Raw genomic sequence first — 56100 nt, 5'->3', positions numbered from 1 at the left:
CGATGGATGCCACCGGAGGACATCGGCCCCGTCGACCGGCTCCTCGACTCCACCGTCTCGCGCGGCCTGGACGCGCTCACCTTCACCAGCGCCCCCGCCGCCGCGTCCCTTCTCTCCCGCGCGGAGGAACGGGGCCTGCTCCCCGAACTCCTCGCCGCCCTCCACCACGACGTCCTGCCCGCCTGCGTCGGCCCGGTCACCGCGCTGCCGCTCCAGGCCCACGGCGTAGACACGGTGTTCCCCGAACGCTTCCGGCTCGGCCCCCTCGTACAGCTCCTCTGCCAGGAACTCCCGGCCCGCGCACGGGCGTTGCCCATCGCCGGGCACCGCGTCGAGATCCGCGGGCAAGCCGTCATCGTCGACGGTGCCCTGCGGCCCGTACCGCCCGCCGGGATGTCCCTGATGCGGGCGCTGTCCCGGCGGCCGGGGTGGGTCGTCGCCCGCGCCGAACTGCTGCGCGCGCTGCCCGGAGCCGGCCGCGACGAGCACGCCGTGGAGACGGCGATGGCCCGCCTGCGCACCGCCCTCGGCGCGCCCAAACTGATCCATACGGTCGTCAAACGCGGCTACCGGCTCGCGCTGGACCCGGCGGCCGACGCCAAGTACTCCGACGTGTAGCCCTCCCGGGCCGGCCGGACCGGCGCGGTCGTCGCAGGGGCGTCGGCGTCCGCCGGGCGGCCTCGGAGGAGTCGCGCCCCGACAGGGGCGCGGGGAACCGCGCGCCCAGCCCCCACCGGCCCGTGGGCGGACGAGCCGCGTACCCGGCCGGGTGGTGTCCCCACCGGCCCGCAGGGTGAGCGAACAGCCCATCCCACGGAGCGAGCCGCCCTCATCGCCCTGCGGTTGGACGAGCCGCGTACCCGGCCGGGTGGTGTCCCCACCGGCCCGCAGGGTGAGCGAACAGCCCATCCCACGGAGCGAGCCGCCCTCATCGCCCTGCGGTTGGACGAGCCGCGTACCCGGCCGGGCGGGCGCCTCCACCGGCCCGCGGGTGAGCGAACCGCCCACCCCGCAGAGCGAGCCGCCCCCACCGGCCCACGCCGAACGAACCGCGTATCCCGTGGAGCGACCCGTACAAGGGGTTCCGGCCGCGACAGCGGGCAGGCACTGTAGAGGGAACGGTTCCCCTGACCCCCTCACACCCCCTCACTGGCATCCCACCGACATCCCGGCTGCCCCGTACGGTGGCGACCCCTAGGCGGTGACAGGCACATGGCATCGGAGACGACCGTGGCCACAGTCTCGTACGAGCTGCGTTTCGACGCCGGGCGGATCAGCCTGGATCTGCTGGCGACCGCCCACCCCGAGGAACGGCTCGGCGCCGTCGAGCCGCTCCGCGCCTGGATCGCCGCGTCCGGACTCGTCCCGGCGGGCACGCCCCTGCACCACGCGGACGCCTCCTGGGTCGCACACTTCCGTGAACTGCGGGACCTGACCGGCCGGTTGACCGGTCAGTTGGTGCACAGCCCCCCGGCCGCCGACCTCCGCCACCTCGACCAGGCCCTCACCCGCCTCAACGAGCTCGCCCGCCCGGCGCCCCCGGCCCCCCGTGCGGTCCGCGCCGAGGACGGCACGCTCGTACGGGAGCTGCACGGGCCGCCCGACTGCGCGGCCCTGCTCGGCGCGGTCGCCCGGGACGCCGTGGAGCTGCTCACCGACCCCGTGGCACGCGCGTGCCTGCGCCAGTGCGAGGGCGACAGCTGCTCGATCGTCTACCTCGACACCTCCCGGGGCAGACGGCGCAGATGGTGCTCCAGTGAGATCTGCGGCAATCGGGAACGGGTCGCGAGACACCGGCGGCGGGCCGCCCTGGCACGCGCGTAGATCGTTTCCAGCACGCACCCAGACCCTCCGCGTATCACCCATAGCGGGCCTTTCTGGCGGAATCGGTCCTGTCAACTCCCCGGGGTCGCAGTGACCTTGGTTACACGTGTGTTTCCAGTCGGCGCGCCGCGGGCATCGCCCCGAACTTGCCAATGTGGCGAAAACGTAAAGCACTTGCGGCAGAAATGTGCTCTCTTGTCCCTCACGTCGGGGCCGGGCAAAGAAAGTTGTGGTCACACGTTGAACATCCCGCATGTCACTTCCGTACCTGGGGGGGAGCGACCGACCGGGGGAACCCGGGACAGCGGAGGTGGGCGTGCGCAAGTATTCCGTCGTGGCCAATGAACAAGCACCGAGGGCCCGACATCGCATGTCCCAGCCCTCGGAGCCCGACGAGGACCTGATGCGTGCGCTGTACCGAGAGCACGCAGGGCCCCTCCTGGCATATGTCCTCAGGCTGGTCGCCGGTGACCGGCAACGAGCCGAGGACGTCGTGCAGGAGACGCTAATCCGTGCCTGGAAGAACGCCGGTCAGCTCAATCGGGCAACCGGTTCGGTACGCCCCTGGCTGGTGACGGTCGCCCGGCGCATCGTCATCGACGGGCATCGCAGCCGGCAGGCCCGGCCGCAGGAGGTGGACCCGTCGCCGCTGGAGGTGATCCCCGCGGAGGACGAGATCGACAAGGCGCTGTGGCTGATGACGTTGTCGGACGCGCTCGACGACCTGACCCCCGCCCACCGGGAGGTTCTGGTCGAGACCTATTTCAAGGGACGTACCGTGAACGAGGCCGCCGAAACGCTGGGCATACCCAGCGGAACGGTGCGCTCACGGGTCTTCTACGCCCTGCGTTCGATGAAGCTCGCACTTGAGGAGCGGGGGGTGACGGCATGAGCATTTACGGGGGGTTCGGAGCGGGTAGTCCTGGTTCCATGCGAGGAATGCAGGGTTCCCAAGGCCCGAACGAACACGAGACCGTAGGCGCCTACGCCCTCGGCATCCTCGACGACGCGGAGGCCACGGCCTTCGAGGCACACCTCGCCGGCTGCGAGTGGTGCGCCCAGCAGCTCGACGAGCTGGCCGGGATGGAACCGATGCTGGCCGCACTCGCGGACCTGCCCGGTGCCCAGGGATCTCCCGCCATCGGCGAGTCGCTGTCCGCCCGCCCGAGCTCACAGCTCGCGACGCGGCTGGTCGACGAGGTCGCGGAACGGCGTGCGAGCAAGCGTCGGCGCAGCTTCTACATGGTGGCCGCCGCGGCAGCCCTCATCATCGGCGGCCCGACCGCGGTGTTCGCGACGACCGGCGGCGACACCACCAGCGTGGCCGCTCCGTCGCCGACGGTGACGCCGAAGAGCACCGGCTCCGCCAAGGAGGCCTTCGGTCTCATGAGCGACCGGGTCTCCGCCACCGACCCCAACACCAAGGTCACCGCGACCGTGGCGATGGAGTCGAAGGCCTGGGGAGTCAGTGCGGTCCTGGAGCTGGGAGGCGTCAAGGGTCCGCTGAAGTGCTCCCTGATCGCCGTCGGCAAGGACGGCTCGCGCGAGACCATGTCCAACTGGTCCGTCCCGACGGCGGGCTACGGCATCAAGGACGCCACGACCGAAGCGGCCCGCAACCCGCTCTTCATCCACGGTGGAACGGCCTTCAGCACCGACGAGATCGACCACTACGAGGTTGTCGACTCCACCGGCAAGAAGCTCGTCGAGGTCGACGCCTGACCTTCCGCAGCCGTTCCACGGCTGATCCACAACCGCTCCACAACGGTTCCACCACCGCTCCGAGACCGCCCCAGGACACCTCGTACGAAGACTCGTACGGTGTCCTGGGGCGGACTCGTAGCATCAGGGCCTCTTTTTCGCGTACGGTTGACGGCTGCCCAGCACGTCAGAAGGGGGCCCGGTGGCCGCTCAGGCTCAGCAGGAAACGGCGCTCGTATCGGTCGAGGACTCCTCAGTACAGGACTCCGTCCGCGACCGCGAGATCAGCGTCGAACAAGAACACCTGGACCGGGTGTACCAGCGTCTTGAGGAGAAGATCGACGAGGCCGAGTTCCTCATGCACGACGCGGCCAAACGGGGCCAGGTCGGCACCCCCGGCGCGCTCGCCGAACGGGACGCCCAGGTGTTCCGCGCCGGCATCCACCTCAACAGGCTGAACAACGAGTTCGAGGACTTCCTCTTCGGCCGTATCGACCTGCTGCGGGGGATGGACGGTCAGAAGGGCCCTGACGGCGCCTACACGGCCGTGGAGGCCGCGGAGGGGGCCGTGAGCCCCGAGGGCACCGCCGACATCGCGGAGACCCTCCACATCGGCCGTATCGGCGTCCTCGACGAGGACTACTCGCCCCTCGTCATCGACTGGCGCGCACCCGCGGCCGCGCCCTTCTACCGCTCGACCCCGGTCGACCCCGGCCGAGTGGTGCGCCGCCGCGTCATCCGGTCCAAGGGTCGGCGGGTCCTCGGCGTCGAGGACGACCTGATGCGCCCCGAGCTGAAGGCGTCCCTGGACGGCCAGGAGCTCGCGGTGATCGGCGACGGCGCCCTGATGGCGGCCCTCGGCCAGGCCCGCAGCCACACCATGCGGGACATCGTGTCGTCCATCCAGGCCGAACAGGACCTGGTGATCCGGGCCCCCGCAGCCTCGGTGACGTACGTCGAGGGCGGCCCGGGCACCGGCAAGACGGCCGTCGCCCTGCACCGCGCCGCCTACCTGCTCTACCAGGACCGGCGCCGGTACGCGGGAGGCATCCTGATCGTCTCCCCGACGCCACTCCTCGTGGCGTACACGGAGGGCGTCCTGCCCTCCCTCGGCGAGGAGGGCCAGGTCGCCATCCGCGCCATCGGCTCCCTCGTCGACGGCGCCGAGGCCACCCTGTACGACTCCCCGGCCGTGGCCCGCGCCAAGGGCTCGTACCGCATGCTCGCGGTGCTGCGGAAGGCCGCGCGAGGCGCCCTGGAGCAGGACGACTCGCCGACGGTGACGAGCCGGCTGAGGGTCGTCGCCTTCGGCCGCCGTATCGAACTGGAGGCCCCCGAACTGGCCCGAATCCGCGAGTCGGCGCTCAGCGGCACGGCCCCCGTCAACCTGATGCGCCCCCGCGCCCGCAGGCTCCTCCTGGACGCCCTGTGGGCCCGATCGGGCGCCCAGAGCCGCCACACGGACCGGGAACTGGCCGCGGAACTGCGTTCCTCCTTCGACGAGGACGTCACGTCCGAGGACGACTTCATCGCGTTCCTGGACGCCTGGTGGCCCGAACTGACCCCCGTGTCGGTCCTCGCCGCCATGTCCGACGAACGCCGTCTGGGCCGCTGGGCCCGCCGCATCCTCAACCCGGGTGAGGTCCGCCGGGTCGCCCGCGCCCTCAAGCGCGACGGCCTCTCGGTCCACGACGTGGCCATGCTGGACGAGCTGGGCGCGATCCTCGGCGCCCCGGCCCGCCCCCGCAAGAGGCGCGAGGCGGACCCCATGGACCAGCTCAGCGGCCTCGAGGAGCTGATGCCGGTACGGGAGGAGACACAGCGCGAACGGGCCGAGCGGCTCGCCGAGGAACGCACCGAGTACGCCCACGTCATCGTCGACGAGGCCCAGGACCTCACCCCGATGCAGTGGCGCATGGTCGGCCGCCGCGGCCGGCACGCCACCTGGACGGTCGTCGGCGACCCGGCCCAGTCCTCCTGGTCCGACCCCGACGAGGCGGCGCAGGCCCGGGACGAGGCCCTGGGCAGCCGCCCGCGCCGCCGCTTCACCCTCACCGTCAACTACCGCAACCCGGCCGAGATCGCCGAACTGGCCGCCAAGGTCCTGGCCCTCGCGATGCCGGGCTCGGAGTCCCCGAGGGCGGTCCGCTCGACCGGCGTGGAGCCACGCTTCGTCGCCGTACGGGGTTCACTCGCCCAGTCGGTCCGGGACGAGGCCGCCCGTCTCCTCGACCTCGTCGACGGCACTGTCGGCGTCGTCGTGGCCATGAACCGCCGCGACGAGGCGGCCCGCTGGCTGGCAGGCCTGGGCGACCGCGTGGTGGCCCTGGGCAGCCTGGAGGCCAAGGGCCTGGAGTACGACGCCACAGTGGTCGTCTCCCCGGCGGAGATCGCCGACGAGAGCCCCGCCGGCCTGCGGGTTCTGTACGTCGCCCTGACCCGCGCCACCCAGCAGCTCACGGTCGTCTCGGCGGACCGCGACGAGCCCGATGCGCAAGGGGTGCCCGACCTTCTCCGAGACTGAGGCAAAGACAGTGGCCGTTGGGAATTGCCTTACGGGGATCGTTTGTTACCGTTGACGTGGCACCGGCTCGATCCAAGCCCCCGGGCCCAACCTTCGTCGCTACGAGCGACCACTTGCCGCGAGGCGAGCATGGCGGGTCGGTGCCACTGAACGTCGTAGTGCGGGAGAGGCCCACGTCAGCAGTGACGTGGGCCTCTTCTTGTCGTGCCCTGTCCTGCCCTTTGGCTCGAAGAACTTATTGAGAACAAAACGTTCGCAATCGAGGCCCCGCTACCAGCTACTCCACGGTAGGTGCGACGATCGGACGGCAAACCAAGCATCAGGGTGAAAGCAGAAGGAAGTCGGCCATGGCAACGGCGCCCAGCGTCTCCTACTCGATCACGGTCCGGTTGGAGGTGCCCGCGAGCGGAACCGCGGTGTCCCAGATCACCACCGCCGTGGAGTCCTCCGGAGGCTCGGTGACCGGCCTCGACGTCACCGCCTCCGGCCACGAACTGCTCCGGATCGACGTCACCATCGCGGCGACCTCGACCGCGCACGCCGACGAGATCGTCCAGCAGCTCCGCGGCATCGAGGGCGTCAACCTCGGCAAGGTCTCGGACCGTACGTTCCTCATGCACCTCGGCGGCAAGATCGAGATGGCGTCCAAGCACCCCATCCGCAACCGTGACGACCTCTCGATGATCTACACCCCGGGCGTGGCCCGTGTGTGCATGGCGATCGCCGAGAACCCCGAGGACGCCCGCCGCCTCACCATCAAGCGCAACACCGTCGCGGTCGTGACGGACGGCTCGGCGGTCCTGGGCCTGGGCAACATCGGCCCGATGGCCGCCATGCCGGTCATGGAGGGCAAGGCGGCCCTCTTCAAGCGCTTCGCCGACATCGACGCCTGGCCGCTGTGCCTGGACACCCAGGACACCGACGAGATCGTCATGATCGTCAAGGCGATCGCCCCGGGCTTCGCCGGCATCAACCTCGAGGACATCTCGGCCCCGCGCTGCTTCGAGATCGAGGCCCGCCTCCGCGAGGCCCTGGACATCCCCGTCTTCCACGACGACCAGCACGGCACCGCGATCGTCGTCCTGGCCGCCCTCACCAACGCCCTGCGCGTCACGGGCAAGGCGATCGGTGACGTCCGGGTCGTCATGTCGGGCGCCGGCGCGGCCGGTACGGCCATCCTCAAGCTGCTCATCGCGGCCGGCGTCAAGACCGCTGTCGTCGCCGACATCCAGGGCGTCGTCCACGCGGACCGCGCGGACCTGGTCAACGCGGCCCCGGACTCCCCGCTGCGCTGGATCGCCGACAACACCAACCTGGAGGGCCTCACCGGCACCCTCAAGGAGGCCGTGCGCGGCGCCGACGTCTTCATCGGCGTCTCGGCCCCGAACGTCATCGACGGCGACGACGTGGCCGCGATGGCGGAGGGCGCGATCGTGTTCGCGCTCGCGAATCCTGACCCCGAGATCGACCCGGCGATCGCCCGCCAGACGGCCGCGGTCGTGGCCACCGGCCGCTCGGACTTCCCGAACCAGATCAACAACGTGCTGGTCTTCCCGGGTGTCTTCCGCGGTCTCCTGGACGCGCAGTCCCGCACGGTCAACACCGAGATGATGCTCGCGGCGGCGACCGCACTCGCGAACGTCGTCACCGAGGACGAGCTGAACCCGAACTACATCGTGCCCAGCGTCTTCAACGACAAGGTCGCGGGCGCGGTGGCGGGTGCGGTGCGGGACGCCGCGAAGGCGGCGGCCGAGTAGTTCCCGGTTCCCGGTGCCGTATATGTGACGGTTACCACGGGCCTTCCTACCGGCGCGTCGGGGGCGTCCTGCCCCCGGGCGCCTCTAGGGTGGCGGCCAGGTTCAGCCTGTCGGCCCCGGCCGCTGACGCTTTCCGTCCGACTCCCAAGGGTGTTCGTGTGACTCCCAGGGGTGCCGGATTGGCTTTCCCGCCGCAGGTGGGGGCAGGATGCGTCTTCGGGCGTGAGGGTCCGACGGCGGACCCGGGACCGGGGACCCACCGAGGTCCCTGGCAGCATCGGCTTCGCTGTGCCCCCCATGCGGATCCGCCGCGGGGCACGCCTCAACAAGCAAGAAGAACACGGGAGTAACAACATGAACCGCAGTGAGCTGGTGGCCGCGCTGGCCGACCGCGCCGAGGTCACCCGCAAGGACGCCGACGCCGTTCTGGCCGCGTTCGCCGAGACCGTCGGTGAGATCGTCGCCAAGGGCGACGAGAAGGTCACCATCCCCGGCTTCCTGACCTTCGAGCGCACCCACCGTGCCGCTCGCACCGCGCGCAACCCGCAGACCGGCGACCCGATCGACATCCCCGCCGGTTACAGCGTCAAGGTTTCCGCGGGCTCCAAGCTGAAGGAAGCGGCGAAGGGTAAGTAAGGGCGCCTGCTCGCCGTTGCGGCTTGGCACCGTGGGCGACTGCGGGGCCGCTGTAGCTGGTCGCGCCCACGCGGCGCAGCCGCATAGTCGGACACGCCCCGCGCCCCTTTAGGGCGCTGCAGTTGACGCCGATGGGGCGGTCACCCGGATTCGGGTGACCGCCCCATCGGCGTTCGTACGGCTGGCGGTTATCCGAGCGCCTTGCCCGGCAGCTCCACCTTCGCGCCCAGTTCGACGAGCTTCTCCATGAAGTTCTCGTAGCCCCGGTTGATCAGGTCGATGCCGTGCACCCTGGACGTCCCCTGGGCGGCCAGGGCGGCGATGAGGTACGAGAAGCCGCCCCGGAGGTCCGGGATGACCAGGTCGGCGCCCTGGAGGCGCGTGGGGCCCGACACGACCGCCGAGTGGAGGAAGTTGCGCTGGCCGAAGCGGCAGTGGGAGCCGCCGAGGCACTCGCGGTAGAGCTGGATGTGCGCGCCCATCTGGTTGAGCGCGGAGGTGAAGCCGAGGCGGGACTCGTAGACCGTCTCGTGGACGATGGACAGGCCGGTGGCCTGCGTCAGCGCGACGACCAGCGGCTGCTGCCAGTCCGTCTGGAAACCGGGGTGTACGTCCGTCTCCAGCGCGATCGACTTCAGCTGCCCGCCCGGGTGCCAGAAGCGGATGCCCTCGTCGTCGATCTCGAAGGCACCACCCACCTTCCGGTAGGTGTTCAGGAACGTCATCATCGACCGCTGCTGGGCGCCGCGGACGTAGATGTTGCCTTCGGTCGCCAGCGCCGCCGACGCCCATGACGCGGCCTCCAGGCGGTCCGGGAGGGCCGCGTGGTTGTAGCCGTCGAGCTTGTCGACCCCGGTGACACGGATGGTGCGGTCCGTGTCCATGGCGATGATCGCGCCCATCTTCTGCAGTACGCAGATGAGGTCCTCGATCTCGGGCTCCACCGCCGCGTTGGACAGCTCGGTGACGCCCTCCGCCAGCACCGCCGTCAGCAGGACCTGCTCGGTCGCGCCCACGGACGGGTACGGCAGCGTGATCTTCGTACCGCGCAGCCGCTGCGGAGCCTCCAGGTACTGCCCGTCCGCCCGCTTCTCGATCGTCGCGCCGAACTGCCGCAGCACCTCGAAGTGGAAGTCGATGGGCCGGCCGCCGATGTCGCAGCCGCCGAGACCCGGGATGAAGGCGTGCCCGAGGCGGTGCAGCAGCGGGCCGCAGAGGAGGATCGGGATACGGCTCGACCCCGCGTGCGCGTCGATGTCGGCGACGTTGGCGCTCTCCACGTGCGACGGGTCCATGATCAGCTCGCCGGGCTCCTCGCCCGGACGGACCGTCACCCCGTGCAGCTGGAGCAGCCCGCGCACGACACGGACGTCACGGATGTCGGGGACGTTGCGCAGTCGACTTGGCGCACTGCCCAGCAGGGCGGCGACCATGGCCTTCGGTACGAGGTTCTTCGCACCGCGGACACGGATCTCGCCCTCCAGCGGGGTGCCGCCGTGGACAATCAGTACGTCGTCTGTGCCGTTGACCGTCATGTATCTCGCGTTCCGATGAGTTGGGCGGGGGGTTTGGCGGGACCGTCGTGCGGGACGCGGTCGTACAGGCCGCGGTCGTACCGGCACGCGCAGGAGCCGAAGAGCAAGGGTAAACGCCGCACACCCCCCTTCTGTAAGCCCAAGCGCCGCCCAGCCGTGTCATAGGTTTGCCACAACACGAACCGTTCGCCGCCGGGCACATGCGGTCACCGGCGCAGGCGCGCGCCCGTCCCGCTCCGATGCGCCCTGGGCCGGCTTCACCCAGGTACCCCGATTGGCTCCCCTCACGGGGGGAAGATGCGAGATCATGTCTGGCATGACCGAGGTGTCCTCGCTCACAGGGCGACTGCTCGTGGCCACGCCCGCCCTGGCGGACCCGAACTTCGACCGCGCGGTGGTGCTCCTTCTCGACCACGACGGGAAGGGTTCCCTCGGCGTCGTCCTCAACCGTCCGACGCCGGTGGACGTCGGGGACATCCTGGAGGGCTGGGCGGAACTCGCGGGTGAACCCGGGGTCGTCTTCCAGGGCGGCCCGGTCGCCCTGGACTCGGCGCTCGGCGTCGCGGTCATCCCCGGCGGCGGAGTGTCCGGCGAGCGCACCCCTCTCGGCTGGCGGCGCGTCCACGGCGCGATCGGCGTCGTCGACCTGGAATCGCCGCCGGAACTGCTCGCGAAGGCGCTCGGGTCGCTGCGCATCTTCGCCGGGTACGCCGGCTGGGGACCGGGTCAGCTGGAGGCCGAGTTGGAGGACGGCGCCTGGTACGTCGTCGAGTCGGAGCCCGGAGACGTCTCCTCCCCGTCGCCGGAACGCCTGTGGCGCGAGGTCCTCAGACGCCAGCGCAGCGAACTGGCGATGGTCGCGACGTATCCGGACGACCCTTCGCTGAACTGACGGGTGTGACCTTCAGTACGATTGCCGCTATGAGCACTCTTGAACCTGAGACCCAGCCCCAGCGCGGGACTGGTACGGGGACCCTCGTCGAACCGGCGCCGCAGACCTCGCACGGCGACGGTGACCACGAGCGCTTCGCCCATTACGTCCAGAAGGACAAGATCATGGCGAGCGCTCTCGACGGGACTCCTGTCGTGGCGCTGTGCGGCAAGGTCTGGGTACCGGGCCGCGACCCGAAGAAGTACCCGGTGTGTCCCATGTGCAAGGAGATCTACGAGTCCATGGGCTCCGGCGGCGACGAGGGCAAGGGCGACGGCAAGAAGTAGGCCGCGTCGGCTGGTCGTTGATGTGCGCAAGGTCCCCAGGGTGCGATTTGGTGCGCCCCTGGGGACCTTTGTGCTGTCTGTCGTTGCACGGGATGCGTCGGCCGGTCACAGAGTGGTGGAGACGTGGTCAAGACCTCTTGTGGCCGTGTCCGTGCAGTCCATAACCTCCGTGGTGTTGTGCAGAGCGAAACATCCATTGCGTATGTTGCAACGCTTTCACCGGAGGAAACGCCAGATGAAGCTCTCTGTCCGATCTGCCCGGCTGGCCGCCTCCGTGGCCACCCTCGCCCTCGCCGGACTCACCGCCACCGCCTGTGCCCCCGAGACCTCGGACAACTCCTCCTCCGGCAAGGACGAGCAGACCGGCACCCTGCGCGTGTGGCTCTTCCAGGAGGTCGCGAACACCCCGAAGGAGAAGGTCGTCACGTCGGTCGTCGACGCCTTCGAGAAGGCGCACAAGGGCGCCGACGTCAAGGTCGAGTACATCCCCGTCGAGACCCGCGCCCAGCGCATCAAGGCCGCCTTCAACGACCCGAAGAGCGCCCCCGACGTCATCGAGTACGGCAACACGGACACCGCCGGTTATGTCGCCGACGGCGGACTCCTCGACGTCAGCAAGGAGTTCGCGGCCTGGAACGAGGCGAAGGACACCGACCCGACCGCCCGCCAGTCCGTCACCGTCGACGGCAAGATCTATGGCGCCCCCTTCTTCGTGGGCGTCCGCGCCCTGTACTACCGCACCGACATCTTCAAGGAGCTCGGCCTCCAAGTTCCGAAGACCATGGCCGAGTTGACGAACACCGCGCACCGGATCCGCGCGGCCAGGCCCGACCTGTACGGGATCGCGGTCGGCGGTGCCTACACCTACGGGGCGATGCCGTTCGTCTGGGCCAACGGCGGCGAACTCGCCACCGGCAGGGGCGGTTCGTACGCCTCCGCCATCGACAGCACCGCCGCCCAGAAGGGCATCAAGGCCTACATCTCCCTCTTCGGCGACGACAACTGTCCCGCCGCCAAGTGCGCGGGCATGGGCGGCAACGACACCGTCACCGCCTTCGCCGCGGGCAAGGCCGGCATGGCGATCGGCGGCGACTTCAGCCACGCGGCCGTCGAGGTGGGCAAGGTCAAGGGCGACTACGCGGTCGTACCGCTGCCGGGTGTCACCGCCGGCTCGGTGGCACCGGCGTTCGCGGGCGGGAACAACCTCGGGGTGCTGAACAGCACTTCGCATCGCACGCTCGCCGTCGACCTGATGGAACAGCTCGCCTCGAAGCAGACCCAGACCGAACTCTTCGACGCCATGGGCTTCCTGCCGACGTTCGCCGACGTGCGCGAAACCGTCGCCAAGAAGCAGCCGTACGTCGCGCCCTTCGTGAAGACCCTCGCCGCGGGCACCAAGTTCGCGCCGGCGTCGCCCGCCTGGTCCCAGATCGACTCCTCGTTGGTCCTGCCGACGATGTTCCAGGAGATCGTCAGCGGCAAGAAGGACGTCGCGGCGGCTTCCACGGAGGCTGCCAAGAAGATGGACGACGCGTTTGGCTCCGCGGGGTGACGGCGCCTACTCGGGTGGGGGGTACGGAGCGTTTGCGGGTGCCAGTTCGTCGTGGCTCGTCGCGCCCACGCGGCGGCAGCCGCAAATTCAGAACAGCCCCGCGCCCCTTGGGTAGGTCCAGTGCGCCTTGGCTCTACCTTGCCCCTGCTCTTGTGGTCCTTGGTGGGTTGCTCCTTTACCCCATCTACCAGCTCGGGCTGATCTCGTTCTTCCACTACACCCAGGCGCAGGTCAGCGGTGGCCGGCCGGCCACCTTCGAGGGGCTCGGCAACTATCGGGAGATCTTCGCCGACCCCCAGTTCTGGCATGTGCTGCTGGCGACGGTCGTCTTCGCGGCGGCCTGTGTGGTCTCCACGCTCTCCGTCGGCTGCGCCCTCGCCGTCCTGCTGACTCGTGTCCGTAGCCTGCCCCGCCTCGCGTTGATGCTGGCGGCGCTCGGCGCGTGGGCGACCCCCGCGGTCACCGGCTCCACGGTCTGGCTGCTGCTCTTCGACCCCGACTTCGGCCCGGTCAACCGGATGCTGGGCCTCGGCGACCACTCCTGGACGTACGGCCGGTTCAGCGCGTTCTTCCTGGTGCTGCTCGAAGTGGTGTGGTGCTCCTTCCCGTTCGTGATGGTCACGGTGTACGCGGGCATCCGTGCCGTACCGGCCGAGGTGCTGGAGGCGGCGGCCCTCGACGGCGCCTCCCAACTGCGCATCTGGCGCTCGGTGCTGGCGCCGATGCTGCGCCCGATCCTGGTGGTCGTCACCATCCAGTCGGTCATCTGGGACTTCAAGGTCTTCACCCAGATCTACGTGATGACGAACGGAGGCGGCATCGCAGGCCAGAACCTCACCCTCAACGTCTACGCCTACCAACAGGCCTTCGCCTCCTCCCAGTACAGCCTCGGCTCGGCGATCGGGATCGTGATGCTGCTGATCCTGCTCGCCGTGACCCTCGTGTACCTGCGGCTGCTGCGCAGGCAGGGGGAGGAGCTGTGATGTCCGGCAACGTTGTCCAACGTGTTCAAGGCGCCCGAGGTGTTCACCGTTTCGTACGGCGGCCCTGGCGGCTGGCCGCCGAGGTGTCGGCGCTGCTGATCGCGGCCGTCGTCGCCTTCCCCCTCTACTGGATGGTGCTCAGCGCCTTCAAACCGGCCGGAGAGATCGAGTCGGCCGAGCCGCGCCCCTGGACGCTTGAGCCCTCCCTGGACTCCTTCCGGCGAGTCTTCGGGCAGCCGGAATTCGGCCGGTACTTTCTCAACAGCCTTGTGGTTGCCTGCTCCGTGGTCGTCGTCTCGGCGGTGATCGCGTTTCTCGCGGCGACCGCGGTGACCCGATTCCGGTTCCGTTTCCGGACCACCCTGCTGATCATGTTCCTGGTGGCCCAGATGGTGCCCGTGGAGGCGCTCACGATCCCGTTGTTCTTCCTCATGCGGGACTTCGGGCAGCTGAACACGCTGGGCGCGCTGATCCTGCCGCACATCGCCTTCTCACTGCCCTTCGCGATCTGGATGCTGCGGGGTTTTGTGAAGGCGGTTCCGGAGGCGCTGGAAGAGGCCGCGTACATCGACGGGGCGAGCCGGTCGCGATTCCTGTGGCAGATCCTTTTCCCGCTGGTCTTCCCGGGGTTGGTGGCCACCAGCGTGTTCTCCTTCATCTCGGCCTGGAACGACTTCCTGTTCGCCAAGTCGTTCATCATCAGCGACACCTCCCGGTCGACGCTGCCGATGGCCCTGCTGGTCTTCTACAAGCCCGACGACCCGGACTGGGGCGGCGTGATGGCCGCCTCCACGGTGATGACCGTTCCGGTGCTGGTGTTCTTCGTACTCGTGCAGCGCCGACTCGTGTCGGGGCTCGGTGGAGCGGTTAAGGACTGACGTGACTGACGTGACTGACGTGACCGAACTGATTCCGGCGCCCCGCAGCGTCGTCGCGGCTTCCGGCGAGGTGCGGTTGACGGCGCACTCCCAGCTCTACGCCGGCACGGGGGCGGAGGGCGTCGGTCACTGGCTGCGCACCGTCCTGTGGCAGGCCACCGGCCTGCCGCTGCGCGAGGGGCGGGAACTCGACGACACCGACGGCGACGGCATCGGGCTCCGGCTCGACCCCGAACTCGGCCCCGAGGAGTACCGCCTCGTCAGCGACGGGAGCGGCGTCCTCATCAAGGGCGGCAGCGCGGCCGGTGTCTTCTGGGGCGCCCAGACGCTGCGGCAACTGCTCGGTCCGGACGCGTACCGAAGGGCCCCGCTCGGCCGCGACCGTACCTGGGCCGTGCCGCACGTCACCATCGAGGACACCCCCCGTTTCCGCTGGCGCGGCCTCATGCTCGACGTGGCCCGGCACTTCATGCCCAAGGAAGGCGTCCTGCGCTACCTGGACCTGATGGCGGCGCACAAACTCAACGTCTTCCACTTCCATCTGACGGACGACCAGGGCTGGCGTGTCGAGATCGAGCGGTACCCGAAGCTGACGGAGGTCGGTTCCTGGCGGGCCCGTACCAAATTCGGCCACCGGGCCTCACCGCTGTGGGAGGAGAAGCCGCACGGGGGCTTCTACACCCAGGACGACATCCGCGAGATCGTCGCCTACGCCGCCGAGCGGCATATCAGCGTGGTCCCCGAAATCGACGTACCGGGGCACTCGCAGGCCGCCATCGCCGCGTATCCGGAACTCGGCAACACGGACGTCATCGACACCACCTCCCTCTCCGTCTGGGACAACTGGGGGATCAGCCACAACGTACTCGCCCCCACTGACAACACCCTGCGCTTCTACGAGGGCGTCTTCGAGGAAGTCCTCGGCCTGTTCCCGGGGGAGTTCATTCACATCGGCGGCGACGAGTGCGCGAAGGAGCAGTGGCGGGAGTCGCCCACCGCGCAGGCCCGCATCGAGGAACTCGGGGTCGGCGACGAGGACGGGCTCCAGTCATGGTTCGTACGGCACTTCGACAAGTGGCTCACCGCGCGCGGGCGTCGGCTCATCGGCTGGGACGAGATCCTGGAGGGCGGCCTCGCACCGGGCGCCGCCGTCTCCTCCTGGCGCGGTTACGCGGGCGGCATCACGGCAGCGCGCGCGGGTCACGACGTCGTCATGTGCCCTCAGGAGCAGGTGTACCTGGATCATCGTCAGCACGGGGGCGCCGACGAACCCGTCCCCATCGGGTACGTCCGCAACCTGGAGGATGTCTTCCGCTTCTCGCCGGTTCCAGTGGAGTTGGGCCCCGAGGAGGCGCTGCACGTCCTCGGCACGCAGGCCAACCTGTGGACCGAGGTGATGGAGGACGCCGGGCGGGTGGACTACCAGGCCTTCCCACGGCTGGCCGCCTTCGCCGAGGTCGCCTGGAGTGCCCTGCCCGCGCCCGCCGAACGGGACTTCGCCGACTTCGAACGCCGGATGACCGCCCATTACGGGCGACTTGACGCCCTCGGCGTCGGCTACCGGCCACCCGCGGGGCCGCATCCGTGGCAGCGGCGGCCGGGAGTCATCGGACGTCCGATCGATGGGGCGCCCCCGAACGTGTGAGGCCCCACAGAGGCTGCGTGGACGAAACCGCCCCCAACGCTCACCGATCAGTTCCAATCGGAACTGATCGGTGATGCCGTACGAAAACGGACCATCTCGCTGATGAGGTGGGCGAATGCCTCCTAGCGGACCCCTGCGTTCGGGTCTCGCGAGAATGTGCCAGAGTTGCCACGTCCGCCCTGTCAGCACGTACCGTACGGCAACACAGGTGGGACCAGGTGGGGCAGCGGGAAGGGGTAGCCGGTTTGACCACGCAAGCACCGCAGGCGGCGCAGGCCGTGACGCTGCCCGCCTCGCTGGACGAGGCAGTCGCGGCGCTCGCAGCCATGCCGGCAGCCGTTCCCGTGGCGGGCGGCACCGACCTCATGGCCACCGTCAACTCCGGGCAGCTCAGGCCCGCCGCACTCGTCGGCCTCGGCCGGATCAGCGAGATCCGCGGCTGGCAGTACCAGGACGGCCTCGTGCTGCTCGGCGCCGGCCTCACCCACGCGCGGATGGGCCGCCCCGACTTCGCCGCCCTGATCCCGGCCCTGGCCGCCTCCGCGCGTGCCGCGGGCCCGCCGCAGATCCGCAACGCGGGCACCCTCGGCGGCAACATCGCCACGGCCGCCCCCACGGGGGACGCGCTGCCCGTGCTGGCCGCCCTGGAGGCGACGCTGATCATCGCGGGCTCCGGTGGCGCACGCCGTGAGATCCCGGTGTCGCACCTGCTGGCAGGCGTTGAATTGTTGCGGGCCGGTGAACTTATCGGCTTCGTGCGCGTGCCCCTGCTGCACGCGCCCCAGGTGTTCCTGAAGGCCACCGGGCGGACCGGTCCCGGGCGCGCCCTGGCGTCCGTCGCGCTCGTTCTCGACCCCGCCCGGCGCGGAGTCAGGTGCGCGGTCGGCGCCATAGCGCCGATGCCGCTTCGCCCCCTGGACGCCGAGCAGTGGGTCGCCCGGCTCATCGACTGGGACAACAACCGCACGATCGTCCCGGAGGCACTGGGTGCCTTCGGCGAGTACGTCGCCGCGGCCTGCATTCCCGACCCGGCTCCGGCCGAGGACGGCTCCGTACCACCGCTTCCGCCCGCCGTACTGCACCTGCGGCGCACTGTCGCCGCGCTGGCCCGGCGAGCACTGGGGAGGGCACTGTCGTGACCGACGACCAGTACGGCGACGACCAGTACGGCGACCAGCGCGCAGAGGGCGCGCCCCGTGGCGGAGGCCGCTGGGACCCGCTGCCCCAGGGTGACTACGACGACGGTGCCACCGCCTTCGTGAAGCTCCCCGAAGGGGGCATCGACGCGTTCCTGGCCTCCGTGGACAGCCCGCTGGCCGCGCCCGGCCACGGGTACGTGCCCCCGCAGATAGCGGTAGCGCCGGGCGCCGAGGACGGTTCCCCGGGAGCGCCGGACGCGTGGGGGATGCCGCCCGCGCCCCCCGGGGGCGCCCAGTGGCCGGACCCGAACGCCGTGCCCCGGGAGGCGCCGCGGCACGAGGGGTTCGGCTACGACCAGAGCTCCACGGGACAGTGGGCCTTCGACCAGGGAACCGGTGCGCCGGACGCCGCCGGTCCCGGAACCGCGGGCCGTGAGGTGACCGGGGAGTGGCGGATCCCTGTCGCCGGTGGTGACCTTCCGGACGAATCGGGCGAGTTCACTACGTCGGCGCTGGTCGAGCAGTGGGGAGGCACGCCGCCCGCCACGCTCCCCGGCGGCGCGTCCGCGCCCTGGGCGACGGAGGAACCGGCACAGCCCTGGGCGTCCGGACCCGCCCCGGAGCCGGAGTCCGGCCGGACGAACGGCGCGGGGACTGCGTACGCGCACGAAACAGTGCCCGAAACGGCGCACGAAACGGGCGGCGCCGGTCGTACGGCCGACGGGGTCGGTCACCAGGCCGACGCCACCGGTCGCACCGTCACCGAAGCCCGCCGCACGGTCGCCGACGCGGATCAGGACCCGGCCGCAATCACCCCAGGCCCCGACGAGGGCCCTGACGGCCCCGCAGAGGCCGTCAGGGAGTCCGACCCTGCTCCTGGGTCGGAAACCTCACCGGAGGCCGCCGAGGAGCCCGTGGAGGGCGAGCCGGACGCGGACACCGAGGCATCCGGTGCCACAGGGACGGCTGAGGAACCCGCCGCAGAGCCCGACGCGGCCGACGACGCCCCCGGACTGCCCGGCGAGGAACACCCCCTCGCCTCGTACGTGCTGCGTGTCAACGGCTCCGACCGGCCCGTCCCCGACGCCTGGATCGGCGAGTCGCTGCTCTACGTACTGCGCGAGCGCCTCGGCCTCGCCGGTGCCAAGGACGGCTGCTCCCAGGGTGAGTGCGGGGCCTGCAACGTCCAGGTGGACGGACGGCTCGTCGCCTCCTGCCTGGTGCCCGCGGTCACCGCCGCAGGCAGCGAGGTGCGCACGGTGGAGGGCCTCGCCAGCGACGGGCAGCCCTCGGACGTACAGCGGGCGCTCGCCAAGTGCGGGGCCGTGCAGTGCGGTTTCTGCATCCCGGGGATGGCGATGACCGTGCACGACCTCCTGGAGGGCAACCCGGCCCCGACCGATCTGGAGACGCGCCAGGCCCTGTGCGGCAACCTGTGCCGCTGCTCCGGCTACCGGGGCGTCCTGGAGGCGGTCCGCGAGGTCGTCGCCGAACGCGAGGCGCACGCCGCCGACGCCGAGGCGGAGGACGGCGAGGCACGCATCCCGCACCAGGCCGGACCGGGCAGCGGCGGGGTCAACCCGTCCGCGTTCGACGCCCCGGGCTTCGAGCCCGCCCGGAACCACGACTCGCACGCGTATGACCAGACTCACGGCCAGGACGGAGGCCAGACGTGAGCAACGAAGCCGCCACCGCGACCACGGCCGCGGAGGCCGCCCCCGACGCGGAGGCTCTCCCGCACGGCCTCGGCGTGTCGCTGCCCGCCGCCGACGCGCGCGCGAAGACGGAGGGAACGTTCCCGTACGCGGCCGACCTGTGGGCCGAGGGCCTGCTGTGGGCCGCCGTACTGCGCTCACCGCACCCGCACGCGCGCATCCTCTCCATCGACACCACCCACGCGCGTGAGATGCCCGGAGTCCGGGCCGTCGTGACGCACGAGGACGTGCCCGGGGTCGAACTGCACGGCCGTGGCAGAGCCGACCGCCCGATGTTCGCCTCCGAGGTCGTACGCCACCACGGGGAGCCCATCGCCGCCGTCGCCGCCGACCACCCGGACACCGCGCGGATGGCGGCGGCGGCCGTCATCGTCGAGTACGAGGTACTCGACCCGGTGACCGACCCCGAGCAGGCCTTCGAGGCCGAACCGCTGCACCCCGACGGCAACCTGATCAGGCACATCCCGCTGCGCCACGGCGACCCGGACGCGGTCGGCGAGATCGTCGTGGAGGGCCTCTACCGGATCGGCCGCCAGGACCCCGCCCCCATCGGCGCCGAGGCGGGACTCGCGGTACCGCGCCCCGACGGCGGCGTGGAGCTGTACCTCGCCTCCACGGACCCCCACGCGGACCGTGACGCCGCCGCCGCCTGCTACGGCCTCGAGCCGGAGCGGGTCAAGGTCGTCGTCACCGGAGTCCCCGGCGCCACCGCCGACCGCGAGGACCAGGGCTTCCAGCTCCCGCTCGGCCTCCTCGCCCTGAAAACGGGCTGCCCGGTGAAGCTGACGGCGACCCGCGAGGAGTCCTTCCTGGGCCACGTCCACAGACACCCCACGCTTCTCCGCTACCGCCACCATGCGGACACCGACGGCAAGCTGGTGAAGGTCGAGGCGCAGATCCTGCTCGACGCGGGCGCCTACGCGGACACCTCGGGGGAGGCCCTCGCGGCGGCCGTCTCCTTCGCCTGCGGCCCGTACGTCGTCCCCAACGCCTTCATCGAGGGCTGGGCGGTCCGCACCAACAACCCGCCCTCGGGCCATGTGCGCGGCGAGGGCGCGATGCAGGTCTGCGCGGCCTACGAGGCCCAGATGGACAAGCTGGCGAAGAAGCTGGCCGTCGACCCGGCCGAGCTGCGCCTGCGCAACGCGATGGCCACGGGAGACGTACTCCCGACCGGCCAGTCCGTCACCTGCCCGGCCCCGGTCGCCGAACTCCTCCAGGCGGTACGGGACTTCCCGCTCCCGCCGCTCCCCAAGGACACCCCCGAGGACGAATGGCTGCTCCCGGGCGGCCCCGAGGGCGCGGGCGAACCGGGTGCCGTCCGCCGCGGTGTCGGCTACGGCCTGGGCATGGTCCACATGCTCGGCGCCGAGGGCGCGGACGAGGTCTCGACGGCCACCGTCAAGGTCCACGACGGCATCGCCACGGTCCTGTGCGCGGCCGTGGAGACAGGCCAGGGCTTCACCACCCTGGCCCGCCAGATCGTCCAGGAGACGCTGGGCATCGACGAGGTCCACGTGGCCCCCGTCGACACCGACCAGCCCCCGGCCGGCCCGGGCGCCCGGGGCCGCCACACCTGGGTGTCGGGCGGCGCGGTGGAACGGGCGGCGAAAATGGTCCGCACCCAGCTCCTCCAGCCCCTCGCGCACAAGTTCGGCATGTCCACGGAGCTGCTCCAGATCACCGACGGCAAGATCACCTCGTACGACGGTGTCCTGTCGACCACGGTGACGGAGGCGCTGGACGGCAAGGAACTCTGGGCCACGGCCCAGTGCCGCCCCCATCCCACGGAACCGCTGGACGAGGCGGGCCAGGGCGACGCCTTCGTGGGCCTCGCCTTCTGCGCGATCCGCGCGGTGGTGGACGTCGACATCGAGCTGGGCTCGGTACGGGTGGTGGAACTCGCGCTCGCCCAGGACGTCGGCCGTGTCCTGAACCCGGCGCAACTGGTGGCCCGTATCGAGGCGGGCGTCACCCAGGGCGTCGGCATCGCCCTCACGGAGAACCTGCGCTCCGCGCGCGGGCTGATCCGCCACCCCGACCTCACGGGCTACGCCCTCCCGACCGCCCTGGACGCCCCGGACATCCACATCGTCAAACTGGTCGAGGAACGGGACGTGGTCGCCCCCTTCGGCGCGAAGGCGGCGAGCGCGGTACCGGTGGTGACGTCACCGGCGGCCATCGCCTCGGCGGTACGCGCGGCCACGGGCCGCCCGGTGAACCGCCTGCCGATCCGCCCCCAGGCGGCGGTGGTGACGACGACGTCATGACGACTCCGAATCCGACTCCCGATCCGACTCCGAACCCGACTCCGGAGGAGCCGCAGCGCTACGAGCCCGGGCCGACGCCCGGCAAGGTGCTGGCGTGGGTGCTGCTGTTCCTGGTGGCGGCGGTCGTGGTCGTCGTGGGTGGCGTGTACTTCGGCTGAGGGCCGTCCGCTTCTGCTCCGTCGCAGGTCAGAGGCTGTTGTCAGTGGTGCCGCGTAGTGTTCTGGTCAGTGGGAGGGCCTGCCGGGCAGCGGACGTTTTCGACGTCACGCCGGGGGTCTGCGAACAACCATGCGCGGGGGAAACCATGAGCACGACGATCACTCTGACCAGGGACGAGTCGCTGACACGCGTGGGCCTGCCGGTCGGCAGGGGCCGGTCGAGGTTCGGCGCACTGCGCACCGGTGCCCTGCGGACGGTGGTGAACTCGACCTCGACGGGAGAGACGCGCACGACGCACTTCCCGCACCACCGCCCCGCCCCGCTGGACCGGCGCCCGCCGGCCACCTCTCTGGAGGTGCTGCTGCGGTTCGCGGCGGCGACGGAGGAGATGGCGGCCGCACGAGGCCAACTGGCATTCTCAGCAGGCCGGTTCGGGCCGCGGACGCCGGCGGAGACGTCCCGGCACCTGCTGACGGTGTTCGCGCAGGGCACGGGCGGCGGAGGTGATGTGCTGCCGTACTGGAAGATGGCGGCCTCGATCCGCCCGCTGGCCCGGATCGCCGCTGCCGGCGCGGAGTCGGGCCTCGCCCTGGACCTGCCCGCCCGGCTCCTGGAGCAGACGTTCGGTCACGCCAAGGTGGCACGCTTCGAGGACGTCGACTTCCCGACCACGCTCACCCACGAGCCGACCCGCCGCTTCCTGAGCGGCACGGGACTCCCGGAGGACGGCTCCCTCTTCCAGCTGGACACGGAGATACCGCTGCCGACCCTCGTGGAGTACTGCACGGACGAGGACACGGCAACCGAACTCCCTCAGGGAACAGGCGACTTGATCCGCCTGGGCCGCCTGGCTGAGGGCAACAGCCTGGTGCTGGACGGCAGAACGGGCACGATCCTCACCTGGAACGAGCCCGAGACCACCCTGCACCTCCTGAACACGGACGTCTCGACCCTCGCCTTCACCCTGTGGCTGATGCACCGAGCGAAGACGATCGACTTCGACGGGGAGGCGGGCAGGGTGCTCTGAACGCGGGGTAGTTGGTCAGCTGCTTGTCCGCACCGGCGCGCTGCTGCGCCCGCGACCTCGACCGCTGAGCTCGGCGTCGAGTGTCTCCTGGGCCACGCGCATGGCCTCGGCGTATACGGGGTCCTGCAGCCGCTTCCACATCTCGTCCTCGGCCACGTCCTCGACGCAGCTGACCACCCACCAGATGTTGCCGAAGGGATCCTTGATACGTCCTCCACGCTGCCCGAAGGCGTCGTCCGCCACAGCGGTGATGACCTGGCCACCGGCAGCGACGGCTCGCGAGAACACCTTCTCCGAGTCGTCGACGAAAACGCGCAACAGACTCGGCATGGCAGGCCAGTCCGCATGCCGGTCAAAGGCCAACACGACGGTGTCACCGACCCGGATCTCACCGTGCCCGACCAGGCCGTCTTCCGTCAGCACCCGCCCGAGCTCCTCGCCGTCGAACGCGTGGGTGACGAAGTCGAGGAAGGCTCCGGTGTCGTCGGTGACGACCCAGGGGGCGACGGTGGTGTAGCCCTCCGGGGCGGTGTTGATCTGCTCGGGCATGGGGGTCCTCTCGCCGATGTTGGTTGCGGGCAACGACGTTAGGTGAGGTATAGGTCTGCTTCTGTCCTAAATGCAGCGAACTCGAGTCAGGTCAAGTCACGACCGTAGCCAACCCAGCAGAGAGGCCCGGCACTCGTCATGAGTGGCCGGGCTCTCTCGTGCACACGGGGTGGTGTGGAACGGCAGATGTCCCACACCCGACCTCGTGCGTGTCGTGCGGTGTTGCTACTCCGTGCCGTCTGTCTCGACGGCAGGGGGCTCCGGCTCCGTACAGCCAGGGATGCGCTCACCCCCTTCCTGGTCGGCGCGTGTGACCCTCGCGTGGTCGGTCGCCACTCGTCGGAAGAGGTCGTGCCCCGTCCGTCCCGTGTGCTTGAGCGCCCAGTCCTGGGCGTCGTCCTGCTCACCCTGCGGGCCGGACTCCTCGCCGCACTCGTGGGCGGTACAGAAGGCTTCGAACGTGTACGCGCCCTCGGGTGCGTGGCGGATCGTGTGGTCAACGAAGCGGTAAACGGCTCGGGTCACAGCACGGCTCCAGTGCTCTGCGCGTTGGCTACTTTGACCTTCACAGAGACTCCGTTGCTCAATTCGGGGACAGGTGCCTCGTGTTGACGGCATGATCGCCTCTGTGGCAGGCGACCCGTCCAGCGGTCGCGGGGGTGGGAACGATGTCTCTGCAGCCCAAGGGCCTGCCGTCGGTGCCGGAGCGGACTGCGGCCGTGGCCCGCTCCGCGTTCCCGAAGGGCAGCCTGCCGATCCGGGTGCGCGACCGCCTGGCGGAGGTGTTCGCCGACGAGCCGTACGCCGACGCCTTCGGTGTGCGCGGTGCCCCGGGGATGTCGCCCGCGGTGCTGTCGCTGGTCACGGTGCTGCAGTTCGCGGAGAACCTGACGGACCGGCAGGCCGCGGCGATGGCGGTGCGGGCCATCGACTGGAAGTACGCGATCGGGGCGGAGCTGACGGACACCGGCTTCGACCACACGGTGTTGACCAGGTTTCGCGCGCGCCTGGCCGAGCACGCCGAACGCACCGAGATCTTCCTCGGTCAGCTCGGCACCACACGCAAGACCGAACGCACCCGACTCCACGCCGACTACGACCGGGCCCTCCGCGTCGTCGACGAGATCGACGCCGCCAGCACCATGGACGAGGAGTCCGCATGAGAATCTCCGCAGCCCAGCGGACTGAGAACGAGAACCGCATCAGGGCCGCCATCGACCGGCTCCTTCGAGGTGAGATCCCGCCCGGCGGAAAGTGCGACATCAAGACCCTCGCCGGCGAGGCCGCGGTCGACCGTACCGCGTTCTACGGCACCCGCCCCTACTCTCACCTCCGCGTCGAGTTCGAGCGGCGCCTCCAGGCCCTGCACCAGGCCGGAGAGATCCCCGACCCCCGCGAAGCCCAAATCATCCGACTCAAGGCGGAGATCACCAAGCTCAAAGATCGGCTGACCCAGTCTGAGGAGACGATCGACGAGCTCACCGACTTCCGCACTCAGGCCCTGGCCCGGCTCGCCGCGCAACACGAAGAGATCGTCCGGCTCCGCGAAGCCTCCGCCGGAACCACCCAGGTCAGGCGGCTTCCAGCACCACGAACCACGGTGATCGGGTCCTGCAGCTGAAATGCCCGCCCTGGACCGAGGCCACCCGCATCGCCGATCACCCGGCTGCCAGTTCGCCCGCACCGCTGGCGGACCCGGACTCCAGATATCGGCGCAGAGCTTCCCGCCCTCCCGGAACGAAGCACCATTGATCAACGACTTCGCGCAGTTCGGCAACCGTCAGCCAGTCCAACCAGTCGATCTCGCCCGGGTCCGGGACCAGGGACTCCGACGACAAGAGGGCCTCATGCACCCCGAACCATATGGGGCCAATCCCTTCCCTGCAGAGGAACTTGAACAGGAAGCGCACCGGCACGCGAACGCCGAGCTCTTCAGCCAGCTCGCGGACTGCCGCCTCCTCATACGACTCGCCCACGTTCACGGCGCCGCCGACCATCACGTCGTAGTGGCCCGGGAACCGGGACATCGTCTCGGCCCGTCGCAGCACCAAGATCCGCCTCTCGCGGTCGCGGCAGATCGTTGTTGCAATGCGATGCGGCCAGTTCTCGCGCACCGCCTCGTCTCGCTCGACTATCCCCAACACGCGGTCATGCTCATCGACATGCTCAACCAGTTCGCTCACGGAGGCACGATCTCAGCCCCCACTGACAACACGGCCCCACGAGCACCAGCAGCGAGTGATCCGCATTACAGGAAACCCCGTGGAAAGCAACACGACCGACAATCTGCGTCGCGAATGCGGCCTCGACACCTGGCCTGCTCAATCGCGACACGAGGTCATCCGCACACGGCCTCTGCGGACACAAGGCACACCTTCGCCTGCCGACTCATCAACCGAGACGTCCCGCAAGAGGTCGTCCGCGTCCTCCTGGACCACGATTCACACAAGATGACCTCGCATTACGCCAAGATCACCGACCAGACGGTGCGGCGGCACTGGGAACAGGCAACCAAGGTCAACATCCAGGGCGAACGCGTGATCCTCGATCCCGACGGGCCGCTCGGCCAGGCCCAGTGGGCCAAGACGCGTTACGGCATCGCCACCCAGACCCTGCCCAACGGCTACTGCGGGTTGCCCGTTCAGAAGACCTGCCCGCACGCCAATGCTTGCCTGACCTGCCCAGTCTTCCTCACTGGGCCCGAGTTCCTGCCGGAACTCCGCGAACAGCGCACCCGCACCCTGACGTTGATCGATAACGCCAGGAGCTGCGGTCACAGCCGCATGACCGAGATGAACCAGCAGGTCGCCGACAACCTCGACCGCATGATCGGCGAGATGGAAGACGACCAGGAGACTGAAAATGCCGACTGACAACTCCCACCTGATCGTCGCCGCGGCCCGCCGGAGAGCCACGGCAACCCGCCGGCGCGCGGTCGCCGCCCTGCGGCGGATGGATGACACCGGCACCGCGATCACCTTCGAGACCGTCGCCCGCGAAGCGGGCGTCTCCCGGTCCTGGCTCTACAACCAGCCGGACCTGAGAACCGAGATCGAGCGACTTCGCGCCCGCCGCCGGTCGATCCCCGCGGCCCGGCCGGTTCCCGACCGGCAACGAGCCTCCGACGCCTCCCTCCTACGGCGCTTGGAGGCTGCCACCGAGCGCAACCGGCAACTGGAGTCCGAGAACCGGGAGTTGGGGTGCCGTTAACGAGTGGCGAATCAGGTGACAAGTAACCCGCCAGTAGCTTTTGGATCGAAGGCGTTCCATATGCGCGTATGTCAGAGGACCCCGGCCGCGGCCGGGGTCCTCTGAGGTTCTGGGTTCGGGCTACGCGGCGGCCGGCTCGGGGTCTGGCTCCTGCGGGACGGGCTGGGCGAGCTGAAGACGGCGGCCCATATTCAGCCGTACCTCGCCGTAGGGCTGGATGTGCATCCAGAACAGCGGGGTCAGGGCGCGTTTGTCCTCGTCGGTCAGGAGGTCTGCCCACTCCGGATCGGCGAGCATGTCTTGGATCATCAAGGTGTTTACGAAGACCAGCGCCGTTTGCAAGAGGTGGAGTGCGAGAACAGAGAGTTCTTGCTGGTCACGGCGGTTGCTGCTCAGCTCCCCGCTCTTGCCGAAGAAGATGATGTCGTTGGCGCCGTTCCAGCCCTCGACGACGTTGAGCCCTTCTTGGATCTCGCGCTGAAGGTCGCGGTCGCGCAGATAGCGGGCGACGAAGATGGTCTTCTGGGCACGGCCGACTTCGAGCATCGCTTGGTAGACGGGGTGCGAGGCCGTGCGGGTGAAGCGCCGCAGGATCGCCTCGGTGGAGGCGGTGCCGACCCGGATCGCGGTGGCGTACTTGATGAGCTGGTCGTAGTTGTTCTCGATGACGTCCCAACGGATCGGGCGGGTCATCGCGTCCGCCAGGCGCTCGTAGGTGTCCTCGTCCTCGCGGCCGGGCCGGTACAGCTTGACCTTGTTGATCTGCTTGATGCGCGGCAGCAGGTCGTAGCCCAGGAGCCGGGTCAGTCCGAACCCGATTTCCGACTGGCCGTGCGAATCGACGTAGTTGCCCTCGGCCTGCATGGTGGTGGTGTGCCGCATCATGCCCTCGATCGCGGCGGCGACCTCCGAGGCGGTGCAGTTCAGAAGCTGGCTGTGAATGGCCATCGAACCCTTTTCGATGGCCAGTACACGAGCACGCCGCGGCCCCCGTAACGGGAGTGCCACTCGGTGAAGATGTTGCGGTCCCAGGCTTTGAAGTGCGTGGAGTCCGAGGCCACGGTGCTGGTGCCCTGCCCCCAGACCGCTTCGGAGCGGGCCGCGAAGGTGGCATTCGCTATCTCGACGCCGGCGGCCTTCAGCCCGACGGCGGTCAGATAGCGGCGGGCCGTGTAGCGCAGCTCTTCCTCGGTGTGCTTGTGCTCGCCGGACGCGACGGAGCTGATCCCTGAGTTGGTGCCGTAGGCGTACGCGATCAGGAGCAGGCGTTCCAGGAGCTTCGCCTCGTCGATCGCCTCCCGCGTGCCGACCGGGGCGAGGGCCTTGAGCATCCCGGTGCGCAGGGCGGCCTCTTTGAGGATGTCGATGAGGGCGACGGTGCCCCATTTCTTGCGGATCGCCTTCTTGAGCTTGCGCAGGTTCTTCGGCTCTTTCTGCGGCTCGGGCTCGGTGAACTTGATCGCGCCGTTGCGGTGCTTGCCGCTGATCGTGACCCACGGCAGCTTCGGCAGTTTGGTGTCCAGCGCGCCGAGCTCGGCGCGCATCTCGGCCTGGAGTTGGGCGGTGAAGACCTTCGCCTCGCGCGGCTTGTTGAGCTTGTCGTAGTACTCCGCGCGCCTGACTTCGAAGTCGTCCGGGAGGTCGTCGTCGGGGTTGCGCCACTTGTCGGCGCCGACGACCCAGATCTCCTTGCAGCGCAGCCGGTCGCGCAGGGCCTGGAAGACGCACGCCTCGTAGACCGTGCGCATGACTCGCTTGGGTCCCTTGTCGGGGGGTGAAGAGCGCGAACTCCATCCAGTCCTTGCGTACGACGCCTTCGAGCGGGATGGTCTCGCCGAGGGGAAGGTAGGTGGTGGAGGAGTCCTTGTGCCGCTCGATCAGCTTCAACGCGTCCATGACGGGCTTGTGCTGGTCGTTGGAGGAGCGGAAGTCGAGCACGCCGAGGAGCTTCATCAGCCCGCTGCGGTAGTGGTTGGAGTAGGAGGACTTGAACACCTCCCGCTTGGAGCGGGCGAACTCGGCGTTCGTCGCCTTCATCTCCGCAACGAGGTCCTTCAGCGTCTTCTCTCCGCCGGCCGCCGGGAAGACCACGGAGCGGACCGAGCCGTCGGGGGCGCCGAGCGAGGCGGCGGCGATCTTTCCGAGGAGTCCGGACTTGCCGCGGACCTTGGTGAACTCGGCGACGAACGCCTCGGTCACCTTCTTCTCCGCCCGCGCGTTGATGCGGTGCACGGTGGAGTTCAGCAGCTCCACGAGGGTGTCGGTGATCTCCCGCTGACGCTGGAACAGCAGCGCGGCGAGCAGGACGTGCCGCACCTCGGGGGAGAAGCGGCGCAGGTGGCTCGGGGCGGCGGCTGAGGCTCTGGCCCGCCAGGCGTTGATGACCTGGACGCCGATGCCGGTGAACGCCTTGGCCGGGATGCTGACGGCGCGGACCTGCTTGAGTTTGGAGATCTCGTCCAGCAGTGAGTTGAGGCTGACGTTGCCCGGATGGGACTTGATGTCGGAGAGCACCGACTCCAGGTCTTCGTCCGCACCGTCGCCGTCCACGGACGCGGTGTCGTCATCCGGCTCGCTGTCGCCGGTCGGATCCGTGAAGACCAGCGCGTCCAGTCGGCGGGGGCAGTCTTCTTCCCGCGCGAGGCGTGCGGCGACCTCGACGACGGCCCGGTCGTCGGCCTGGTGCAGCGCGGACCGGATGATCGTTGCAATCTGGGCCGCGGTCGGCGGCTCGATCAGGTCTGCCCGCATCTGCCGCAGCAGCTCGGCCCGCACCTGTTCCTCGCGGCGTTCGTCGTGCCAGATCACGTCCACCAGGTGCGAGACGAACTTGACCAGGTCGGTCTTCGAGCACTCGTGCCACCCGGTCAGATCCCGCAGCTCGCTGCGGTGCCGCTTCGCGACGCGGGAGGTGAAGTCATAGAACCCCAGCTCGGACGCGGCGACGCCCACCTGCTTGGCGACATGCTCGACCGCATCGGGCGGCAGCTCCAGACGCATCTTGGGAAACCGGCCGCGCCAGGTCAGAAACTTCAGCTGGACGGCGAAGCCCAGCCTCGTGGCGCCGGTCTTGTTCCTTAACCAGCCCGCCTCGTCGCCGGACAGGGTGAAGTGGTCCACCACCCCGTCCAGACCCAGATCCCGCCCCACAGCTCGGTCCCTTCCACAAGCCCCGTGATCGACCTTCGGGCTGGACGGTAGGGGCGCTGGTGTACGGCTGGCGCGGGTATCGGCGAAGTGCCCGGGAGAGACGGAGTGACCTGGTACAGCTACCGGCTTGCCGCAGGAACGGCGTCCACGTCGCCGGTGCAGACGAAGACCGGCGCGGCCTGACCGCGCTGTTCTGGTCGAACGTCAACCCGTACGGGACATTCCGGCTCGCCATGGACAAGCGGCTCGACCTGGTTCCCGTGACAGCTCCCCGACCCTGGTAATTCGGTGCAGCCGACACGGCACGCGCGAGGCGATAAGCGCCCTGAGTGTCAGACGGCCTTTCGGGGGCGGGTGGTGCCGAGGCGTTCCCAGAGGCCGACCAGATGCGCGTGCAGGACTTCCTCGGCCTCCTCTGCGGTCAAGTGGCCTATGAGTACATGGGTGGTGAGGCCATCGGCGAGGGCGAGCAGAGTGCAAGCCTCGTGCTGCGGGTCGGGCAGCATAGTGCCTTCGTCGGCCGAGCCGCTCTCGGCGGCCTCCGTGATGAGGCGGACGAGGAGGTTCTGGAGGGCCGCATAGCTGGTTCTCAGCGGGCCGGCGAGTGGCTCGCTGACAGCGGCCTGAGCGACGAACGCGAGCCAGATCCGTGCTTCGGCGCGGTGTTCTTCGCGGAGCAGGGCGATCTCGCTGGTCGCGTGGCCCAGGGCGGTGGCGGCCGACTGGGCCGGGCTTGCGGCCAGACGTGCCCTCACACGTTCGGTGATGCGGTCGCCGACGTGGTCGACGGCGAAGAGGAGCATCTCCCCCTTGCTGCGGAAGCAGCGCTGAACGGCGCCCAGTGAGACCTGCGCGCGGGCGGCGACGTCGCGCATGCTCACTCCCTCCGGTCCGTGTTCGTCGGCGAGGAGGCAGACGGCCTCGGCGATCTGGCGGCGTCGGCTTTCGTAGTCCACCTGTTTGGGCATGCGCGGTCGGCCTCCTTATTCCGATACGAGCGTATCGCTTCCGGGCTAGGGTTCGGACACGAGCACTTCGGCATGGGGATGGGAAGCACGATGATCAGGCAGGACGCCCTGTGGGCAATGACGGCCACCGCCCAGGCGGAGGCGGTCCGAGGCGGAGAGATATCGGCCCTCGAACTGGTCGACAGCCACCTTGAACGTGTCGCTGAGGTCAACCCGCAGGTCAACGCGGTCACGCAGCTGATGGCCGAGCGAGCCCGCGAGGCCGCGGCACACACGGACCAGCGGCGAGCAGCGGGCGAAGCACTCGGGCCGCTGGCCGGCGTGCCGTTCACGGTGAAGGAGTCCACCGCTGTCGAAGGGGTGCCGACCACGCTCGGAACGGCACGCTTCCGCGACCTGGTGGCTCCGGCCGACGCACCCCCTGTGGCCCGGCTCCGCGCGGCGGGAGCCATACCGATCGGCCACAGCAACATGCCCACCCTGGTCCTGGCCGGGATGCACACCCGCAGCGAGTTGTTCGGCGACACCGTCAACCCGTGGGACCGGAGCCGGACCCCGGGCGGCAGCAGCGGCGGTGACGGAGTGGCCGTCGCCACCGGCATGGCCGCGCTCGGTCTCGGCAACGATTCCGGCGGATCAGTACGGATCCCGGCCTCGTTCTGCGGTGTGACGGGGCTGAAGCCGACCACCGGGCGGTTCCCCGCCGACCACCGTGTCCTCGGCCCCGAAGACCCGGGACCAGCCTCACAGATGCTGGTCACCGACGGACCCCTGGCCCGTACCGTCGCCGACCTGCGGACGGCATACGAGGCGCTGGCCGGGACCGACCCGCGGGACCCGCGGGCCGTACCCGTGCCCCTCTACGGCGAACCGCTGCCCGGACCGGTCAAGGTCGCGGTCGTGGCCGACCCCGGAGGCCACGGCGTTCATCCCACGGTCCGCGCGGCTGTCACGGCCGCGGCCGACGCGTTGCGCGACGCTGGGTACGACGTGCGGGAGATGGCGGATGTTCCGCGGTTGGACGAGGCACTCGAGGCATACGGCCGGATCACCGTGACCGAATTCGCGCCGACATGGCCAGCGGTGCGGAAACTGCTCGGCGAAGGCGGAGACCGTTACATCCAGATGGCCATGGAGAAGACTCCGCCTGCGAACGCCGCAGAGCTCACGAAGCTGATGGGGACCTGGCTAGGCATCCGCCGCTCCTGGGCGGAGTTCCTCGACGAGTTCCCGCTGCTGCTCGGACCGGTGTTCACCGAGCCACCCGTCGAGCCGGGACTGGAGTCACGCGATGAAGCGGGACGGGAACGGGTCGCCGAGGGCATGCGCCTGTGCACGGTGACCAGCTTTGTGGGCGTTCCCGCGGTCGCCGTGCCGACCGGAGTCAGCGACGGACTGCCGTCCGGCGTACAGATCATCGGGCGCGCGTTCCGGGAAGACCTGTGCCTGGCCGCTGCCCAGGAGATCGAGGACCGCCTCGGCGTGCTCACGCCGATCGACCCTCGCCCCGAAGTCCCGGCTGCCGCGCGGTAGGCGGAGCTACGACAGCGGGCAAAGAGACGGCCAGGGGTCGACGAGCGGCGCGGAGGAGGCAGCATCCGCGCCTCACCGCTCGCGGGCCCCTCCCCGGTCGAAGTGTCGGCAAACGAACGTCTGTCGACACTCATATGCGTGATCAGGAACCCGCAGGTGGGCACTGTCGACAACTCGCGTCGGAAATCAACGTCGGTGAACGGTCGGCGGAGTAGTTTCCGACAATGCTTCTTGGCTACTGCCGCACTTCGACGGCCGATCAGAACCCCGACCACCAGATCGACGCACTTCTCCGCAACGGCGTCGACCGCGACAACATCCACGTCGACGTCGCCAGCGGCGCGAAAGCCTCCCGCCCCAAGCTCGATCTCGTCATGCAGTTGATGCGCGAGGGCGACACGTTGAAGGTCACCCGGCTCGACCGGCTCTCCCGCTCCGTGCTGCACCTGGTGACCCTCGGCGCCGAACTGCGCGAGCGCGGGATCGGGCTGCACGTCCTCGAGCAGGGCATCGACACCTCCACCATGGAAGGCCGAGCCATGTTCGGGATGCTCAGCGTGCTCGCGGAGCTCCAGAGAGAGCTGATCGTGGCGAACACGAACGACGGGCTCACCTCCGCGCGGGCCCGCGGCCGGGTAGGCGGGCGTCGGCCCAAGCTCACGGCCGACCAGGCCGAGCTCGCCCAGCAGCTCTACGACGCCCGGGAGAAGACCGTCCAGCAGATCGCCGACATGTTCAACGTGCCCCGTTCCACGGTCTACGGACACCTCGACAAGACCAAGACCGTGCCCCGCCAGCCGAAGAAGACCGCTGTGGCGAAGCCCTGAAAGCTACCGGTGGGTTACTTGTCACTTGGTTCGCCACTCGTTAACGGCACCCCGAGTTGCGCGAGGCCCTCGCCCTAGCGCTCGGGGAACGACGCACCGCCGACCTGCCAGGCCGCCTCGACGACACGCCGAGAAAGAAGTCTTCCGCCGTCATCGGACCCTGCTGACGAGACCGTCGAGGACACTGTCCTCCACACAACACACCAGGTCAGGAACCTGCAAGATCGGCGGGCTCAAGATAATGCTCGCAAGCGGCATGTCGTGGTCGACACGCTCGGCCTGCTGCTGGGCGTGATGGTCATCGCCGCGGATGTCGGCGACCGCACCGCCGCCCACGTGCTGCTCGGCCGGCTCACCGACGTACACCACCGGTTGGAGCTGGTCTGGGCCGACGGCGGCTACACCGGCCCCCTCGTCGAGTACTGCCTGGCCACGCTCGCGCTGGTCCTCGCGATCGTCAAGCGCAGTGACGACATGCGTGGCTTCGTGGTGCTGCCCAAACTGATAGGTGGATCGTCGAGCGTCTCATCGCCCACCTGATGCGCACCCGCCGCCTGGCCCGCGACTTTGAGCCACTACCAGCGCCGAAGCGATGATCTACTGGTCGATGACCCTGCTCATGACCCGACGCCTGGCCCGGCCACACCCTGCGCGAGCATGAACCGTCCCGGTGTGGGCTCGGCCAGCCAGCCCCGCGCGACCAGGCGTTTCGCCTTCGACCGCAGTGCCTCCACCTTGGCCGGCACCGCGTCCAGACCGAACAACACGGCCATCTCCTGGCAGGTCAGCGGCCCTTGATGGAGCCGGGCCCGGTCCGCGAGTGCGGTGAGGATGCGCTGGTAGTCCACCGACAGCGCCGCCCAGGCCAGCCCCTCACGCCACACCGGCACCTGCGCTTTCGGCTTCGCCGCATCCCGGGACGTCGGCGGCCCGCCTGCAGCCCGCGGATCCGCGACGTCCTCCGTGTCGGCGGTGCTGCCGCAGTCCGGAGCCAGCACCGCATCGACCCGCCTGCGGGCGATCACCCACTCCTGCCACTCCAGCTCGGCCTGGATATGGTCGGCCTCCTCACGCAGCCCGTCGACCCGACAGCGAGCCGCGAGCTCGTGCTGTTCCAACAGTCCGACAACCGACGGCATCCGCAACCTCCAGGGGAGCGACGACAAGACAGGTCACGACTCCCACGGAATCACCGCCCCTACTCCTGTCCAGAGAAAACGCCGCCCTCTAGTCCGGAAAGACAACAGCTCCTGAGGACGGAGTCAGCGCCACAACGGGATGAGGTCTCTCATCGATGAGTCGCCGGGTGCGGGCGGCGTCAGGCGGTGGCCGGTGCTGCCGGGCCCGGCAGCCGGGCCCACCAGGAGCCGATCCAGGGGACGTCCGCGGGCGCCCCGGCGGCGCTGGGGGTGTCGGAGGCCGTGCCCGTGACCCGTACGGCGCCCGGGTGGCGGCCGTCGGGGTTGGTGTAGCGACCGGCGCGGAGGCCGTACTCATAGTTGCCCCTGATCAGACAGGCCAGGTTGGACAGGTACCGGCGCAGTGGCTCCTCGGCCTCGGGCAGGAGCGTGTCGCGGACTTCGACGAAGCGGGCCAGGATGCGGTCCCGTAGCGCGACGGTCCGCAGCAGGGCGTCCTCCAGCGTGTTCCCGTCCCGAGTCCGGTAGAGGTGGACGAGGTTGAGGAGGGGTTCCGGCTCGGCGTCGACGCGGGCGGCGAACCACAGGTCCTTGCCGTAGGAGTACAGGTCGTCGTCGATGGTGGCGACCATGCTGGACATCTCCGTCAAGGCGTGTACGGCCGGTGAGTTGATCTGCGTGTCCGGGATGTCGGCCGGTTCGCTGATCTGGAACCAGGCGAGGCTGGGAGCGCCCGCGGCGGACAGCAGCCGCGCGTAGAGGTAGTCGTCGACGGAGGGCACGAGGCGCTGCTCGCGGGCGGCACGTTCCCATGCCACGCCCAGGAACCAGGACTGGTGAGCGGTCACCAGGGAGCGCCGCTGGGTGGGTGAGGCGAGGTGGTGCAGCCGCTCGGCCAGTTCGGTGAGCGCGCCGGCGAAGGGGTGCCCGGGCGGCAGCAGGCCTGCGGCGGGGCTCTCCAGGGTGCGTATGACGCGTACGGCCAGATCCAGGAAGGAGAACGCGTCACCGGGCGCCTCCTCGTCACAGGCGACGTCGTCGAACACGAACATCAGGTACGTCCAGTCCACGAACATCTGCAGCCGCTCGGGGTCGGCGTCCGGGCACTCGCCCGCGCAGATCAGCGCGGACCGGGTGTCCAGGACCCGTTCGCGGCCACCGGGCCCGCCGCACAGGCCGTGCCGTTCCATGAAGGCCAGGCCACGTCGCTCCAGCAGGTCCACCTGCGGATGACGGCGCCACGGCATAGGGAGGTACACCGCCGGCAGGCGCACTTCGATCTCGGGTTCCGGTCCGGTGTGCGGTAAGGCAGGCGGGGCCACGGACACGACGGGCTCGGACATGGTGGGACTCCTCTTCGACGACGCCCGGATTTACGTTATTTTTAGGAAGATCGCCCTAATCAACAATCAATACCCCGGAAAATTATTACCGCACGCCCTCAAGGCGCCAATCATGTAAAGGTAAACTCGAAGCAAAGAATCAATCACGCCAAACGGGCAACTCGCCCACGGAGGCCTTAAAACGAGGCCGTTCTCCGAATCTGTGGTTCTTTCCGGAGTCAGGGCGTACAAATGTTTCAAGAAGGCTCGGACGGGCAACTAGCATGAGTCTTTCCCGAGGTGCAGAGGAAGGAGAATTAACGTGTCAGAAACCATTTCTGCCGCCCACACCAGTGTCTCCTTATTGGCGAAGAGGGAGGTGATGCAACTCCTCGCGCAGACCCGCGACCTGGTCGATCCGGAGTACCGCAGAACTGTCGACAGGCTCCAGCCGAAACTGCGGCTCGTCGCGGGTTACCACATCGGCTGGTGGGATACCGAGGGGCTCCCCTGCGCCCAGCACGGAAAAGGCATACGCCCCGCATTCGCACTGAGCTGCGCCCGGGCCGTCTCCGGGGAGGCGGGGGTCGCATCCTCCCTGCCCGCAGCCGTTGCGGTGGAACTCGTCCACGACTTCTCGCTGCTGCACGACGACGTGATGGACGGCGACCTCGTCCGCAGACACCGCCCCACAGCCTGGAAGGTGTACGGCGTCGGCCACGCGATCCTGGCGGGTGACGCGCTGCTGGCGCTGGCCGTGAACGTGGTCGGCGGTGCCCCCCTGACGGTTGTGCTCTCGGAGATGCTGCTGGAACTGTGCGCGGGCCAGGTCAGGGACCTGGAATGCGAACAGCGGAGCGATATTCCGGTGGAGGAGGGTCTGCTGCTGGCCGAGGAGAAGACCGGGGCACTGCTGGGGGCGGCCTGCCAGCTTGGCGCCCTGAGCGCGGGAGCCGAGCCCGACACGGCGGCGCTGTACCGGCGGTTCGGCCGGGAGCTGGGCGTGGCGTTCCAGCTGATCGACGACGTCCTGGGACTCACCGGCGTTCCGGGCCGGACCGGTAAGCCAGTGGGCGCGGATCTGCTGAGACGCAAGAAGTCGCTGCCTGTGCTGGCGGCCATGGCCTCCGACGCGTCCAGGCGGGCGGAGATCTTCCGGGTCTACGGACGCGAGGGGGCTCTCGGCGACCGCGACGTAGAACGCCTTCTGCGCCTGATAGAGGAGGCGGGCGGACTGGCCTGGGCACGGGCCGAGGCCGACCGCCGGCTGAACACGGCGCTGGAGCTGCTCCGCGAGGCCGGGGCCGCCCCCGCCGAGGAACGGAAACTGCGCGCTCTCGCGGAACTGGTCACGTACAGGGATCGATGAAGGAGCGCCGAAAGAGCCGAACACACCGGGATCTCGCCGGAACGGCGAGGAATCCCACCGAGTACCCCCTGATATCTCCCCGGCATATTCCGGAAACTCCCCAGCCCCCAGGTATCCCGTAGACGTGTCGCAGGCACCCCTCCCAGGCATGCGGCAGATATACGGCATGCGCCCCGCGCGATGCCGCTCGGCACGGACAGAATCCTGTCCCCCGGTCATGAAGGATGACGATGAACACGGTTACGGACGTGCCCGAAGCACCGGGCGGATTGCCGTTCCTCGGGCACAGTTTCCCGCTGTTGCGTGCCCCCCTCCCCTTCCTGAGGTCCCTGGCCTCGTACGGGCCTCTGGTGCAGATCCGGGTCGGGCCTTTCCGGGCCGTCGTGATCAGCAGCCCCTCGGTCACCCGCGAGTTGCTGGTCGACGACCGGACCTTCGACAAGGCGAGCCCCCTGATAGACCGGCTCAAGGACGTGCTCGGCGACGGTCTGGCGACCTGCCCCCACCAACGCCACCGACGTCCGCGGCGCATGCTGCAACCAGCTTTCCACCCGTCTCGCATACCGACCTACGCGCGGACGATGAGCGAGCAGATCGAATCGGTGGTCGGCGGCTGGCAGGACGGCGGCGTTCTCGACGTCCTGCACGAGATGCAGACGGTCACCACCAGGATTACCCTCGCCACGATGTTCAGCACCTCGCTGACCCCGGAGATCACCGGGCCGGCGGCCCAGGACATCAACGTCGTCCTGGACAGCATGTACCGACGGCTGATCCTGCCCCAGTGGGCGCAGCGGCTGCCCCTGCCGGGCAATCGCCGGCACCGTCTCGCGGACGAGCGGCTGCACGCCACCATCATGGGCGTCCTCAACGAACGCCGCACCAGTGAGACCGAGCACGACGACCTGCTCTCCATGCTGCTGGCCGCACGCGACCTGGAGGGCGACGGCCACGCCTTCTCCGACGCGGAACTGGCCGACCACGCCCTGACGTTCTACTTCGCCGGGATCGAGACCGCCGCCGTCACCCTGTCCTGGGCGCTGTCGCTGCTGTCGCAGCACCCGGACGTCGCCGCGCGCCTGCACGCGGAGGTCGACGACGTCCTCGCGGGACGCACCCCCCAGTACGACGACCTGCCCGCGCTCCCGTTCACCAGGGCCGTCCTCGACGAGACCCTCCGTCTGTACCCGCCCGCCTGGTTCCTGTCCCGGTTCACCACCAAGGACACCCGGCTGGGAGACCACACGATCACCGCCGGAACGAACATCGCCTGCTTCCCGTACCTCGTCCACCACGACGCGGAGACCTTTCCCGAGCCCGAACGGTTCGACCCCGACCGCTGGACCGCGGGCTCGACCGTGCCGAGGGAGTCCTTCATCCCCTTCGGGAGCGGCGCACGCAAGTGCATCGGGGACCGCTTCGCCGTCACCGAGACCACTCTGGCCCTGGCCGGCATGGTGGCCGGCTGGGACTTCCGGCCCGTCGCCGGGTCGAGCAGCAGCCCCCGGATCGGCGCCACGCTCCGGCCGAGGAACCTGCGGATGCGTACGACGAGACGCGCCCTCTCCTTGTCGCCCTCCTCATCCGCGCAGAGCTGAACTCCACCCCACGAAGGAGTCCGGACGCACCATGAGTGACATGCTGTCGCAGAAGCGGCGAGACGGGGTCGACCCCGCGGTGGAGCTGGGGCAGTTGCGTTCCCAGCCCCCCGCCCCGCAGGACCTCTGGCCCGGTTGCCGGGCCTGGCTGGTCACCCGGTACGACGATGTCCGCGCGGTGCTGAGCGACCACACCCGGTTCAGCAACGACGTACTCATCGGCGGCCCCATGGAACCCACCGCCGGCTACACGATGCGCTACGACCCTCCGGAGCACAGCCGACTGCGTCGGATCCTCACACCCGAGTTCACCATGCGCCGCATCGCGCGTCTGCGTCCTCGCATCGAGGCGATCGTCGCCGAGCATCTGGACAGGATGGCCGCGAACGGTCCCACGGCGGATCTCGTGGAAGCGTTCGCGATGTCCGTTCCGTCCCCCGTCATCTGCGAACTGCTCGGAGTCCCGCACGAGGACCAGGAGACGTTCCAGCGGCACAGCAAGCGGATGACCGACTACACGTCCACCCCGGACGAACTGGCCCAGAGCTTCGCCGAGATGTACGCCTACATGGCGGATCTCGTCGATCTGCACCGCCGGGAGCCCGCCGACGACCTGCTCAGTGGCCTGATCCGGGAGGGCAGCCTCGGCAACGACGAGATCGTGTCTCCGGCCGCGACATCCTGCCCTTATGGACGAAGGACTTGTGGCGCTGGCGACGGCGGGTGTCGGACTGTTCGGGGCGCTCGGCGGCGCAGCCATGGGCGGACTGGCTGCGGTCCGTGGGGCACGTATGGGGGCGGAGACCACGGCGCGCGCGACGATCGAACAGGCGCGGACCCAGGAGCGTGCTCAACACGACCACTGGTTGCGGGACGAGAGGAAACGTGCGGCGGTCCTCATGCTTGAGGCGTACGACAGGTTCGCCATTGCCGCATCCGATGGCACGCGCATGTTCGACCTGGAGATCGAGGCGTCAACCGACGTCTGGAGCGCCCATAACACGAGCATGAACGAGATTCGGAGGGCCTATTTCCCTCTCCTCGGACCCGCTCGGGTGCATCAGGCGGCACGTGAGCTCTGGCAGTTGATCGAGCAGCACCACGAAGGGATTCAGGAGTGGGCCGACGGCATCATGACGGCGACCGGCGAAACCAGGGCCGAGTGGCGGGCTCGCGAGGAGCAGCAGAGGTACACACTCGGACGTGCGCACAGCGACCTGATTGACGCTGTGAGCGGGTCATTGCAGGGCGATGATGCCGTCCCGCGCCCCGACTGAGACGGCAACTGAGACGGAGGACCAAAAGGGCGGCACCCTTCCGGGGTGCCGCCCTTTCGTTTTTCCTGGTCAGGCGCTTGAGGCCGTGGCGGGAATCGAACCCGCGTAATTCGCTTTGCAGGCGAATCCCTGAACCACTCGGGCACACGGCCGGGTCTGGAGCGGAGGGTGGGGGCGGTCTTTGTGGCTGTTCCCTTGTCCGTTCCGAACTTCGTGACTTGACCGTAGGGGCGGGGAGCGCGGGGGATCAAGGGAACCGGGCGCGCTGCAATGGGACTGCCACACGCCGTTCATGAACCAGGGCGGGGGAAGGGCGGGGTCGGCGGCCGGTGGGCGTACGACCAAGGTCCCGGGCGGGCCCCTACCTCCGACAGGGGTCAAGGCGAGGGATGACCCTTACGCTGGCCTTCATGACCTCCCTGGAACCGGGCGACACCGGCGTCGCTGCTGACACCGCCGACGCGGACACCCCTTTGGCTGCCGTACCTGGTGAGGGGGTCCTGGGGCGTTCCTATCGGGCGCTCAGTGTCGGGATCGTCTCCGTCGTGCTGCTGATCGCCTTCGAGGCGACCGCCGTGGGGACGGCCATGCCTGTTGCGGCGCGGGAGCTGGACGGGGTCTCGTTGTACGCGTTCGCGTTCTCCGGGTACTTCACGACCAGCCTCTTCGGGATGGTGCTCGCCGGGCAGTGGTCGGACCGGCGGGGGCCGCTGGGGCCGCTGACCACCGGGATCGCCGCCTTCGCCGCCGGCTTGCTGTTGTCCGGGACCGCCGGGGTCATGTGGCTGTTCATCGCCGGGCGGGCCGTGCAGGGACTGGGGGGCGGGCTGGTGATCGTCTCCCTGTACGTCGTGGTCGGGCGGGCCTATCCGGAGCGGTTGCGGGCCTCGATCATGGCCGCGTTCGCCGCCAGTTGGGTCGTGCCCTCCGTCGTTGGGCCCCTTGCCGCCGGCGCCGTAACCGAGCACCTCGGGTGGCGGTGGGTGTTCGTCGGGATACCCGTGCTCGTTGTCTTTCCGCTTGCCCTTGCGTTGCCTCAGATACGGCGGCTGGCCGGTGGGCCCGTGAAGGCGGGGGAGCGGGACGAGCAGGGGGATCGGCGGCGTATTCGACTTGCCCTCGGAATCTCGTTCGGCGCGGGGCTGCTTCAGTACGCGGCCCAGGATCTGAGCTGGTTCTCGCTCCTTCCCGGGCTCCTCGGCGTCTCGCTCCTCGTGCCCGCCGCGCTCGGGCTGCTTCCCCGGGGGACCTATCGGGCCGCGCGCGGGCTGCCGTCCGTCGTCCTGTTGCGCGGGGTCGCCGCGGGGGCGTTCATCTCTGCCGAGTCCTTCATCCCGTTGATGCTCGTCACGCAGCGGGGGCTGTCGCCGACGATGGCCGGGTTCTCGCTCGCGGCGGGGGGCGTTACGTGGGCGCTGGGGTCGTCCGTGCAGGCGCGGGCGCGGATGGAGCCGTATCGGGAGCGGCTGATGACGGTCGGGATGGTCGTCGTCGCCGCCTCCATCGCTGCCGCGCCCGCCGTGCTGATCGACGCGGTGCCGGTGTGGACCCTCGCGGTGGTGTGGGCGTTCGGATGCTTCGGGATGGGGCTGGTCATCGCCAGCACCAGCGTGCTGCTGCTTCAGCTCTCCGCTCCCGAGGAGGCCGGCACCAACTCCGCCGCCCTGCAGATCTCCGACGGGCTCTCCAACGTGGTGTTGCTGGCCGGCGGGGGTGCGGCCTTCGCTGGGCTGGGCGGAGGGGCGGTGGCTCACGCCTCCGCCGCGTCGGGCGGCGGCTCCCATCCGGGCGCCTTCGCCGTCGTGTTTCTGCCGATGGCGGGGGTGGCGTTGGTGGGGGCCTGGGTGACCACGCGGGTGCGGGTCACTTCTTCCTGAGTGGTACTAGTCTGACCCCATCGAGTGGTACCGTTTTGGTATGGCTATGAACCTGCGTCTTCGCGACGACCAGACGGAAGCTCTGAAGCTGCGTGCCGAGGAAGAGGGCACGAGTATGCACGCCATATTGCTGAAGGCTGTGGACGACTACCTCTCCAGGACGGCTCACGAGGCGCTGGTCCGTAAGGCCGCCAAGGAGCAGACCGCCAAGTGGGCCGAACTGCTGGAGCGCCTCAAGTGACGTACGTCTATCTGTCGGCCGAGGATGTTCTGGACATCGCCGGACTCGCTGTCGATGATCAGCAAGTTGTCGTCCGCGACGCCGGTTTGCTGGAGTCGGCCGTGCATCGGCCTTCAGCTTCGATGTTCGGGCAGGAGGCGTACACCGACCTGTTCGACAAGGCGGCGGCCCTCCTGCAGTCGCTCGCTGTCAACCACCCCTTCCTCGACGGCAACAAGCGCACGGCGTGGACCTCCTGCGTCGTCTTCCTGGCGCTGAACGACGTACAGCTGCGGCCGGACATCGATGCCGCCGAACGTCTGGTGATCGCGGTGGCCTCCGGCAGCGTGGATGAGGTCAAGGTCATCTCCGAGGTGCTCCGAAACCTGGCCGAGCCGTCGATGTGAGCTGAGTCCCATCCCCGGGTCGCCCCGCGTCGTACGCACGTTGACAGACCCGGGCCGCCGGTAGGGTGGCCCGGTTGTCATACGTAGCCTCAGCCGTCGCTGGGGTTACGGCCGTCGCAGAGCCGCCCGACCCACCACCCCGGAGACCGTGACTACCACCGCCGCCGGCGCTTCCCCCGGCACCGCCCATCACCTCTCGCCCGCCTTCCCCGGCCGCGCTCCCTGGGGTACCGCCAGCAAGCTGCGAGCCTGGCAGCAGAAGGCGATGGAGAGGTATCTCAAGGAGCAGCCGCGTGACTTTCTCGCCGTCGCCACCCCCGGCGCCGGCAAGACGACGTTCGCGCTGACGCTCGCCTCCTGGCTGCTGCACCACCATGTCGTGCAGCAGATCACCGTGGTCGCGCCCACCGAGCATCTGAAGAAGCAGTGGGCCGAGGCGGCGGCGCGGATAGGGATCAAGCTCGACCCCGAGTACAGCGCCGGGCCGCTCAGCAAGGAGTACCACGGCGTCGCCGTGACGTACGCCGGGATCGGTGTGCGGCCCATGCTCCACCGGAACCGGGTCGAGCAGCGCAAGACGCTTGTCATTCTCGACGAGATCCACCACGCCGGGGACTCCAAGTCCTGGGGTGAGGCCTGTCTTGAGGCCTTCGAGCCCGCCACCCGGCGGCTCGCCCTCACCGGTACGCCCTTCCGCTCCGACACCAACCCCATTCCCTTCGTCGCGTACGAAGAGGGGAACGACGGGATTCGGCGGTCCTCCGCCGACTACACCTACGGGTACGGGAACGCGCTGGCCGACCATGTCGTGCGGCCGGTCATCTTCCTCTCCTACAGCGGGCAGATGCGGTGGCGGACCAAGGCGGGGGACGAAATCGCCGCCCGGCTCGGCGAGCCGATGACCAAGGACGCCATCTCGCAGGCCTGGCGTACGGCCCTGGACCCGCGCGGCGAGTGGATGCCCAGCGTGCTGCGCGCCGCCGACCGGCGGCTGACCGAGGTACGGAAGGGCATTCCGGACGCCGGGGCGCTCGTCATCGCCACCGACCAGGAATCCGCCCGCGCCTACGCCAAGCTGATCCGCGACATCACGGGGACCAAGGCGACCGTCGTCCTCTCCGACGACACCGGCGCCTCCAACCGCATCGACGAGTTCGCGCACAACGACTCCCGCTGGATGGTCGCCGTCCGCATGGTGTCCGAGGGCGTCGACGTGCCCCGGCTCGCCGTCGGGGTGTACGCGACGACCATCTCCACGCCCCTCTTCTTCGCCCAGGCCGTCGGACGCTTCGTGCGCTCCCGGCGGCGCGGTGAGACCGCCTCCGTGTTCCTGCCGACCGTCCCCGACCTCCTCACCTTCGCCAACGAGATGGAGGTCGAGCGCGACCACGCCCTCGACAAGCCCAAGAAGGAGGGCGAGGAGGACCCGTACGCCGAGTCCGAGAAGGAGATGGACGAGGCGAACAAGGAGGAGGACGAGGACACCGGCGAGCAGGAGCAGTTCTCCTTCGAGGCGCTGGAGTCCGACGCCGTCTTCGACCGGGTGCTGTACGACGGCGCCGAGTTCGGCATGCAGGCGCACCCGGGGAGCGAGGAGGAGCAGGACTACCTCGGGATTCCGGGGCTGCTGGAGCCCGACCAGGTGCAGATGCTGCTGCAGAAGCGGCAGGCCCGGCAGATCGCGCACAGCCGTAAGAAGCCCGACGGCGAGGCGGACCTCCTCGAACTGCCCGCCGAGCGGCGGCCCGTGGTCTCCCACAAGGAGATGCTGGAGCTGCGGAAGCAGCTCAACACCATGGTCGGCGCGTACGTCCATCAGACCGGCAAACCGCACGGCGTGATCCACACCGAACTGCGGCGCGCCTGTGGCGGGCCTCCGAGCGCCGAGGCGACCGCGGGACAGTTGCGACAGCGCATCGCCAAAGTGCAGGAGTGGGCCACCCGGATGCGCTGATCGCCCCACCGCTGCCCGGCGCGTCCGGTGAGGGGGCGTGTGCGGTCGTGTACACGCCGTGCATATCGGGAGGAAGCGCAGTAGTCCGTACCGCGGAGTGACCGGATTCTGGACGGAGTCTTTCGCTGAGCGAACCGCCTTCGCTACTGTCCCCGCAACGTACACGCCCCGTGGCAGCGCCGCCGCGGAGCGCAGTCGTGAAGCGACAGTGTCCGGGAGAGCCCCGGCGGCCGCCGATCGGCCGCCTCTGACACGCGTCGCCACGGGACCGGCGACGCACCTGCCGCCAGGGAGCTGCCGACCTCACCACGTGAAGGAGTGGGCGTCGTGACCGCGGAGACCTCCCAGACGCTCGACCGGGGACTGCGCGTCCTCAAACTGCTCGCCGACACCGACCACGGTCTGACCGTCACCGAACTGTCGACCAGGCTCGGCGTGAACCGGACCGTCGTGTACCGCCTGCTGGCCACCCTGGAACAGCACGCGCTCGTACGCCGCGATCTGGGCGGCCGGGCGAGGGTGGGGCTGGGAGTGTTGCGGCTGGGGCGTCAGGTGCACCCTCTCGTACGGGAGGCCGCGCTGCCCGCGCTCAGGTCGCTGGCCGAGGACATAGGCGCCACCGCCCATCTGACCCTGGTCGACGGGACGGAGGCGCTCGCCGTGGCCGTCGTCGAGCCGACCTGGACCGACTACCACGTGGCGTACCGGACCGGTTTCCGTCACCCCCTGGAGCGCGGAGCGGCCGGCAAGGCCATCCTCTCCGCCCGGCAGCAGCCCCCCACCGACCCCGGATACACCCTCACGCACGGGGAGCTGGAGGCCGGCGCGAGCGGGGCCGCGGCTCCGCTGATCGGCGTGACGGGCGTCGAGGGGAGCGTCGGGGTCGTGATGCTCGCCGACGCGGTGCCCGAGCGGGTCGGGCCGCGGGTCATGGACGCGGCCAGGGAAGTGTCCGAGGCGCTGCGCTGAACCGCCGGTCATCGGCAGGCCGCCTGCAGCCCCCTACGGAGGACTGTCGAGGTCTGTCGAGGTCTGTCGAGGAGGGGCACCTGGCCCCGGGCCGGAAGCGGACCCCACGTTAGATTGACCTCGTGCTCTCTCGCCTCACGCGCCCCCGGGCCGTCGCCGTCTGTGCCCTGCCCGTCGTGGCCCTGCTCGCCACGGCCGCGTTCGCGCCGCTGCCGTTCGCCGTCGCGCAGCCCGGTATGACGGCGAACGTGCTCGGCGACAACGACGGCGACGCGGTCATCACGATCACCGGCGCGACGGCCCGCGACACGCGCGGTGAGCTGCGGATGACGACGATCGAGGCGACCGGCCCGGACACCCACGTGAGCCTCGGCGACGTACTCGACGGCTGGTTCCGTACCGACCAGGCCGTGATGCCGCGCGACTCGGTCTATCCGAGCGGCAACAGCACCAAGGAGATCCAGGAGCACAACGAGGCCGAGATGAAGGAGTCGCAGGACGCGGCGGCCGAGGCGGCCCTGAAGTACCTGGACGAGGACTCCGGCAAGATCAAGGTGAGCCTGAAGCTGTCCGACGTCGGTGGTCCCAGCGCCGGGCTCCTGTTCTCCCTCGGTGTCGTCGACAAGCTCGACGGTGACGGCAAGGGCGGTGACCTGACCGGCGGTCGCACCATCGCCGGTACGGGGACGATCGATGCGGACGGGACGGTCGGTGCGGTGGGAGGCGTCGCGTTGAAGACGCAGGCCGCGCGGCGGGACGGGGCGACCGTCTTCCTGGTGCCCAGGGCGGAGTGCTCGGATGCGGAGTCGGAGCTTCCGAAGGGGTTGCGGCTGATTCCGGTCACGTCGCTCAAGGGGGCGATCGAGGCGTTGGTGGCGTTGGAGACAGGGCGGGGGCAGGTGCCGGGCTGTTAGACAGCTACAGCCCCCCACCACTAAAACCCCCTGCCCCGCCCCGTCTCACTTCACCTCACTTGACCAGGTTCCAGTCCTGCGAGCCGTCCGTAGCCGCGTTCTGCAAGGTCAGAGGCGCTCCGGCCGTCGCACCCGTCAGGTACACGCTGGTGTTCTTGACCGACTGGAGCTTGTAGAAGCCGTCGGCCGTCTTGACCAGGTTCCAGCTACCGGTGGCGCTGTTGTCGACCCATTGGCCGATGCGCTGGCCGACCGTCGCGTTGCCGGTCCAGATGGACGCCGCACGGCCGCCGGACCTGTTCAGCAGCGTCGTGCCGCCGTTCGGCTCGGTCACCACGTGCCAGTACTGGGTGTCGGGGTTCGCCGCCGCTCCGGCGTCCTCAAGGGTCACGTCGGGCGTGTCCCCGTTGCCGAGGTTGGCGTCGTTGGTCTTGTTGCCGGTGCCGATCACCTGCCCGGTCTTCCGGTTCCGCAGCTGGTAGTAGGTGCCGGAAGTGTTGCCGAGGTCGACCTCCGCGAAGGCGATCGTGGAGGTGCCCTGGTTGTTGAGGATCGCGACGCGTCCGGTGCTGTCGACGTACTGGAGGTTGCGGCTGTAGCCGGCCGGGGAGGTCGTCTGGTACTCCGTCCACACCCCGTCGCTGCGCCCGCTCTCGTTGACCCAGACGTTGCCGCTGTTCGAGGCGTTGTACACCAGACGTCCGTCGGGGATCCGGATGAGGACCGGGCTGCCGCCGCCCGAGAGAGGCCGGGAACCGGCGACGACCGGCAACGCGCCCACGGACATGCCGGTCCGGCTCCCCCGGAAGAACTGCAGCGGGCTGTCGGCGATCACATACCGGGTGTTGGCCCCGCCGCCCCAGTACTCGAACGTGAGCAGCCACCTGCCGTCCGTCGTGGGGACGACGTTGGTCATGCCCGGCCGTCCGCCGCCGATCTCCGTCTTGCCGCCGCCCACGTCCTGGCCGGCCCCGGCGACGTCGACGACCGGGGCGCTCCACGTGGCGCCACTGCCGTCCCAGGTCCGGTGGGCGAGGATCTGGCCGTGCGAGTCGGTCGCCGTGTCGTTGGCGGGGTCGAGGACCGGGACACCGGTGGCGGGGTCGAAGCCGGTGTAGTCGTTCTCGTCGGAGTAGAAGCAGACCAGCTTGCCGTCGTAGACCATCAGGTACGGCTCCCAGAGGGGGTCCACCTGCCGGTTCGTGTTCGCCGCGGCGATGTTCTGGCCCACCGCGCCCGCGCTCCCGCCCTGCCAGCCCGCGGTCGCGATGACGTTGACGACCTTCCAGCTCTTGCCGTCGTCGACGCTCGAGTACAGGGCGATCGCCAGGTCCTTGCGGTCACCGTCGTTGTTCGGCGTCCAGTTGGGGTCGGCCGCCTTGTGCTCTTTGTAGTAGTAGTCGTCCCCCGACACGACACTGGCCAGCAGCAGGGTGCCCTTGCTGAGCGAACCGACCTTCTGCGGAAGGACGTAGAGGTACGGGTTGGTCCAGTTGCTCGTGTACCGGGCGTACTTGGGGTCCGTGGAGAGGTACGCCGGAGCCTTGACCTCCGACAGCGGCTGCCAGCTCGTTCCGGCGTCGTCGCTCTTGTAGACCGGGAGGGTCTGCCCGTCGGCGCTTCCCGAGTTCGCCACGACGGTGGACTTCTCGAACGACGCGACCAGCCGCCCGCCGGGCAGCTCCGCCGACTTCGGGTAGACCGCGCAGTTGCCCCGGCCCTTCAGACAGGGCTCGTTGCCGAGCTGGTAGAGGATCCCGCCGGTCGGGTTGTAGGCCTGCGCGCTGGCCATGGGCACCGCCAGCAGCGCGCCTGCCGCGACGAGACTCCCCAGCGCCTTCGCCGGCCTTCGTCTAGTCTGCCTTCTCCGCATGACCCCTCCGGTCGCTCTGTACCGAGTTCACTTCTGACTGCGTAGTCAGGCCCGGAGTCTGCGTCTCGGATCAAGTCGGCGTCAATACTTGTGTCGCCGCTGTTTCCCGCTATTTCCTGCGGATTACGGTGATCATTGACGATCGCCAGGGTCGGGCCGCACACTGATCCCGACGGTTTTCTGACAGCGCAGTCTGGTTGGACAGTGTGGTCGAGCAGTCTGGTGGAGAAGAGGCTTCGGTGGCCGGTACGGGTACCCATGGTCGTGACGGTGTCTCGCGGCCACCCGCGACGAGCAGCGATGTCGCGCGGCTCGCCGGCGTCTCCCAGAAGACGGTGTCGCGCGTGATGAACAACGAGCCGTACGTCCGTGAAGAGCTCCGGACGCGTGTTCTCCGTGCGGCCCAGCAACTCGGGTACCGCCCCAACGGCGCGGCGCGCAGCCTTACTTCGGGCCGGAGCCGACGCCTCGGCGTGATCTCCCTCGGCGCCCGCCTCTACGGGCCCATGACCATGCTCGTCGCCATAGAGCGCTCGGCGCGCCGGCTCGGCTACTCGGTCAGCGTCGCCCACACCACCGAGGACGACGAACACAGCACCGCCGAGGCCATCGACAGCCTCCTCGAACAGGGCGTCGACGGCATCGTGCTGTCGGAGGCGATCGACGAGGGAAGCCCCGTCAAAGTCTGGCTGGACGTCCCGATCCTCACCATCGGCCGCTTTCCCGGCCTGATGGCGGCGCGGCGCATCCGGTCGGCGGAGAAGTCGGACCGCAGTGGGTATGTGGCGACCAGGCACCTCATCGACCTGGGGCACACCGAGATCCGGCATGTCTCGGGGCCCGGTCAGTGGTGGGCGTCACGCGACCGTGCGGAGGGCTGGCGGTCGGCGCTCACCGAGGCGGGCCTGCCCGTGGCGGAGCCCGTCGAGGGGGACTGGTCCTGCGCGAGCGGTTACGAGGCGGGCCTGCGACTGGCGGCCGACGAGGCGATGACCGCGGTCTTCGCGGCCAACGACGACATGGCGATCGGCCTGGTCAGGGCGTTGCACGAGCGGGGCCGTCGGGTCCCGGACGAGGTGAGCGTCGTAGGCATGGACGACATCCCGGCCGCCCGCTTCCAGCAGCCCGCGCTGACCACGGTGGCGCAGGACTTCGACGCGGTGGCCACCGAGGGCATCGGCCTGCTGGTCGACGAGATCAACAACCCCGGCTCGACGGAACGCGTCCTGCACGAGGTGGACCCGCCGTTGGTCGTACGGGAGTCCAGCGGGCGGCCACGCTCACTGCCGGGCCCGGGCGGGTTCTAGGCGATCCGGGGCCTCGGCGGTACGGAGGCCAGCCGCAGACCGACCTCTACGAGGGTCCAGCCGACGCGGGTGCGCAGGCCCTGCGGGGGGCGCCTGGCGGCGAGGGCGAGGCGCTGGGCGTCGGCCTCGGCGTGGAGATCGGCCGCGCGGAGGCGGTGAAGGGCGAGGTGGGTGTCGGGGTTCATCGGGAGGCGGCCTCTCAGGTCGTGTGGGTCGGGAAGACGTGGGTGTGGACGCGTACCGTCTCGGCGTCCGGGGTGCCCTCGGCCGGGGCCTGGGCGCGGTAACTGTCGACGAGTTCGTGCATGCGCTGGATCAGTTCGAGGGCGTGCTCGGGTGTCAGTCGTAGCGTGAAGTCACTCAGGTCCGAGGAACGCTTCCAGGCGTCGGACCAGTCGTTCTGGTTGCCGAGCCAGGTCGAGAGCTCCCGGGTGTGTGTGTTCGCGACCTCGTGCATGAACAGGTCGGCGGCGCCACGGACAGCCGGGTCGGGGTCATTTCGCAGGGCGTCGTGGAACTGCACGCCTTCGTGGACCGACCTCCACCACCGCTCCCGCCCCTTGCCGTGCTCCGGCGCGTCCTCGACGAAGCCGTGCGCGGCCAGCTGGCGCAGGTGGTAGCTGGTCGCACCGCTGGACTCACCGAGTTTCGCGGCCAGTTGGGAGGCGGTGGCGGGCCCGCCGTGCCGCAACGCGGTCAGGAGCTGCATCCGCAGGGGGTGAGCGAGACCACGCAGTGAGCGGGCGTCGAGTTCGAGTACATGGAGTGTCGCTTCTTCGGGCTGCTCCGGCATGTGTCCAAAGGTAGCGTTGCAAAGAAGTGCTTGCAAGGGTTTCTTTGCAAGCACTTCTTTGGAAGTTGTGAAGTCGTCACCCGTCCCGGTTCAGTCGCCGTGTTCCGAGGCCGCCTGCTCCACCAGCGGGATGATCCGCAGCGGCACGGGGTTCTCCATGACGATCGCCGTGGCGGCCCGGTCGATGCCGTCAAAACCGACGACCCGGTCGATCACCCGCTGGAGATCGGCGTTCGAGCGGGCCACGAGCCGGCACAGCATGTCCCCGCTGCCGGTGGTCGTGTGCAGCTCCAGCACCTCCGGTACGGACGCCAAGTGGGCCCGTACGTCCGGCCCTTGGCCCTGCCGGATCTGGAGTGTCGCGAAGGCGGTGACCGGGTAGCCGAGGGCCGCCGGGTCCACCTCCGGCCCGAACCCCCGGATGACGCCGTTCGACTGAAGTCGGTCGAGACGCGCCTGTGCCGTCCCGCGCGCCACTCCGAGCCGCCGGGACATCTCCAGTACGCCGATCCGCGGCTCCCGCGCGAGCAGCACGATGATCCGCCCGTCCAGCTCGTCGATCGTCACAGCAGCCCCCAGATGGGATGGTCATCCTGTACAGAAAGCCCGTATGTACGCGCCTACAGCTGAGCAGAATGTCCAGCTCCAGCGCAAACTGTTGCGCATCTTGCCGTGGCGGGACCAGGCTGCGGCCATGACGCAGACCACACACCACACTCCCGACACCGCCCGGCAGGCAGACCCCTTCCCGGTCAAGGGAATGGACGCGGTCGTCTTCGCCGTGGGCAACGCCAAACAGGCGGCGCACTACTACTCCACGGCCTTCGGCATGCGGCTCGTCGCCTACTCCGGACCGGAGACGGGCAGCCGCGAGACGGCGTCGTACGTCCTGGAGAACGGCTCCGCCCGGTTCGTGTTCACCTCCGTCGTCAAGCCCGCCACCACCTGGGGCCACTTCCTGGCCGCACATGTGGCCGAACACGGCGACGGCGTCGTCGACCTCGCCATCGAGGTCCCGGACGCCCGCGCCGCGTACACGTACGCCGTCGAGCACGGCGCCCGCTCGCTGGCCGAGCCGTACGAGCTGAAGGACGACCACGGCTCGGTCGTCCTCGCCGTGATCGCCACGTACGGCCAGACACGCCACACCCTCGTCGAGCGCACGGGGTACGACGGCCCGTACCTCCCGGGGTTCGCCGCCGCCTCGCCGATCGTCGAACCGCCCGCCCGGCGCACCTTCCAGGCGATCGACCACTGCGTGGGCAACGTCGAACTCGGCCACATGGACGAATGGGTCGGCTTCTACAACAAGGTCATGGGCTTCACGAACATGAAGGAGTTCGTGGGCGACGACATCGCCACCGAGTACAGCGCGCTGATGTCGAAGGTCGTCGCCGACGGGACGCTGAAGGTCAAGTTCCCGATCAACGAGCCGGCCATCGCCAAGAAGAAGTCCCAGATCGACGAGTACCTCGACTTCTACGGCGGCGCGGGCGTCCAGCACATCGCCCTCAACTCGGGCGACATCGTCGAGACCGTACGGACCATGCGGGCGGCCGGAGTCCAGTTCCTCGACACGCCCGACTCGTACTACGACACCCTGGGGGAGTGGGCCGGCGACACCCGCGTCCCCGTCGAGACCCTCCGCGAGCTGAAGATCCTCGTCGACCGCGACGAGGACGGCTACCTGCTCCAGATCTTCACCAAGCCGGTCCAGGACCGCCCGACCGTCTTCTTCGAGATCATCGAACGGCACGGCTCTATGGGCTTCGGCAAGGGCAACTTCAAGGCCCTCTTCGAGGCGATCGAGCGTGAGCAGGACAAGCGCGGCAACCTGTAACCGGTGTGCGTCTGCGGTCAGTTGGGCGATCCCGACGCCACGGGCTCGCCCAGCGCTGCCAACGCCTCCTTCGCCGCAGGCCCACCCACCGGCGAGAAGTACGGGTTGATCCGCAGCGCCTCCTCCAGATGCCGACGCGCGGGGCCTGTCAGCCCCGACTCCCGCTCGATCATGCCCCGGTGGTACACGTACAGGGCGCTGCGCACCTCGGCGCCGTGCTCCTTGTCGGTCGTCCGCTTCGCCCAGGCGAGCGCCTCCTCGCTCCTGCCCGCCCGGTGCATCGCCCAGCCCAGCGCGTCCGCGACATCGAGCCCCGGCTGGCGCGCCCACTCCGCCCGCAGCCGCCGTACGGCCGACCCCGCGTCCCCGTGGTCCGCCTCGAACCGCCCGAGCAGCAACTCGCCGTCGACACCGCCGAGTTGCTCCTTCGCGACTCGGGCCCGCAGCGCGGCGTACTGCGCCTGCGCCTCCGCCGGCCGGCCCAGGGAGTCGTACAACTCGCCCAGCTCCAGCGCGTAGTGAGGCGACGGCTGCTTGGCGAGGGCCGCCCGGTACGCGATCGCCGCCTCCCGCGTACGGCCCAGCGCGGCCAGCGCCCGCCCCTCGCCCGCCCGCGCTGACGACAACCCGGGGTCGAGCCGCAGGGCCGCCTCGAAGTGCCTCAGCGCGTCGGCCGGTTCGCCCCGCTCCCACGCCAACTCGCCCGCCCTGTACTGCCATTCGGCCTCCTCGGCCGGGGTCGCGGCCCGCGCCGCCGCGTCCGAGAGCGCCGCCTGCGCGTCCTCGCGCCACCCCCGGTCCCGGTACACGCCCGCCGCCCGCGCCGTCACCGCAGGCACCGCAGTCCCGGAACGCAGCCCCTGCAGCCGCTCCAGCATCCGCCGGACCGCCCTGTAGTCGCCGAGGCCCGAGTACGCGTCGAGCAGCGCCGGGTACGACGTCCAGCGCTTCGGCGCCTGCCGCAGCGCCGCCTCGCCCCACGTCCGGGCCGCCGGGAAGTCACGGCGCGCGTTCGCCAGCGCGGCCATGCCCACGAGCCCCTCGGCGTTCCGGCCACCGGCCGCCGGGCGCACCTTCAGCGACGTACGCAGCGCCCGTTCCGCCCTCGGGAAGTCAGCGGCGTCCGCCGTCCGCCGCCCGCGCTCCACATAGGCCGAGCCGAGCTGCGCCCAGGCCTGCCCGTCACGCGCATGGGTACCTACGTACGCCTCACGGTCGCCGATGAACACCCTCAGGTCGGGCAGCGCGGCGGACACCCCGCCGGCCACCGCCAGCTCCGCCCGGGCCGCCGGACCCGGCGCCGGTGCGGACGCCGGGGCAGGCCGGTCAGGGGGCAGCAGCATCAACGCGCCGCCGAGTACCGCACACCCCGCGAGTGCGGCGATCAACGGGCGGGGGAGGACACGAACGCGGACTCTCTCCATCTCCATGGCGCTCACTGTGCGTCAATACGACGACCGGATTCCCGTACCGAAAGCACCTCACGGACGGGGTTCACACCGATGGCCCCGGGTGCGACGCTGTGATCATGAGCCGTATCCAAGCCGCACCCGACGAAGCCCAGGGCAACCTCACGGACCGGCTGCTCGCGGAGCTGCCGGCCGAGGCCGTGCTCACCGATCCGGACGTCACCGCCGCCTACGCGAACGACATGGCGAGCTTCTGCGAGGCGGGCACCCCGGCCGTCGTGGTCCTGCCGCGCACCGTCGAACAGGTCCAGCACGTCATGCGCGTCGCCACCGAGCTGCGGCTGCCGGTGGTCCCGCAGGGTGCCCGCACCGGGCTGTCGGGCGCGGCCAACGCGTCCGAGGGCTGCATCGTGCTGTCGCTGGTGAAGATGGACCGGATCCTGGAGATCAACCCGGTCGACCGCATCGCCGTCGTCGAGCCCGGCGTCATCAACGCGACGCTCTCCCGCGCGGTCAACGAGCACGGCCTGTACTACCCACCGGACCCCTCCAGCTGGGAGATGTGCACGATCGGCGGCAACATCGGCACCGCGTCGGGCGGGCTGTGCTGCGTGAAGTACGGGGTGACCGCCGAGTACGTACTCGGGCTGGACGTCGTCCTCGCCGACGGCCGGCTCATGTCCACCGGGCGGCGGACCGCGAAGGGTGTCGCCGGGTACGACCTCACCCGCCTGTTCGTGGGCTCCGAGGGCTCGCTCGGCATCGTCGTACGGGCGGTACTGGCCCTCAAGCCACAGCCGCCCGGGCAGCTGGTGCTGGCCGCCGAGTTCGCGTCGGCCGCCGCTGCCTGTGACGCCGTGTGCCGGATCATGGAGGGCGGTCATGTGCCGTCCCTCCTCGAACTGATGGACCGCACGACCGTCAAGGCCGTCAACGACCTGGCGAACATGGGCCTCCCGGAGACGACCGAGGCACTCCTCCTCTGCGCCTTCGACACCCACGACCCCGCCGCCGACCTGGCCGCCGTAGGCGCGCTCTGCGAGGCGGCCGGGGCGACCCAGGTGGTCCCCGCCGACGATGCCGCCGAGTCCGAACTCCTCCTCCAGGCACGGCGGTTGTGCCTGGTCGCGCTCGAAGCGGTCAAGGGCACGACGATGATCGACGACGTGTGCGTACCCCGGTCGCGGCTCGCCGAGCTGCTGGAGGGGGTCGAGCGCATCGCCGAGAAGTACCGGCTGACCATCGGGGTGTGCGCCCACGCGGGCGACGGCAACACCCACCCCACCGTCTGCTTCGACGCCCAGGACGCCGACGAGTCCCGCCGGGCCCGCGAGTCCTTCGACGAGATCATGGCCCTCGGCCTGGAACTCGACGGCACGATCACCGGGGAACACGGCGTCGGCATCCTCAAGAAGGAGTGGCTGGCGCGCGAACTGGGCCCGGTGGGCGTGGAGATGCAGCGGGCGGTCAAGGCGGCCTTCGACCCGCTGGGCCTCCTGAACCCGGGCAAACTCTTCTGAACGACGGACGGCGGTACGTGTCGGACCTGGGGTGCTCGTCATACGTACCCCTCCCCGTCCTGCGACTCGTCCGACGGCCACGGGTCGCGCAGCCACAGATCATCGGCCGGAGTGGGAGCGAGCAGCTCGGCGAGGCCGTCGTCGATACCGAGCTGCTCTGCCTCAGAGCCCGGAGGGACCGCCCGCAGGGTGCGTTCCAGCCACGCCGACACCTGAGCGGTGGGCGCCTCCAGCAGGGCGTCTCCGTCGGGTGAGCTCAGCGCCATCAGGATGACGCTGCGCCCGTCGACCTTCGTCGGCCACACCCGGACGTCACCGTGCCCGCACGGCCTGAACACCCCCTCGACGAGGAGCTCACGGGCGAACGTCCAGTTCACCGGGTTCTCGGTGCCGATGTGGAAGGCGATGTGGACGGCGAACGGGTCGTTGGTGCGGTAGGTGAGGCGGGCGGGGACCGGAATGCTCCGCTCCGGCGACAGGATGAGTTTCAGCTCCAGTTCCCGTTCCACCACGGTGTTCATCGCGTGGTTCATGGCGGGCACTTCCTCTCTCTCGACGAGCGCGACGGGCGTCTCGTACGGGGCCTGCGGTGGGCCCGTACGAGGAGAGAGCGCGGGGACGCGTCAGCATTACGCGGGTTCCGAGAGGTTTTTCGGAGAAGTTTTTTGCGAACGGTGTCGGAGCCGTCGCGACAGATGGCAGAAGCTGTCACGAAGGGAGTAGGTAGCGCGGGACGGGCATCGGCGCGTGCGCCGGTCTGATAGATGTGGGGCACCCCAAATGACCCCCGACAGATACGGGACGACGGACATGAGCGCCCCAACCCCGGCCCCCGGTGACGACAGGCCCCGCGAAGGGTTTTACCCGGACCCGTCCATTCCTGGATATGTCCGGTTCTGGAACGGCACCGCCTGGGTGCCGGGCACCAGCCGCCCGGCGCAGTCCGACGGTGCGCCCGCCGCGGCGCGGGTCGAGGAGACCGGGCCGCACTTCTTCGACGACGACCCGCGCTCGCCGGGCGCCGAGCCGCGCCGGGCGACCCCGGCCGAGGCCCAGCACGGCAGCCGGCCCGAACCGGCGTCCGCGTGGGGCGCCGACCGCTCCCATCAGTCCGGGTTCGGCGGCGACCGGGACCGCCATGTCTCCTGGGGCTTCCCGGCACCGGCCGCCGACCCCAGGGCGGTGAACGAGCCTCAGGTCCAGCCGGACGGGCGGTCGGCCCGTACGGACGGTTCGGCGACGATCCCGCCGATGGAGCCGGACGCCGGTGACGTGCCCGAGTCGGGCACGTTCGTGTTCCGCAGGCCCACCCCGGGACCGGCCGCCACCGGCGCCGAGGGAGGCGTCCCCGGCACCCGTGGCCCCGTGCCCTCCGAGGGCACCATGACCTTCCGTGCGCTCTCCCCGCGCACGGGGCGCGAAGGCGGGGCGGGCGGCGCGCAGCCGGGGAGCACGAGCTCGCCGGAGGGCGCACAGGGCCCGGTCACGGCACCCGCACCCGCACCCGAACCC

General features: G+C 69.7%; 53 protein-coding genes, 1 tRNA gene and 3 pseudogenes (1 of these 57 only partly in view). 40 read left to right on the top strand and 17 right to left on the bottom strand.

Annotation, left to right across the window (positions count from 1 at the left end; translation table 11 throughout):
• From G3I71_RS28760 to G3I71_RS28730, 7 genes are all read left to right on the top strand, one after another.
• Nucleotides 1-618 carry the 3' portion of a uroporphyrinogen-III synthase gene (locus G3I71_RS28760; RefSeq protein WP_164318893.1) on the top strand. 549 nt of this gene lie to the left of the window's left edge, so the window shows 618 of its 1167 coding nt (coding positions 550-1167); its start codon lies beyond the left edge, outside the window; the stop codon is at nucleotides 616-618.
• A 594-nt stretch (nucleotides 619-1212) separates the two neighbouring features.
• Entirely contained in the window at nucleotides 1213-1824 is a 612-nt protein-coding gene (locus G3I71_RS28755) for an ABATE domain-containing protein (protein ID WP_164318891.1), read from the top strand.
• 370 nt (nucleotides 1825-2194) lie between these two features.
• Complete coding sequence (locus G3I71_RS28750; RefSeq protein WP_044471680.1) at nucleotides 2195-2716, top strand: sigma-70 family RNA polymerase sigma factor; 522 nt, start codon at nucleotides 2195-2197, stop codon at nucleotides 2714-2716.
• Between the two features lie 38 nt (nucleotides 2717-2754).
• The gene (locus G3I71_RS28745) at nucleotides 2755-3546 is read left to right on the top strand and encodes an anti-sigma factor (protein ID WP_275409282.1); all 792 of its coding nucleotides are present in this window, start codon (nucleotides 2755-2757) and stop codon (nucleotides 3544-3546) included.
• Nucleotides 3547-3727: 181 nt separating this feature from the next.
• Nucleotides 3728-6049, top strand: a complete 2322-nt coding sequence (locus G3I71_RS28740) for a UvrD-helicase domain-containing protein (protein ID WP_164318885.1) — start codon at nucleotides 3728-3730, stop codon at nucleotides 6047-6049.
• Nucleotides 6050-6396: 347 nt separating this feature from the next.
• On the top strand, nucleotides 6397-7806 hold the full coding sequence (locus G3I71_RS28735; protein WP_164318883.1) for an NAD-dependent malic enzyme: 1410 nt from the start codon (nucleotides 6397-6399) through the stop codon (nucleotides 7804-7806).
• Between the two features lie 354 nt (nucleotides 7807-8160).
• Entirely contained in the window at nucleotides 8161-8442 is a 282-nt protein-coding gene (locus G3I71_RS28730; protein ID WP_006374476.1) for an HU family DNA-binding protein, read from the top strand.
• 188 nt (nucleotides 8443-8630) lie between these two features.
• Here the strand turns inward: G3I71_RS28730 and murA are convergent, their stop codons facing one another.
• Nucleotides 8631-9977 carry a UDP-N-acetylglucosamine 1-carboxyvinyltransferase gene (murA, locus tag G3I71_RS28725; RefSeq protein ID WP_164318881.1) on the bottom strand — a complete coding sequence of 449 codons (1347 nt, stop codon included), beginning with the start codon at nucleotides 9975-9977 and terminating at the stop codon, nucleotides 8631-8633.
• A 316-nt stretch (nucleotides 9978-10293) separates the two neighbouring features.
• Between murA and G3I71_RS28720 the strand changes: the two genes are divergently transcribed.
• The 11 genes and pseudogenes from G3I71_RS28720 to G3I71_RS28670 form a co-directional block, all read left to right on the top strand.
• Nucleotides 10294-10869 carry a YqgE/AlgH family protein gene (locus tag G3I71_RS28720; protein ID WP_164319144.1) on the top strand — a complete coding sequence of 192 codons (576 nt, stop codon included), beginning with the start codon at nucleotides 10294-10296 and terminating at the stop codon, nucleotides 10867-10869.
• Nucleotides 10870-10898: 29 nt separating this feature from the next.
• A complete protein-coding gene (locus G3I71_RS28715) occupies nucleotides 10899-11195 on the top strand; it encodes a DUF3039 domain-containing protein (RefSeq protein WP_053741615.1) in 297 nt (98 codons plus the stop codon).
• A gap of 235 nt (nucleotides 11196-11430) precedes the next feature.
• Nucleotides 11431-12747 carry an extracellular solute-binding protein gene (locus G3I71_RS28710; RefSeq protein WP_164318879.1) on the top strand — a complete coding sequence of 439 codons (1317 nt, stop codon included), beginning with the start codon at nucleotides 11431-11433 and terminating at the stop codon, nucleotides 12745-12747.
• A gap of 107 nt (nucleotides 12748-12854) precedes the next feature.
• Nucleotides 12855-13730 (top strand): carbohydrate ABC transporter permease, encoded by an 876-nt coding sequence (locus G3I71_RS28705; RefSeq protein WP_239149414.1) that lies wholly within the window; start codon nucleotides 12855-12857, stop codon nucleotides 13728-13730.
• Nucleotides 13730-14608 (top strand): carbohydrate ABC transporter permease, encoded by an 879-nt coding sequence (locus G3I71_RS28700; protein WP_164318875.1) that lies wholly within the window; start codon nucleotides 13730-13732, stop codon nucleotides 14606-14608. The genes G3I71_RS28705 and G3I71_RS28700 overlap by 1 nt, the downstream gene beginning before the upstream one ends.
• Before the next feature lie 19 nt (nucleotides 14609-14627).
• Complete coding sequence (locus G3I71_RS28695; protein WP_164319141.1) at nucleotides 14628-16253, top strand: beta-N-acetylhexosaminidase; 1626 nt, start codon at nucleotides 14628-14630, stop codon at nucleotides 16251-16253.
• Nucleotides 16254-16498: 245 nt separating this feature from the next.
• The gene (locus G3I71_RS28690; RefSeq protein WP_164318874.1) at nucleotides 16499-17392 is read left to right on the top strand and encodes a xanthine dehydrogenase family protein subunit M; all 894 of its coding nucleotides are present in this window, start codon (nucleotides 16499-16501) and stop codon (nucleotides 17390-17392) included.
• Nucleotides 17389-19068: a 2Fe-2S iron-sulfur cluster-binding protein gene (locus G3I71_RS28685; protein ID WP_164318872.1), complete on the top strand. Its 1680-nt coding sequence runs from the start codon at nucleotides 17389-17391 to the stop codon at nucleotides 19066-19068. Before G3I71_RS28690 ends, G3I71_RS28685 begins: the two co-directional genes overlap by 4 nt.
• Nucleotides 19065-21377, top strand: a complete 2313-nt coding sequence (locus G3I71_RS28680) for a molybdopterin cofactor-binding domain-containing protein (RefSeq protein WP_164318870.1) — start codon at nucleotides 19065-19067, stop codon at nucleotides 21375-21377. The genes G3I71_RS28685 and G3I71_RS28680 overlap by 4 nt, the downstream gene beginning before the upstream one ends.
• Nucleotides 21374-21535 carry a hypothetical protein gene (locus G3I71_RS28675; RefSeq protein WP_164318868.1) on the top strand — a complete coding sequence of 54 codons (162 nt, stop codon included), beginning with the start codon at nucleotides 21374-21376 and terminating at the stop codon, nucleotides 21533-21535. The genes G3I71_RS28680 and G3I71_RS28675 overlap by 4 nt, the downstream gene beginning before the upstream one ends.
• Before the next feature lie 275 nt (nucleotides 21536-21810).
• Nucleotides 21811-22533 (top strand): annotated as a pseudogene (locus G3I71_RS28670) (SUKH-4 family immunity protein); the annotation flags it as partial.
• 45 nt (nucleotides 22534-22578) lie between these two features.
• Here the strand turns inward: G3I71_RS28670 and G3I71_RS28665 are convergent.
• Both G3I71_RS28665 and G3I71_RS28660 read right to left on the bottom strand, forming a co-directional pair.
• Nucleotides 22579-23112: a VOC family protein gene (locus G3I71_RS28665; RefSeq protein ID WP_164318864.1), complete on the bottom strand. Its 534-nt coding sequence runs from the start codon at nucleotides 23110-23112 to the stop codon at nucleotides 22579-22581.
• A 225-nt stretch (nucleotides 23113-23337) separates the two neighbouring features.
• Nucleotides 23338-23637: a hypothetical protein gene (locus G3I71_RS28660; RefSeq protein ID WP_239149413.1), complete on the bottom strand. Its 300-nt coding sequence runs from the start codon at nucleotides 23635-23637 to the stop codon at nucleotides 23338-23340.
• Nucleotides 23638-23780: 143 nt separating this feature from the next.
• On the opposite strand from G3I71_RS28660, the pseudogene G3I71_RS28655 reads away from it, so the two are divergent.
• Nucleotides 23781-24128, top strand: a pseudogene (locus tag G3I71_RS28655) (transposase); the annotation flags it as partial.
• 143 nt (nucleotides 24129-24271) lie between these two features.
• The gene (locus G3I71_RS28650; RefSeq protein ID WP_164318862.1) at nucleotides 24272-24733 is read left to right on the top strand and encodes a hypothetical protein; all 462 of its coding nucleotides are present in this window, start codon (nucleotides 24272-24274) and stop codon (nucleotides 24731-24733) included.
• 37 nt (nucleotides 24734-24770) lie between these two features.
• On the opposite strand, the gene G3I71_RS28645 is transcribed toward G3I71_RS28650, so the two are convergent.
• Nucleotides 24771-25295: an NUDIX domain-containing protein gene (locus tag G3I71_RS28645; RefSeq protein ID WP_164318860.1), complete on the bottom strand. Its 525-nt coding sequence runs from the start codon at nucleotides 25293-25295 to the stop codon at nucleotides 24771-24773.
• Between G3I71_RS28645 and G3I71_RS52345 the strand changes: the two genes are divergently transcribed.
• Both G3I71_RS52345 and G3I71_RS28635 read left to right on the top strand, forming a co-directional pair.
• Nucleotides 25206-25985, top strand: coding sequence for a tyrosine-type recombinase/integrase (locus G3I71_RS52345; protein WP_343243107.1), 780 nt, complete (start codon nucleotides 25206-25208; stop codon nucleotides 25983-25985). The two genes, G3I71_RS28645 and G3I71_RS52345, sit on opposite strands and share 90 nt — an antisense overlap.
• Nucleotides 25975-26322 (top strand): DUF6262 family protein, encoded by a 348-nt coding sequence (locus tag G3I71_RS28635; RefSeq protein ID WP_164318858.1) that lies wholly within the window; start codon nucleotides 25975-25977, stop codon nucleotides 26320-26322. Before G3I71_RS52345 ends, G3I71_RS28635 begins: the two co-directional genes overlap by 11 nt.
• Before the next feature lie 120 nt (nucleotides 26323-26442).
• On the opposite strand, the gene G3I71_RS51395 is transcribed toward G3I71_RS28635, so the two are convergent.
• Together G3I71_RS51395 and G3I71_RS52340 are read right to left on the bottom strand one after the other, a co-directional pair.
• Nucleotides 26443-27270 (bottom strand): Tn3 family transposase, encoded by an 828-nt coding sequence (locus G3I71_RS51395; RefSeq protein ID WP_275409281.1) that lies wholly within the window; start codon nucleotides 27268-27270, stop codon nucleotides 26443-26445.
• On the bottom strand, nucleotides 27246-28070 hold the full coding sequence (locus G3I71_RS52340) for a Tn3 family transposase (protein ID WP_275409280.1): 825 nt from the start codon (nucleotides 28068-28070) through the stop codon (nucleotides 27246-27248). The genes G3I71_RS51395 and G3I71_RS52340 overlap by 25 nt, the downstream gene beginning before the upstream one ends.
• On the opposite strand from G3I71_RS52340, the gene G3I71_RS51390 reads away from it, so the two are divergent.
• Entirely contained in the window at nucleotides 28069-28680 is a 612-nt protein-coding gene (locus G3I71_RS51390) for a hypothetical protein (RefSeq protein ID WP_239149412.1), read from the top strand. The two genes, G3I71_RS52340 and G3I71_RS51390, sit on opposite strands and share 2 nt — an antisense overlap.
• Before the next feature lie 393 nt (nucleotides 28681-29073).
• Here the strand turns inward: G3I71_RS51390 and G3I71_RS52970 are convergent.
• Both G3I71_RS52970 and G3I71_RS28625 read right to left on the bottom strand, forming a co-directional pair.
• Nucleotides 29074-29442 (bottom strand): annotated as a pseudogene (locus G3I71_RS52970) (DUF4158 domain-containing protein); the annotation flags it as partial.
• A 362-nt stretch (nucleotides 29443-29804) separates the two neighbouring features.
• Nucleotides 29805-30440 carry a TetR/AcrR family transcriptional regulator gene (locus G3I71_RS28625; protein ID WP_203731659.1) on the bottom strand — a complete coding sequence of 212 codons (636 nt, stop codon included), beginning with the start codon at nucleotides 30438-30440 and terminating at the stop codon, nucleotides 29805-29807.
• Nucleotides 30441-30530: 90 nt separating this feature from the next.
• Between G3I71_RS28625 and G3I71_RS28620 the strand changes: the two genes are divergently transcribed.
• The 3 genes from G3I71_RS28620 to G3I71_RS28610 all read left to right on the top strand — a co-directional run bounded on the left by G3I71_RS28620 (nucleotide 30531) and on the right by G3I71_RS28610 (nucleotide 33340).
• Nucleotides 30531-31973 (top strand): amidase, encoded by a 1443-nt coding sequence (locus G3I71_RS28620; RefSeq protein WP_164318856.1) that lies wholly within the window; start codon nucleotides 30531-30533, stop codon nucleotides 31971-31973.
• A gap of 224 nt (nucleotides 31974-32197) precedes the next feature.
• Entirely contained in the window at nucleotides 32198-32800 is a 603-nt protein-coding gene (locus G3I71_RS28615; protein ID WP_164318854.1) for a recombinase family protein, read from the top strand.
• 261 nt (nucleotides 32801-33061) lie between these two features.
• Complete coding sequence (locus G3I71_RS28610) at nucleotides 33062-33340, top strand: transposase (protein ID WP_343243106.1); 279 nt, start codon at nucleotides 33062-33064, stop codon at nucleotides 33338-33340.
• 77 nt (nucleotides 33341-33417) lie between these two features.
• On the opposite strand, the gene G3I71_RS28605 is transcribed toward G3I71_RS28610, so the two are convergent.
• Nucleotides 33418-33939 carry a hypothetical protein gene (locus G3I71_RS28605; protein ID WP_164318852.1) on the bottom strand — a complete coding sequence of 174 codons (522 nt, stop codon included), beginning with the start codon at nucleotides 33937-33939 and terminating at the stop codon, nucleotides 33418-33420.
• Nucleotides 33940-34118: 179 nt separating this feature from the next.
• The gene (locus G3I71_RS28600; protein ID WP_164318850.1) at nucleotides 34119-35282 is read right to left on the bottom strand and encodes a glutamate dehydrogenase; all 1164 of its coding nucleotides are present in this window, start codon (nucleotides 35280-35282) and stop codon (nucleotides 34119-34121) included.
• A gap of 301 nt (nucleotides 35283-35583) precedes the next feature.
• Between G3I71_RS28600 and G3I71_RS28595 the strand changes: the two genes are divergently transcribed.
• The 4 genes from G3I71_RS28595 (at nucleotide 35584) to G3I71_RS28580 (ending at nucleotide 39505) form a co-directional block, all read left to right on the top strand.
• Nucleotides 35584-36630: a polyprenyl synthetase family protein gene (locus tag G3I71_RS28595; RefSeq protein WP_343243105.1), complete on the top strand. Its 1047-nt coding sequence runs from the start codon at nucleotides 35584-35586 to the stop codon at nucleotides 36628-36630.
• A gap of 248 nt (nucleotides 36631-36878) precedes the next feature.
• Nucleotides 36879-38228: a cytochrome P450 gene (locus G3I71_RS28590; protein WP_164318848.1), complete on the top strand. Its 1350-nt coding sequence runs from the start codon at nucleotides 36879-36881 to the stop codon at nucleotides 38226-38228.
• A 31-nt stretch (nucleotides 38229-38259) separates the two neighbouring features.
• Nucleotides 38260-39135, top strand: a complete 876-nt coding sequence (locus tag G3I71_RS28585) for a cytochrome P450 (RefSeq protein WP_164318846.1) — start codon at nucleotides 38260-38262, stop codon at nucleotides 39133-39135.
• Entirely contained in the window at nucleotides 39128-39505 is a 378-nt protein-coding gene (locus G3I71_RS28580; RefSeq protein ID WP_164318844.1) for a hypothetical protein, read from the top strand. The genes G3I71_RS28585 and G3I71_RS28580 overlap by 8 nt, the downstream gene beginning before the upstream one ends.
• An 80-nt stretch (nucleotides 39506-39585) precedes the next feature.
• Here the strand turns inward: G3I71_RS28580 and G3I71_RS28575 are convergent.
• Nucleotides 39586-39657 (bottom strand) — tRNA-Cys (locus G3I71_RS28575).
• A gap of 258 nt (nucleotides 39658-39915) precedes the next feature.
• Between G3I71_RS28575 and G3I71_RS28570 the strand changes: the two genes are divergently transcribed.
• The 6 genes from G3I71_RS28570 (at nucleotide 39916) to G3I71_RS28545 (ending at nucleotide 45846) form a co-directional block, all read left to right on the top strand.
• Nucleotides 39916-41382, top strand: a complete 1467-nt coding sequence (locus G3I71_RS28570) for an MFS transporter (RefSeq protein WP_164318842.1) — start codon at nucleotides 39916-39918, stop codon at nucleotides 41380-41382.
• Nucleotides 41383-41422: 40 nt separating this feature from the next.
• Nucleotides 41423-41623 (top strand): CopG family transcriptional regulator, encoded by a 201-nt coding sequence (locus tag G3I71_RS28565; RefSeq protein WP_164318840.1) that lies wholly within the window; start codon nucleotides 41423-41425, stop codon nucleotides 41621-41623.
• Nucleotides 41620-42009, top strand: coding sequence for a type II toxin-antitoxin system death-on-curing family toxin (locus tag G3I71_RS28560; RefSeq protein WP_164318838.1), 390 nt, complete (start codon nucleotides 41620-41622; stop codon nucleotides 42007-42009). Before G3I71_RS28565 ends, G3I71_RS28560 begins: the two co-directional genes overlap by 4 nt.
• 148 nt (nucleotides 42010-42157) lie before the next feature.
• Nucleotides 42158-43963, top strand: a complete 1806-nt coding sequence (locus G3I71_RS28555; protein WP_164318836.1) for a DEAD/DEAH box helicase — start codon at nucleotides 42158-42160, stop codon at nucleotides 43961-43963.
• Nucleotides 43964-44290: 327 nt separating this feature from the next.
• On the top strand, nucleotides 44291-44932 hold the full coding sequence (locus G3I71_RS28550) for a helix-turn-helix domain-containing protein (protein ID WP_164318835.1): 642 nt from the start codon (nucleotides 44291-44293) through the stop codon (nucleotides 44930-44932).
• A gap of 122 nt (nucleotides 44933-45054) precedes the next feature.
• Nucleotides 45055-45846, top strand: a complete 792-nt coding sequence (locus G3I71_RS28545) for a S16 family serine protease (protein WP_164318833.1) — start codon at nucleotides 45055-45057, stop codon at nucleotides 45844-45846.
• 55 nt (nucleotides 45847-45901) lie between these two features.
• Here the strand turns inward: G3I71_RS28545 and G3I71_RS28540 are convergent, their stop codons facing one another.
• A complete protein-coding gene (locus G3I71_RS28540; RefSeq protein WP_239149409.1) occupies nucleotides 45902-47719 on the bottom strand; it encodes an RICIN domain-containing protein in 1818 nt (605 codons plus the stop codon).
• A gap of 239 nt (nucleotides 47720-47958) precedes the next feature.
• Here G3I71_RS28540 and G3I71_RS28535 point away from each other — a divergent pair, with 239 nt between their 5' ends.
• Nucleotides 47959-49026: a LacI family DNA-binding transcriptional regulator gene (locus G3I71_RS28535; protein WP_164318831.1), complete on the top strand. Its 1068-nt coding sequence runs from the start codon at nucleotides 47959-47961 to the stop codon at nucleotides 49024-49026.
• Here G3I71_RS28535 and G3I71_RS28530 read toward each other — a convergent pair.
• The 3 genes from G3I71_RS28530 to G3I71_RS28520 all read right to left on the bottom strand — a co-directional run bounded on the left by G3I71_RS28530 (nucleotide 49023) and on the right by G3I71_RS28520 (nucleotide 50386).
• Nucleotides 49023-49211: a hypothetical protein gene (locus tag G3I71_RS28530; protein ID WP_164318829.1), complete on the bottom strand. Its 189-nt coding sequence runs from the start codon at nucleotides 49209-49211 to the stop codon at nucleotides 49023-49025. The two genes, G3I71_RS28535 and G3I71_RS28530, sit on opposite strands and share 4 nt — an antisense overlap.
• A 14-nt stretch (nucleotides 49212-49225) precedes the next feature.
• Nucleotides 49226-49819 (bottom strand): transcriptional regulator, encoded by a 594-nt coding sequence (locus tag G3I71_RS28525; RefSeq protein WP_164318827.1) that lies wholly within the window; start codon nucleotides 49817-49819, stop codon nucleotides 49226-49228.
• Between the two features lie 90 nt (nucleotides 49820-49909).
• Entirely contained in the window at nucleotides 49910-50386 is a 477-nt protein-coding gene (locus tag G3I71_RS28520) for an Lrp/AsnC family transcriptional regulator (RefSeq protein ID WP_164318825.1), read from the bottom strand.
• Between the two features lie 127 nt (nucleotides 50387-50513).
• Between G3I71_RS28520 and hppD the strand changes: the two genes are divergently transcribed.
• A complete protein-coding gene (gene hppD / locus G3I71_RS28515; RefSeq protein WP_164318823.1) occupies nucleotides 50514-51659 on the top strand; it encodes a 4-hydroxyphenylpyruvate dioxygenase in 1146 nt (381 codons plus the stop codon).
• Nucleotides 51660-51676: 17 nt separating this feature from the next.
• On the opposite strand, the gene G3I71_RS28510 is transcribed toward hppD, so the two are convergent.
• Complete coding sequence (locus G3I71_RS28510) at nucleotides 51677-53089, bottom strand: tetratricopeptide repeat protein (protein WP_164318821.1); 1413 nt, start codon at nucleotides 53087-53089, stop codon at nucleotides 51677-51679.
• A gap of 92 nt (nucleotides 53090-53181) precedes the next feature.
• Here G3I71_RS28510 and G3I71_RS28505 point away from each other — a divergent pair, with 92 nt between their 5' ends.
• Nucleotides 53182-54588: an FAD-linked oxidase C-terminal domain-containing protein gene (locus G3I71_RS28505; protein ID WP_164318819.1), complete on the top strand. Its 1407-nt coding sequence runs from the start codon at nucleotides 53182-53184 to the stop codon at nucleotides 54586-54588.
• 38 nt (nucleotides 54589-54626) lie between these two features.
• Here G3I71_RS28505 and G3I71_RS28500 read toward each other — a convergent pair whose 3' ends face one another.
• Nucleotides 54627-55121, bottom strand: coding sequence for an SsgA family sporulation/cell division regulator (locus tag G3I71_RS28500; RefSeq protein WP_203731654.1), 495 nt, complete (start codon nucleotides 55119-55121; stop codon nucleotides 54627-54629).
• Nucleotides 55122-55398: 277 nt separating this feature from the next.
• Here G3I71_RS28500 and G3I71_RS28495 point away from each other — a divergent pair.
• Nucleotides 55399-56100, top strand: a 702-nt coding sequence (locus tag G3I71_RS28495) for a DUF2510 domain-containing protein (protein ID WP_164318817.1), incomplete at its 3' end; no start/stop codon positions are given.

This window comes from Streptomyces sp. SID12501 (assembly GCF_010550245.1).
In the GTDB taxonomy this organism is placed as follows: Bacteria; Actinomycetota; Actinomycetes; order Streptomycetales; family Streptomycetaceae; genus Streptomyces.
The sequence above is the reverse complement of the archived record's forward strand: the minus strand, read 5'-3'. Positions and strand labels throughout refer to the sequence as shown.

What these genes read in the sequence shown, in the direction of transcription:
- G3I71_RS28585 (WP_164318846.1), top strand. Translation starts at nt 38,260, where the DNA reads ATGAGTGACATGCTGTCGCAGAAGCGGCGAGACGGGGTCGACCCCGCG.
- G3I71_RS28650 (WP_164318862.1), top strand. Translation starts at nt 24,272, where the DNA reads ATGAGAATCTCCGCAGCCCAGCGGACTGAGAACGAGAACCGCATCAGG.
- G3I71_RS28565 (WP_164318840.1), top strand. Translation starts at nt 41,423, where the DNA reads ATGGCTATGAACCTGCGTCTTCGCGACGACCAGACGGAAGCTCTGAAG.
- murA (WP_164318881.1), bottom strand. Translation starts at nt 9,977, where the DNA reads ATGACGGTCAACGGCACAGACGACGTACTGATTGTCCACGGCGGCACC.
- G3I71_RS28510 (WP_164318821.1), bottom strand. Translation starts at nt 53,089, where the DNA reads ATGGAGATGGAGAGAGTCCGCGTTCGTGTCCTCCCCCGCCCGTTGATC.
- G3I71_RS28620 (WP_164318856.1), top strand. Translation starts at nt 30,531, where the DNA reads ATGATCAGGCAGGACGCCCTGTGGGCAATGACGGCCACCGCCCAGGCG.
- G3I71_RS28750 (WP_044471680.1), top strand. Translation starts at nt 2,195, where the DNA reads ATGTCCCAGCCCTCGGAGCCCGACGAGGACCTGATGCGTGCGCTGTAC.
- G3I71_RS28600 (WP_164318850.1), bottom strand. Translation starts at nt 35,282, where the DNA reads ATGTCCGAGCCCGTCGTGTCCGTGGCCCCGCCTGCCTTACCGCACACC.
- G3I71_RS28675 (WP_164318868.1), top strand. Translation starts at nt 21,374, where the DNA reads ATGACGACTCCGAATCCGACTCCCGATCCGACTCCGAACCCGACTCCG.
- G3I71_RS28615 (WP_164318854.1), top strand. Translation starts at nt 32,198, where the DNA reads ATGCTTCTTGGCTACTGCCGCACTTCGACGGCCGATCAGAACCCCGAC.
- G3I71_RS28720 (WP_164319144.1), top strand. Translation starts at nt 10,294, where the DNA reads ATGACCGAGGTGTCCTCGCTCACAGGGCGACTGCTCGTGGCCACGCCC.
- G3I71_RS28735 (WP_164318883.1), top strand. Translation starts at nt 6,397, where the DNA reads ATGGCAACGGCGCCCAGCGTCTCCTACTCGATCACGGTCCGGTTGGAG.
- G3I71_RS52340 (WP_275409280.1), bottom strand. Translation starts at nt 28,070, where the DNA reads ATGCGCACGGTCTACGAGGCGTGCGTCTTCCAGGCCCTGCGCGACCGG.
- G3I71_RS28710 (WP_164318879.1), top strand. Translation starts at nt 11,431, where the DNA reads ATGAAGCTCTCTGTCCGATCTGCCCGGCTGGCCGCCTCCGTGGCCACC.
- G3I71_RS28730 (WP_006374476.1), top strand. Translation starts at nt 8,161, where the DNA reads ATGAACCGCAGTGAGCTGGTGGCCGCGCTGGCCGACCGCGCCGAGGTC.
- G3I71_RS28530 (WP_164318829.1), bottom strand. Translation starts at nt 49,211, where the DNA reads ATGAACCCCGACACCCACCTCGCCCTTCACCGCCTCCGCGCGGCCGAT.
- G3I71_RS28605 (WP_164318852.1), bottom strand. Translation starts at nt 33,939, where the DNA reads ATGCCGTCGGTTGTCGGACTGTTGGAACAGCACGAGCTCGCGGCTCGC.
- hppD (WP_164318823.1), top strand. Translation starts at nt 50,514, where the DNA reads ATGACGCAGACCACACACCACACTCCCGACACCGCCCGGCAGGCAGAC.
- G3I71_RS28745 (WP_275409282.1), top strand. Translation starts at nt 2,755, where the DNA reads ATGCGAGGAATGCAGGGTTCCCAAGGCCCGAACGAACACGAGACCGTA.
- G3I71_RS51390 (WP_239149412.1), top strand. Translation starts at nt 28,069, where the DNA reads ATGACTCGCTTGGGTCCCTTGTCGGGGGGTGAAGAGCGCGAACTCCAT.
- G3I71_RS51395 (WP_275409281.1), bottom strand. Translation starts at nt 27,270, where the DNA reads ATGGCCATTCACAGCCAGCTTCTGAACTGCACCGCCTCGGAGGTCGCC.
- G3I71_RS28635 (WP_164318858.1), top strand. Translation starts at nt 25,975, where the DNA reads ATGCCGACTGACAACTCCCACCTGATCGTCGCCGCGGCCCGCCGGAGA.
- G3I71_RS28665 (WP_164318864.1), bottom strand. Translation starts at nt 23,112, where the DNA reads ATGCCCGAGCAGATCAACACCGCCCCGGAGGGCTACACCACCGTCGCC.
- G3I71_RS28715 (WP_053741615.1), top strand. Translation starts at nt 10,899, where the DNA reads ATGAGCACTCTTGAACCTGAGACCCAGCCCCAGCGCGGGACTGGTACG.
- G3I71_RS52345 (WP_343243107.1), top strand. Translation starts at nt 25,206, where the DNA reads ATGCGGCCAGTTCTCGCGCACCGCCTCGTCTCGCTCGACTATCCCCAA.
- G3I71_RS28525 (WP_164318827.1), bottom strand. Translation starts at nt 49,819, where the DNA reads ATGCCGGAGCAGCCCGAAGAAGCGACACTCCATGTACTCGAACTCGAC.
- G3I71_RS28755 (WP_164318891.1), top strand. Translation starts at nt 1,213, where the DNA reads ATGGCATCGGAGACGACCGTGGCCACAGTCTCGTACGAGCTGCGTTTC.
- G3I71_RS28570 (WP_164318842.1), top strand. Translation starts at nt 39,916, where the DNA reads ATGACCTCCCTGGAACCGGGCGACACCGGCGTCGCTGCTGACACCGCC.
- G3I71_RS28580 (WP_164318844.1), top strand. Translation starts at nt 39,128, where the DNA reads ATGCTTGAGGCGTACGACAGGTTCGCCATTGCCGCATCCGATGGCACG.
- G3I71_RS28625 (WP_203731659.1), bottom strand. Translation starts at nt 30,440, where the DNA reads ATGCCCAAACAGGTGGACTACGAAAGCCGACGCCGCCAGATCGCCGAG.
- G3I71_RS28540 (WP_239149409.1), bottom strand. Translation starts at nt 47,719, where the DNA reads ATGCGGAGAAGGCAGACTAGACGAAGGCCGGCGAAGGCGCTGGGGAGT.
- G3I71_RS28500 (WP_203731654.1), bottom strand. Translation starts at nt 55,121, where the DNA reads ATGAACCACGCGATGAACACCGTGGTGGAACGGGAACTGGAGCTGAAA.
- G3I71_RS28700 (WP_164318875.1), top strand. Translation starts at nt 13,730, where the DNA reads ATGTCCGGCAACGTTGTCCAACGTGTTCAAGGCGCCCGAGGTGTTCAC.